This is a genomic window from Jeongeupia naejangsanensis, from assembly GCF_016865585.1.
Classification (GTDB): domain Bacteria; phylum Pseudomonadota; class Gammaproteobacteria; order Burkholderiales; family Chitinibacteraceae; genus Jeongeupia; species Jeongeupia naejangsanensis.
On sequence record NZ_JAESND010000015.1, the window covers coordinates 1 to 43111 of the forward strand.

Consider the following 43111-nt stretch of genomic DNA (forward strand, 5'->3'; position numbering starts at 1 on the left):
GTCGGCGTCGGGGTCGGGGTCGGGGTCGGGGTCGGCGGAGTCGGAGTCGGAGTCGGAGTCGGAGTCGGAGTCGGAGTCGGAGTCGGAGTCGGCGTCGGCGTCGGAGTCGGCGTCGGAGTCGGAGTCGGCGTCGGAGTCGGCGTCGGAGTCGGAGTCGGCGTCACGGTGCCTTGCAGTTCCCACGGACCGTACTGGTCAGCGCCCGGTACGTTGTTCTGTGTCCACCACTTGGCCTTGTAGGTTGCGCCGTTGTAGCTCACGCACTGGCCGGCGGTGTAGACACCGCTGCTGGTCCAGGCTGCGCAGCCGCTCGGGGTCGGAGCCGGGGTCGGCGTTACGGTCGGGGTGGGCGTCGGAACCGGGGTCGGCGCAGGGGTCGGCGCCGGCGTCGGTGTGGGGGCCGGGGTCGGCGTACCGGTGCTTGCGCCGGCGAGCTTCCACAGCGTCGGGCTCGAAGCCGGGTTCCAGTTGGCGCCGACATAGGCGGTGTGGGTTACCAGTGCCTGGTAGTCGCTGCCGCTGTACGACACATAGGTGCCGGCGGTATAGGTCTGACCTTCTTGCCAAGCCGGGTAGGCGGCGTAGGCATGCGCGGCGAACAGCGCTGCCGGCAGCACGGCCAGGGCGAAACGATTGTGTTGCGACATTCGAGAGTCTCTCCATCCTATTTGATTCGTCGATTCCACCCGGCGGCTTGATACCACTTGGGTGGGGAATGCCGTGCAATGTCGATAGCACGACAGACGCGTCTGCCAAGCGTTGACTGGCAGCGCCGGCCGATTATGACCGAGGGTTTTTGGATGTCAACGTACTGAAATCAATGGAGAAATGACGTTTGCAATCATGTATTACGAAGAATGTAATATAATGTTGCGCGCCGATTTTCCGGTGGACAGGGTGTGCTCAGGGCGGGGTGACGGAAATACCAGTTGCGGGGAGTATGAAGGGTTGAATTCGGCCGCCGAGTGGTGGAACTCGAATGCGGACGATAAAAAAGGGGGACGGCGTTGGCCGTCCCCCTTTCATGCCTCGGCGCGGAAAAGCGCCGTTGGTAAGCTGCTAGCCGGTAGAAGCTTACGCAGCGAAACGTTGCGCAATTACATCCCAGTCGACCAGCTTCCAGAACGCCTCGAGGTAGTTCGGGCGGCTGTTGCGGTAATCGATGTAGTAGGCGTGTTCCCACACGTCACAGGTCAGCAGTGCGGTATCCGCCGTGGTCAGCGGGGTACCGGCGGCGCCGGTGTTGACGATGTCGACGCTGCCGTCGGCCTTCTTCACCAGCCAGGTCCAGCCCGAGCCGAAGTTGCCGGCAGCCGACGTGTTGAACGCCTTCTTGAATTCGTCGAACGAACCCCACTTGGCGTTGATGGCATCGGCGAGTGCGCCGGCCGGGGCGCGATCCGCGCCAGTCGCGTTCGGCTTGAAGCCGAACCAGAAGAAGGTGTGGTTCCAGATCTGGGCTGCATTGTTGTACAGGCCACCTGCAGGGGCGGTCTTCACGATGTCCTCGAGCGACTTGCTCTCGTTGTCGGTGCCCTTGATCAGGTTGTTCAGATTGGTAATGTAGGTCTGATGATGCTTGCCGTAGTGATACGACAGCGTTTCGGCCGACATGTACGGTGCAAGTGCATCCTGAGCGTAAGGCAGTTCCGGCAGTTTGTGTTCCATGCTTTTCTCTCCAATGGGGTAGGGGTCGGGTCGAGATGGCGGCGGCCGCGGATTTTTCAAGTCCGGCGCCTGCCTTGGGGGCTTGCAGGGCCTGTGGTATCTTGCGCTGGATGTATTGCAGCCCGTCACGACCTAAGCTAGAGCCATGACCATTCTATCCCTGATTCTCGCCCTTGCGCTGGAGCAACTGCGCCCGATCAGCAGTCGCAATCCGCTCTATCTGGCCTTTATCCGCTTCGCCAACCGGCTGGAGCGCGGCCTGAACGCCGGCGAAGTCCGCAGCGGCGTGTATGCATGGGGTCTGGCCGTGTTGCCGGTACTCGCCGTCGTTGTCACCAGTTACTGTTTGCTGTCTCGTGCAAATCCGTTCTTCGGTCTGGTGTTTACGGTATTGATCCTGTACCTGACGATGGGTTTTCGCCAGTTCAGTCATGCGTTTACCGCCGTCTCAAAAGCCTTGCAGGCCGATGATCTTCCTGTGGCGCGGGCGATGCTTGCGGATTGGACCGGCCAGCATACCTCGGAGATGACGCCGGACGAGATATCCAGACTGGCGATCGAACAGGGCCTGATCGATTCCTACCGCTACGTTTTTGCGCCGGTCTTCTGGTTCGCGGTGCTGGCCTGGCTGGTCGGACCGGCCGGTGCGCTGTTGTATCGGGCTGCCAGCCTTTTGGCATCCAAATGGGGCGGGCGGAATGACCCGTTTGGCCGCTGTGCGGAAACGGTGCTGGCTTGGCTGGATTACCTGCCGGTGCGCATGACGGCTGCCGGTTTCGCTGTCATGGGCGATTTCGAGGATGCGGTGTATTGCTGGCGTTCTCAGGCGCGGGCCTGGATCGATCAGGCTCAGGGCATCCTGCTGGCATCCGGCGCCGGGGCAATCGGCATTCGTCTGGGCGATGCACTGCACATGGACCACACGGTCAAGTTCCGCCCGGAGCTGGGTCTCGGTGATCCGGTCAGTCCGGACTACCTTGCCAGCGCGGTCGGCCTGATCTGGCGCTCGATTCTGCTGTGGCTGGTGCTCGTGCTCGGATTGACCGTCGCGATGTGGGTCGCATAACGCTGTCACCAAACGTTCCGCATTCGGATGGGTTCAAATTGATACAGCGATTGTTAGTCGACTTTATTTTTGACTAAGCCTGACATAACCTTGCCGCTACAGGCTTTACGTCAGTAAAAGTCGACCTGCAGGTTTGGCGCCAAATTTTAGTCAGATCGCTGCTTTGAACCCCTCTCGTTGGAGAACACTATGAAAAAGACCCTCGCTACCCTCCTGACCGCAATGTTCGCTTTCGCTTCGGTCGGCGCTTTCGCTGGTGCTGAAGGCCAGGCTGGCCAAGAGCAAGCTGTTGAGTCGGGCAAGGCTCCGGCGACCAACCACGCCAAGAAGACCAAGAAGAAGAAGGCTTCGGCTGCTGCTTCGGGCGCTGCTGAAACCAAGAACAACGCAGAACTGCGCAAGGAAGCTGGCCCGAAGTAATCGGGTTTCGGTTTCTGATCGAAAAAGCGGGCTTCGGCCCGCTTTTTTCATGTCCGGCGATCGCGTATCGTCACTCTCTTCTGCAAAGGAGAGTGCAATGGCGACGGTCAGTCTCAACGATCAATCCTATCGGGTCGGCAACATCTTTTGTGTCGCGCGCAATTACGTCGCGCATGCGAAGGAAATGGGCAGCCAGATACTGGCCGAGCCGGTGGTGTTCCTGAAGCCGACATCGGCGGTGCTGCACGAGGGCGAACCGATCCGTCTGCCCTCCTGGTCGAATGACGTGCATCACGAGGCGGAGCTGGTCGTGCTGATCGGCGAAGGCGGCAGGGATATCCAGACGGCCGATGCGCTCCAGCATGTTGCCGGTTATGCGCTCGGTCTGGATCTGACCGCGCGTGATGTCCAGGCCGAGGCCAAAAAGGCGGGGATGCCGTGGACGCTGGCCAAGGGCTTTGACGGCGCGGCGGTGCTGAGCCGATTCGTGCCGGCCGATGCGTTGCCACAGCCGGGTACGGTCAGCTTTGATTTCTACATCAATGATGAGCGCCGGCAGCATGCCGAAACGCGCGATATGGCGTTCGACGTGGCGACGCTGATTGCGTGGATTTCGAGCCGATTCACCTTGCAGGCCGGCGACCTGATCTACACCGGTACGCCCGAGGGCGTGGGGCCGATCCGTGCCGGCGAGCACTTGCGTCTGGTGCTCGGCGACCTGATCGACGCCCGTTTCGAGGTTGTGTAACTGGTCTGGGGCTGTCGGGGCTAGGCTGCCGGCAGGCTGGCTAGGTCCCAGCGCGGCTTGACGCCGAACTGATAGTCCGCCGCAGCATACTTGAGGCGCATGGCACCGGCGAACGCGATCATTGCACCGTTGTCGGTACACAGTGCCAATGGTGGGTAGAACACCTCGAAGCGCCGACGTTGTGCGGCGTCGTCGAGGCCGGCGCGCAGCTGGCGGTTGGCACCGACGCCGCCGGCGATGACCAGCCGCTTCATGCCGGTCTGCTTCAGTGCGGCAAGACATTTTTTCGTCAGGACCTCGACGATGGCTTCCTGGAAGGCGGCGCAGACATCGGCGCGTGTCGCATTGTCGAGCGTGCCGTCATCCTGCTGCTCCTTCTTCACCAGATTCAGGACCGCAGTTTTCAGGCCGGAAAAGCTGAAGTCCAGATCGCCCGAGTGCAGCATCGGTCGCGGTAGCTTGAAGCGGGTGGCATCACCGGTATCGGCCAGCTTCGAGACTTGGGGGCCGCCGGGGTAGCTGAGACCGAGCAGTTTGGCCGACTTGTCGAACGCTTCGCCGGCGGCGTCGTCGACGGTCTCGCCCAGGAGTTCGTACTGGCCGATGCCACGCACGGCCATCAGCTGGGTGTGGCCGCCCGAGACCAGCAGAGCGATGAACGGAAACTGCGGCGCCGGCTCGGCGAGCAGCGGCGACAGCAGGTGACCTTCGAGGTGATGCACGCCGATCACCGGTTTTTGCAGCGCAAAGCCGAGCGCATTGGCGACCGAGGCGCCGACCAGCAGGGCACCGGCAAGGCCCGGGCCTTCGGTATAGGCGATGGCATCGACGTCGGCGATGGCCTTGCCGGCCTCGGCCAGACAGGCTTCGGTCAGCGGCAGGACGCGGCGGATATGGTCGCGCGATGCCAGCTCGGGAACTACGCCGCCGTATTCGGTGTGCATGGCGATCTGCGAGTGCAGTCGATGCGCCAGCAGACCGGTATCGGTGTCATAGAGGGCAATGCCGGTTTCGTCGCACGACGATTCGATCCCGAGGACGAGCATGGTGGTAGGTGCTTGCTTGAATGGATGGGCGTATCCTACCGGCTTGATTCGCCACAGCAAAGCAGGCGGTTTTGACATCGGCCTTGCGATCTGGAATAATGCGAAACTTTCATCCAAGTGTCCCACACAGATTAACAGGATATCGCTCGATGCCTTCCGTACGTGTTAAAGAGAACGAGCCGTTTGAAGTAGCAATGCGCCGCTTCAAGCGCGCAGTTGAAAAGACCGGCCTGCTGACCGAACTGCGCTCGCGCGAGTTCTACGAAAAGCCGACCGCTGAGCGCAAGCGCAAGCTCGCTGCTGCAGTGAAGCGCCACTACAAGCGCCTGCGCAGCCAAACGCTGCCGCCGAAGCTGTACTAATCGGATTGTGTGTCCGAGCAAAAGGCCGCCATCGAGCGGCCTTTTGGTGTTTTTACCGCGCCTTGCGCGCCCACCCGAAGGAAGTCCGTCGATGAGTCTCAAAGCCCAAATCACGCAAGACATGAAGACCGCGATGAAGGAAAAGCAGGCCACCCGGCTTGGCACGATCCGCTTGCTGTTGGCGGCGATCAAGCAGCGCGAAGTCGACGAACGCATCGAACTCGACGACGCGGCGGTGACGGCCGTGATCGAAAAAATGCTCAAGCAGCGCCGCGACAGCATCGAGCAATACGTTGCCGCTGCCCGCGAGGATCTGGCCGACGTCGAACGCGCCGAAGTCGACGTGCTGAAGGACTACATGCCGCAACAGCTGTCGATCGAAGAGATTGCGGCTGCGGTCGATGCCGCCATCGCTGCGCATGGCACGACGCCGGCAGCAATGGGCAAGATCATGGGCGAACTCAAGGCCAAGCTGGCCGGCGTTGCCGACATGGCCGAGGTCAACAAGCTGGTCAAGGCGCGTCTGGCGTAATCCGGCGCTTCGATGGCCCGCATTCCCGAGTCCTTCATTCAGGACCTGCTCAACCGCGTCGATATCGTCGATGTGGTCGAGCGCTACCTGCCGTTGAAAAAGGCCGGGCAGAACTATCACGCCTGCTGTCCGTTCCACAAAGAGAAAACGCCGTCGTTCACCGTCAGTCAGAGCAAGCAGTTCTATCACTGCTTCGGCTGCGGCGTGCACGGCTCGGCGATCAGCTTCGTCATGGAGTACGAGGCGCTGCCTTTCCCCGATGCGGTAAAGAAGCTCGCCGAATCGGTCGGGCTGACGGTGCCGCAGGAGGCGGGCGGTTTTGCCGAGGCGCCGCGTGCCGAGCCGGGCGTGTTCGACGTGCTCAAGGCGGCGTGCGATTTCTACCGGCAGCAGCTCAAGACCGCGCCGGCGGCGATCGCTTACCTCAAGGGGCGCGGGCTCGATGGCAAGACCGCAGCGCGTTACGGCCTCGGTTATTCGCCCGGCGGCGATGACTGGCAGGCGCTGAAGCAGGTGTTTGCCGATTACGACTGGAACAAGCTGATCGCCGAAGCCGGACTCGTGATCGACAAGGAAGACAGCAAGCGCCGCTATGACCGGTTCCGTGACCGGGTGATGTTTCCGATCCAGAACCAGCGTGGCTCGGTGATCGGTTTCGGTGGCCGGGTCATGGGGCAGGGCGAACCCAAATACCTCAACTCGCCCGAAACGCCGGTGTTCGAAAAGGGGCGCGAGCTCTACGGTCTGTCGCAAGCGCGCGGCGCGATCCGCGATACCAATCGGGTGCTGGTGGTCGAGGGCTATATGGACGTCGTGATGCTCGCGCAGCACGGTGTCGAGTATGCGGTCGCGACGCTGGGTACCGCGTGCACGCCCGAGCATGTGAAGAAATTGCTCAAGCTCGCCGACGATGTGGTGTTCTGCTTCGACGGCGACCGGGCAGGACGCAAGGCGGCGTGGCGCGCACTCGAGAACAGCCTTGAATTGGTCGCCGACGGCAAGAAACTGACCTTTCTGTTCCTGCCGGCCGAGCACGATCCGGACTCCTATGTGCGTGAGTTCGGTCGCGAGGCGTTCGAGGCACGGTTGCTGCAGGATGCGGTGCCGCTGGCCCAGTTTTTGTTGCGTGAGCTTTCGTCGCAGGTCGAACTTGAAAGCGAGGAAGGCCGGGCGCGGATGATCCATCTGGCCAAGCCGCACCTCGCCAAGGTCAGGGCGCCGGCGTTTGCGCTGATGCTGAAAAAACGTCTGGCGGAGCTGTGCCGACTGGAAATGGGCGAGCTTGACCTCATCTTGGGTGGTGAGGCTGCCGCACCGCAGCTTGTGGTTCAGCAGGAGTATCCGCAAGGCGCTGAACGAGCGCCTTTCGAAGGAGCCCGGCAGTGGCAGGGTGACGATGGCGGGCGTTGGCGTGGTCGAGGCAAGGGACGCTGGGGCGACAAGCGCGACCGGCCGCTCGCGCCGCTACCGCGCCCCAAGTCGCAACGGGATCCATTGGTCCGGTTGTTGCAGTTGGTGCTGACCGAACCTTCGCTGGCCGTGGTTGCCGAAGCTGTATGGCAAGCGTGGCCGCGAGAGGGGCGGGCGGCGATGGTGGTGGACGTGCTCGATGCGGCGCGTACGCATCCGCAATTCGAGCGCGGTTCGCAATTGCTCGAGTTGTGGCGCAACGAGCCGGCTTATACCGAGCTGGCGCGCGCGCTGACACAGGGCGCGGCGGAGTTCGAACGCATGGCGCCGGAGGAGCGCGCGGTCGAGTTTTCGGCAGTATTGGCAATGGCGGCGCAGGCGCTGGCACGGCCGGCTACACTGGATCGGCGGTCCGAACTGGAGTACCGCGCGGCCCATGGTGGCCTGACCGAAGTCGAGAAGCAGGAATACCTGGCATTGCTGGCATCTCGGTAGTGATGCCAGCCTCGACGCGGCTACGGGGCTGTTTTATCTGATATAATCCTCGGTTTTTCCGAATCTTTCCGAGTCCAACGAGTCATGGCGGCTGATCAAGAATTTGACAAAGAAGACCTCGAACGCAAGCAATCCGGCGGTGCGAACGATGACGCTTCCGATATGCTCGACCCCGAAGTTCGCAAGGCGAAGTTCAAGTCGCTGATCGTTCAGGGCAAGGAGCGCGGCTACCTCACGTACGCCGAGATCAATGACCACCTGCCTGAAGACATGCTCGACGCCGAGCAGATCGAAGGCGTGATCAGCATGATCACCAATATGGGCATCCAGGTCTACGACGAGGCACCCGATGCCGAAGACCTGCTGATGTCCGATGCGCCGGCAGCCGTTGCCGACGACGACGCCGCCGAAGAGGCGGAAGCCGCGCTGTCGTCGGTGGATGCCGAATTCGGCCGTACCACCGACCCGGTGCGGATGTACATGCGTGAAATGGGCACGGTCGAACTCCTGACCCGCGAAGGCGAAATCGAAATCGCCAAGCGGATCGAGGAAGGCCTCAAGCACATGATCACGGCGATTTCGGCGTGCCCGACGACGATCGAGACCATTCTCGATCTGGTCGAAAAGGGCCTGAACGACGAAATCCGCATCGACGACGTCATCGACGGCTTTATCGATCCGAACGCGGTCGAGGAAGAAGCGCAACCCGAACCGCCGGTCACCGACGACGAATCCAGCGAGGATGACGAAGACGGCGACGAGGAAGAGGACGACGGTGGCGCCAGCGCCGCGGCGGCCAACCTCGAGCTGCTGAAGACGCAGGCACGCGAACATTTCGACATGATTCGCGGCCACTACGAGAAGATGCTCAAGGCGCTGGCCAAGGACGGCCCGCACGGCAAGGCCTATCTCGAACAGCAGCAACAGATCGCCGAAGCCTTCCAGGTCATCCGTTTCTCGGCCCGTCAGACCGAAAACCTGTGTGATCAGGTTCGCACCATGGTCGACGAGATCCGCAGCCACGAGCGCGAGATCATGGACCTGTGCATCCAGCGCGTCCGCATGCCGCGTGACTACTTCATCAAGAACTTCCCGGGCCGCGAAACTGATCCGTCGTGGGTGCTTGAAGAGCTGGCCGCGAACAAGCCGTACGGCGAAATCCTGACGCGCTATCAGCATGCGATCATGGAAAAGCAGGAGAAGCTCGGCGAGCTGCAGACCCGTGCGATGCTGCCGATCAAGGACCTGAAGGAAATCAACCGTCAGATGTCGACGGGTGAAGCGAAGGCACGTCGCGCCAAGCGCGAAATGATCGAGGCCAACCTGCGTCTGGTGATCTCGATCGCGAAGAAGTACACCAACCGCGGCCTGCAGTTCCTCGACCTGATCCAGGAAGGCAACATCGGCCTGATGAAGGCTGTGGACAAGTTCGAATACCGTCGCGGCTACAAGTTCTCGACCTATGCGACCTGGTGGATCCGTCAGGCGATCACGCGTTCGATCGCCGACCAGGCGCGGACGATCCGGATTCCGGTTCACATGATCGAAACGATCAACAAGATGAACCGGATCCAGCGGCAGATCCTGCAGGAAACCGGCATCGAACCGACGCCGGAAGAGCTGTCGGAAAAGATGGAGATGCCGGAGGACAAGATCCGCAAGATCCTCAAGATCGCCAAGGAACCGATCTCGATGGAAACGCCGATCGGTGACGACGACGATTCGCATCTGGGCGACTTCATCGAGGACTCGGTGACCGTAGCGCCGGCCGAAGCGGCGGTTTACGCCGGCCTGCGCGAAGCGACCAAGGAAATCCTCGACACGTTGACGCCGCGCGAGGCCAAGGTGCTGCGGATGCGTTTCGGTATCGACATGAATACCGATCACACGCTGGAAGAAGTCGGCAAGCAGTTCGACGTGACGCGTGAGCGGATTCGCCAGATCGAAGCGAAGGCTCTGCGCAAGCTGCGTCACCCGACCCGTTCGGAACGCCTGAAGAGCTTCCTTGAAAGTTTGGGCAACGACCAATAAGATAGGCCCCCTAGCTATTCGGGCCTTTAGCTCAGTCGGTTAGAGCAGAGGACTCATAATCCTTTGGTCGTGGGTTCGAGCCCCACAGGGCCCACCATGAATAAAAAAGGCGTTACGCAATGCGTAACGCCTTTTTTATTGCGCGGCAACTTGGGCCGATCTGTCGAAGATGGGCTGCAATCCCCAAGTTTTGTCTGCCTTGGTGCCGATAACGTCCGGATGGGGGTACGTGTCTCGCAGTACATCGCTGCTCAAGCAATGCGCACCAGATTGCCGAACTGAAGCCGGCCCGGGTGTCGGCATCGGGTACTCACCCTCGCGAGCAAGGCCGAGCGATGGCTGGCGTTGGCTAGCGATGTGGAATGATCAGATTCCGGTCAGTACTTCATGTGTTTGCAGTGAACTTTTTCTGAATTTATCAGACAGATAACCTCTGATTTTATTGACACGATATCAACGGAAAATCGTTGGTAGATGCGGTCTTGGGTCAGGTTGTGTTTCGGCGCCTGCCGATCCGTTCCGATACCAGCTTGGAGGTTACATGTTCCGTTTTGCCGTCCTGATGACTGCAGTGTTCTTGTCCGCGTGTGCTCAGAATCCCGCGCCCAATGGCGATGCGCCACGGCAGGGGCAGCCCGCCGCTGCGACGAACAAGGCTTCGGCCGAGGCAACGAAGGCAGGCGCGGCGGTTGCGCCGGCAGCCGACCCGTCGCTGCTCCGCTTCGACGCCAAGAGCGTCAAGCTTGATGACGCCGCACAGGCGCAACTGCAGCAGTTGCTCGAGCCTGCGCGCGGGGCCAAGCAGATCGTGATCACCGGCTATTGCGACCGCAAGGAAATCGGCAACGCCAAGGGTGCGGCGATCGCCAGGGCGAACGCGGTGAAGTCGGCCCTGGTGAAGCAGGGCGTGGCAGCGAAGAAGATCCGCGTCAAATATACGACCGACGAGCCGCTGCACGCTGCCAAGGTCGATTTCACGAGCTGAGGCTGGGTTACGGCGATGGGCAAGTACATCCGCAAGGCCGAGCGCCTGGCGCAGATGAGCCCGGACGAGCGCGAGGCGTTCGAGCTGGCGAATCAGGGCATCCGCCTTGGTGCCGAAGGCCGCCACGCCGAAAGCGTCGAGCAATGGCAGCTGGCGGCGCAGATCGCCGCGCGGTCGCTGCCCGAGGAGCCGATCCGTTTCTGGATCGACGGCGGGCTGGCGGCGGCCTTGTACGAGGTCGGGCGCTATCGCGAGAGCATCGTCGCGGCCGAACGCGCCCGGCCGTTCTGCCTGTCGCTGCCGCAACCGTCGGCGACGCTGTCGCTGGCGCGCTCGTGGCTGGCGCTCGGCGAAGCCGCATCGGCCAGACCTTATCTGCAGGCGCTTCGGGACATGATCGGTGACGACGACCTCGCGTCATACGATCCGGCACTTTACGCACAGCTGAAGGGCGTACTGGACGGCTGACGAACTGCCGGTTTCCGGACGGGTTGGGGTTCCTACCTATAGTCTGTCCTGTGTCAAATATGTTGCTATTGGCAACCTTGACGACGACAGGTTTGACCGACCGATGAATCCGACCGATTCGAAACCGCATGCCCGCCCGCTCGGCTGCGTGTGCAAGACCGGCGACCTCTGCCCGCAGGGCGGGCTGTGGAAGTGCCTGACGACCAAGCCGCAGGCGATCGTGCTGCAACGGAACGAGCGCTTTCCCGACGTCGTCGGCCGCGAGGCATTCTGGTATCTGGCCGGCTACATCAGCTGAGCGCAGACAAAAAAGGGCCGGCTTGAGGCCGGCCCCGGATGCGGCGCAACGATCGCGCCGTTCAGTCCTTACTGCGGGAACGCGTTGAAGTAGGCGCGGTGCTGGGTCGAGAATTCAAAGTTGTTGAACTTGTCCCAGTTGACCGACCACGTCATCAGCCCGCGCAGTCCCGGATAGGCTGCCGACGGCTTGTAGTTGCCGCAACCGGCCGCCTTCATCAGGCAGTTCAGTGCGCTCTGCACATCGGCCACGCTGGTGAAGCCGCCGCCGGCATTGCCGTTGGCCGGCAGGCCGATCGCGATCTGCTCCGGTCGCAGCGCCGGGAACTGGAAGTTTGTCCCTGCGACCTTGAAGCCCTTGAGCAGCATGTCGGTCATCGCCACGTGGAAGTCGGCGTTGCCCATCGTGTGGTACTGGTTGTCGAGGCCGGTGATCGGGCCCGAGTTGTAGTCCTGCACGTGCAGCAGCGTCAGATCGTTGCGCAGCGCGTAGATCACCGGCAGGTAGGCACCGGCGCGGGTGTCGCAACCCGAGCAGTTGCCGCCGTAGAAGGCGTAACCGAGCTGGACGAAGAACGTTTCCGGCGCCATGGTCAGCGTGAACTTGCTGCCGTACTTGGCCTTGAGCTGCTTGAGCGCACTGATCAGGTTGACGATGACCGGCGTGGTCGGATTGGCGACATCGTTGTCACCGGCGTTCAGCTGCAGCGAGTGGCCTTCGAAGTCTACGTCCAGACCGTCCAGACCGTACTTGTCGATGATGGCTGCGACCGATGCAACGAAAGCGTCGCGTGCCGCCGGGGTTTCCAGCCGGACTTGTCCGTTGGCGCCACCGATCGAGATCTGCACCTTCTTGCCTTGTGCCTGCTTGGCCTTGATTGCGGCGATGAAGTCGGCTTCGGATTCGACGTTCGGGCACTCGGCCACCGAGCACAGCTTGAATGCAACCTGGCCGCTGGTCGACGAGGTCGGCTCGGCGAACGACAGGTTGATCACGTCCCATTTGTCCGAGACGTCCGCCATGCGGATGTAGCCCGAACCGTTGGCGAAGCTGGCGTGCAGGTAGCCGACCAGCACGTGCTTCGGCAGGCCGTCTGTGCCCGGGATCGGCGTCGGCGTCGGCGTCGGAGTGACCGGGCCGCAGGCGCCGAGGTCGTTCCATGCCTTGCCGTCGCCGGTGTTGCTTGACGGCACATCACCCTGCGTCCACCACTTGGCCGAATAGGTGCGGCCGTTGTAGCTGACCGTCGCACTGCCGTTGTATGCGGTGCTGCTGTTCCAGGCTGCCGCCGCGCAACTGCCCGATGGCGTCGGAGCGGGTGTCGGCGTTGGGGTAGGTGTCGGCGTGGGCGTGGGCGTGGGCGTGGGTGTCGGGGTGGGAGCCGGTGTTGGCGTCGGGGTCGGCGTCGTGCCGGTGGTGACACCGAGATCCTTCCACAGTGTCGGTGTCGACGACGGTGTCCAGCCGGCGCCGGTGTAGGCGGTATGCGTCACCAGGGCCTGGTAGTCGTGACCGGCGTAGCTGACGGTCGTGCCGGCGGTGTAGGTGCTGCCTTCCTGCCAGGCGGGCGCGGCGTGGGCGGCCATGACGCCGGCGGCGAAGACGACGCCTGCGAGCAGGCGGGTCAGGAGTTTCGATTGCATGGTGGTATTCCTGTTTTTGAACGAACAAAAGCACCCCGGCGTGAACCGGGGTGCGAGCGGGTGAAGCGGATTACTTGATGGACTTGATCAGGTCCTGGCACTCGGCCGCGGTCACGTTCTCGCCGCACGTGGCGATCTGGTTCTGCGGCTTGCCGTCAGCGGTGTCGGTGACGAGCGTGTTGCCGAGCACGTGGTTGACGGCGTTGAGGTTGTAGCCGTTGTCCTGCTCGATCTGCCAGAAGAACACCCCGCCCAGGCCCTTGTCCTTCGCGTATTGCGCCTTCAGGCCGGCGGTACGCGGGGTTTCGAGCGAGATGTACGACCAGCCGCTGGCCCCGACCGGGTTCACCGCGTAGTCGGCGTTGGACGCCTTGTCGGTGTACAGGTGGTAGCCGTTGCGCGGTTTCAGGTCACGGTCGAAGTAGTTCTGGTACAGGTCGTAGCCTTCGACCACACCGGCTTCCCAGCTGCCGACGCCGGCGATGCCGGTAATGAAGGCGGCACCGGTCCAGTTCGGATCGCCGAAGCTCGAATTGCCCTTCAGGCCGTTGGTGTACTCGGTGATGTCGCCCGGCAGGATGGCTTTCGAGCGGTGGTAGTTGGCCACGCCGATCATCATCTTGTTGAACGGCACCCCGTACTGGCGGTTCAGGTACTCGATCATCCAGCTGGCCGACGAGCCGGTGGACGAGCCGTTGGCGTTCGGGTTGACGTTCAGCGGGGTGTGGTGGCTGATGTTGCGCTCCCATGCCCCGGTCAGGTCATAGGTCATCACGTACAGCCGGTCGAGATACTGGTTGATCTCGGTCCACGCCAGTTTGTCGATCTTGCCCTGGGTGGCCGGGATCGCCGACGACAGGCGGTACTTCTTGCCGGTCTTCACGGTGAGCCAGTCCATCGCCGCGCGCAGGTCTTTCAAGAGCTGCAGGTAGTTCTGCGGATCGTCCGCGCGTGCCATGCCCGGCACCGCACCGTCGCTGGCCGGGTATTCCCAGTCGATGTCGATGCCGTCGAAGTCGTAGCGCTCGAGGAAGGCAACGATCGAGTCGACGAAGACCTTGCGGCGGGTCGGGTCGGACGCCATCCACGGGAAGCCTTCCGACAGTGTCCAGCCGCCGACCGACAGGTCGAGCTTCAGGTTCGGATTGGTCTTGCGGAGGTTGTACAGCACGCCGAACACGCCGCCGACGTCGTCCTTGCCGATCTCGTACATGCCTTCGGTGCCGGAAATCTTCGCGACCTGGCCGCCCGGCTGGTTGCGCAGGAACGCGGCTTCGTAGTCGGCCATCGCCATCGCGCCGTCCGGCAGCTTGGTCGTGCCAAGGCCGCAGGTGCGGTTGACCGCCGCCGGTGCCGTGGTCGGGAAGCCCGGATCCTGGGTGTTCTTCGCGGCCGGGAAGCAGATGCCGGCGAAGCCGTAAACCAGACGGTCGAGGTTCTGCACCGGCAGCTTCGAGAAGTCGAAGCGGCGGCCGTAGATCGCCCAGTCACCCAGATACGCCACGCGCTCCTGACCGGCCTGCGTGCTGTAGACGTTGTGCTGCAGCGGCAGGCTGCCCGGGGCCAGCTTGGCCACGCGTGCGCCGGTGTCCGAGTCGAAGCCCGGATGGTTGCCGCCCGGATCGGTGGCCGGGTTGATGCCGCCACGCGTGCCGGCCGGTGCGGTCGAGGCGGTATTGGCGATGCGGGCTGCGCCGATTGCGCCGGCAGCCTTGACCACACCCGAGTTCGGGTTGCCGGTGACCGGCACGGCGGTGCCGTAGTTGATGTTGTTCGGTACGGTCACCGGGCACAGGTCGCCCTTCGGCACGCCGACCAGCTTCCACTGGTTGGTGTAAACGGTGCTGTCCGGCGGAATGGCGTAGGTATCGACCAGCGCTTCGTACGCAGCGCCCTTGTAGCCGACGACCTTGCCCTTCGGATAGATCTTGGTCGCAACCCAGTCCGGCGCGCAGAACGGCGCGGTCGGTGCCGGTGTCGGGGTCGGGCCGCCCGGGGTGGGGGCCGGAGTGGCGCAGACGCTGTCCGGTTGCCACAGCGAGGCGACGTTCGCCGGTTCCCAGCCCGCTTGCGTGGTGTGGGTCACCAAGGCCTTGTAGCTGTTGCCGTTGTACAGCACCGACTGGCCGGCGCTGACCGAGAGTCCGGCTTTCCAGACCGGGCAGCCCGACGGTGCAGGTGTCGGAACGGGGGTCGGTGCCGGTGTGGGGGCTGGCGTCGGTGCAGGGGTCGGCACCGGGCTTGGTTTGGGGGTTGGCGCTGGGGTCGGTGCCGGCGTGGGGACAGGGGTCGGTACCGGAGTAGGTGCGGGCGTCGGGGCAGGCGTTGGCGCCGGGGTGGGGGATGGCGTCGGTGTACCGCCGGTCACGCCGAGATCCTTCCACAGCGTCGGGGTCGAGGCCGGATTCCAGCCCGCACCGGTGTAGGCGGTATGGGTGACCAGTGCCTGATAGTCATGGCCGTTGTAGCTCACGGTGGTGCCGGCGGTATACGTATTGCCTTCCTGCCAGGCTGGTGCCGCATGGGCGATCATGACGCCGGCAGCCATCAGCAAAGCCGCGCAAAGCCGGGCGGCTCTGGCATGTTGTTTTTTGTTCATCGTGCTCCGTCCTACTCGTTGTTAGTTGAATGGTTTCACTTAGCGAATCAGTTTCGCGAAATGAACCTTCATTTTTTCTGTCTATCTGCTGCGCCTCAATGCCTTGCACACCCCGAATGTCACGTAGAAACAACCGGTTATCCAGTTGCACCCGAACGCGGGCGCACACCCGGTGCAACCGCTGGCCGGCAGGCCGTGCAAACCGCGGAGGCATCGGGACGGATGCGGTAAAATCCGCCCCGATACCATTTCAAGGACCGGCCGCCGAACGGTCAGAACCGATCGACGACCCGTACGTCTACCCAATGTATTTCTTCATTTCCGGCCGATTGCCATGGACCGCCAAGCCGTGCTCGAACGACAGCCTCAGGGGCGTGATGTGATCGCGCGCCGCTGGGATGTCTTCTGCAAAGTGGTCGACAACTTTGGCGATATCGGCGTGTGCTGGCGGCTGGCCCGGCAGCTGCACGACGAGTTCGGTCTTCACGTCGTGCTGTGGCTGGACGATCCGGCCAGCCTGGCCCGCATGTGCCCCGATGCGTCGGCGCATGCGCGCACGCAATGGCTGGACGGCGTGACCGTCGAGCGCTGGGACGAGACCACCGTGGTCGACGAGTTGGGCGAAGTGGTCATCGAGGCCTTCGCCTGCTCGGTGCCGGCATCGGTCGTTTCGCTGATGCGCGCGCAGCAGCCTGGTCAGTCGGTCTGGCTGAATCTGGAATACCTGTCGGCCGAGCCCTGGGTGGCCGGCTGTCACGAACTGGCCAGCCCGCAGGGACATGGCCTGCAGAAATTCTTCTTTTTCCCGGGCTTTACCGGTGCAACCGGTGGCCTGATCGCCGAACGCGAGATGCGTGCCGCCCGGGCGGGCTGGGGCGACCACGCGCGTGCGCATTTTCTCGGCGCACTGGGCATCCAGCCGCGCGCCGGTGCGCTGCTGACGTCGTTGTTCGCTTACGAGAACGAGGCGCTGCCCGGATTGCTTGATGCCTGGGCCGCCGGCGCTGCACCGGTGCATTGTCTGGTGCCCGAAGGCCGCATCCTGCCGCAGTTGCAGGCGTGGCTCGGCGAGCCGGTGACGGCTGGAGCGACACGAGAGCGTGGCGCGCTGACGATCAGCGTGATGCCCTTCATCAGCCAGACCGATTACGACCGTTTGCTGTGGAGCTGCGATCTCAATTTCGTCCGCGGCGAGGACAGTTTCGTGCGTGCGCAGTGGGCGCGGATGCCGCTGGTCTGGCAGATCTATCGCCAGGAGGAAGAAGCGCATCTCGAGAAGCTCGACGCCTGGCTGGCGCTGTATCTGGCCGAGCTGCCGGCCGGGACGCGGGCGGCGGCGGCGGCGTTTGTCCGGGCCTGGAATCTCGAGAAAGGTGCCGGCACGGCATGGCCGGCATTTGCCGCCGTGCTGCCGCAGCTGCGTGACTACGCCGGTATCTGGGCCGAACGTCTGCTCGCCAACGGCAATTTGGCCGACAATCTGGTCAACTTCACGCAGGGCAAGCTAAAATAGCGAGTTATTTCAAACTCCAACCGCCTTTGCTGTTCAGGAATCCTGCATGAAAACCGCACAAGAAGTCCGTCCCGGCAACGTGATCATGGTCGACGGCCAGCCGCTCGTCGTTCAAAAAGCCGAATACAACAAGTCCGGCCGCAACTCCGCGGTCGTGAAGATGAAGATGAAGAACCTGCTGTCCGACGGCGCGTCGGAAGCGGTGTACAAGGCCGACGACAAGTTCGACGTCGTTGTGCTCGACAAGAAGGAATGCACCTATTCCTACTTCGCCGATCCGATGTACGTGTTCATGGACAGCGAGTTCAACCAGTACGAAGTCGAAGCCGAGAACGTCGGCGAAGCCGTCAACTTCATCGTCGACGGTATGGAAGACCTCTGTGAAGTGACCTTCTACGAAGGCAAGGCCATCTCGGTCGAACTGCCGACGACCATCGTTCGCGAAATCGAATACACCGAGCCGGCCGTCCGTGGCGACACTTCGGGCAAGGTCATGAAGCCGGGCAAGCTGAAGGGTTCGGGCTACGAACTGCCGGTCGCGGCCTTCATCGAAATCGGTGACCGCATCGAAATCGACACCCGCACCTACGAGTTCAAGAAGCGCGCTGCCTAAGCGGCTTTGTGCTCACGACAAAACGGCCACCTTCGGGTGGCCGTTTTGCTTGCGAGGCCCGCTTCGGGGCTATTCCTTCGCCGAAGGCTGGCGGGCGGCGATTTCCTTCTGGATTGCCTCGAGCGCCGCACGGGCTTCGTCGGCCTGTTTTTCGGCGTGGGCCAGATCGGTTGCCGCGTCGTTTTCCACCGTGGTGACCACATGTTCGGCTGCCGCGGCTTCATCGGTACCGAGCTCCTCGTGCGACAGCCCGAGCGAACGCTCGGCCGCGCGTTGCTTGTACTGCTGGTAGGACGGCAGGGCGATGGCGGCCATGACGCCGATCATTGCGACCAGAATCAGCGAACCGGCGGCGCCGGTGCCGGCGTTGGGTACGAACAGCGCCAGCACGAAGGCCAGCGGGTTGCGGCCCGGCATGGCCGGTTCGCGCCCGGCCGACAGCTCCTGCACCGCGAACATGCGCTTGGTCAGCCACGGATAGCTCGATACCAGTTCGTGGAACGACATCCAGAAGCCGCGTGACCAGTCGATCTGGCTGCTGTAGCGCTGGACGTCGACCTTCCGGTAGCTGCCACCGGCTGCGAGCGTGGCGATCGCACGCTGGGCGTCGAGCGGATTGTCGCAGCAGGCGAGACCGTGGCGGTCGCAGGTGTACTCCTGCGCGCGGCGGTAAGCCGCGCCGAGGAACGGCAGCCAGCTGACGATCATCAGGAACGGCGACCAGTTCAGGTGATTGCGGCGCAGGTGGCCGAGTTCGTGGCCGATGTAGAAATCGATCGCCTCCGGATGGTCTTCGAGTGCGTCGAGGACCGATGAAAACAGCACGATATAGCGGCGGCCGAGGAATTTGGTGGCCAGGGCATTGAGCATGCCGTCGGCCTGCAATACGAAGGCGTCGGGCACATCGCGGATCTCCAGCTTGCGAGCACAGTGCTGGATGCGCTGATGCAGCTGCGGCAGCTGTTCGGCGGTGACGTGGACCGCCGTACCGCGCAGGTAGGAAATGAATGCCGACTGCGTGAGGAGGTACACCAGAAAACCCATCAGCACGTACAGCAGTGCGATGCCCAGCGTGCCGACAATCAGTGCGAACCAGACCAGGCCCGCCAGCACCACCATGATCGCGAACAGCGATTTCTCTTTTGCGTAAACCAGTTCCATCATCCGCCCCGTCGTTCGGTCAAAACCCCATGGTGGCGAAACATTTCTTCAATAGAAAGTAATTTGGCAGTCGGTGTTGGAAACTTCGCAGCCATAAAAAAGCCCCGGCCGAGACCGGGGCTATCAATGATGGAGGTCCTACACGCTTACGGATTGATCTTGGCCATGGCCTTGGTCAGCGTCGCGTTGGCGTCGTCACCGTCAAGCGACCAGCTGAACAGACCGCCCAGGCCATTGGCCTTGACGTAGTCGGCCTTGGTGGCGATGACCGACGAATCGTCGTAGCTGTAGAACGTGTCGCTGTCGAACTTCCACAGCTGCTTGGTCACCGGGTGGACATAGGTCTGGCCCGGCGCGTTCACCAGCAGGCGATAGTCCTGATAGCCCGGCTCGTCGCACGGCGTGGTGTAGCACTTGCCGGCCTTGGTGCCTTGCTGATACAGGCCGTTGCCGTTCGGGCCCGCTGCCACACCGCTCCAGCCGCGACCATAGTACGGAATGCCGACGTTGAGCTTGTTGGCCGGCATGCCGTTCTGGATCAGGTACTTGATCGCATAGTCGGTGTTGTAATACTGCGCCGGCGTACCCGCGTACGGATCGGCCGGATCGGCGAACAGGTTCGAGTGGAAGGTCGCTGCGCCCGGCAGTTCCCACGAGCCGTGATAGTCGTAGTTCATCACGTTGACCCAGTCGAGGTACTGGCTGTACTTGGCCGGCTCGGTATTGTCGATCTTGTCCTTGCCTGCGCCAATGGCGGCGGTCAGTACGTAACGCTTGCCGTTGGTGGTGCCGATCGCGTCGAGCTGGCTGCGGAACTCGGCCATCAGCAAGGTGAAGTTCTGCTTGTCGGCCGCGTTGCTGGTGTTGTACGGCTGACCGCCACCGCCCGGGTATTCCCAGTCGATATCGATACCGTCGAAGATGCCTGCAGCTGCACCAGCGCCACCAGCCGGGTCGCCGCCGGACTTCTTCAGGTTGCCCTTGATGTAGACGTCGATGCACGAGCTCACCAGTGCCTTGCGGCCGGCGTCGGTCGCGGCTGCTGCCGAGAACCACTTGGACCAGGTCCAGCCGCCCAGCGAGATCACCACCTTCAGGTTCGGGTACTTGGCCTTCAGCTGCTTGAGCTGGTTGAAGTTGCCCTTGAGCTTGTTTTCCCAGACGTCGGCAACGCCGCTGACCGACTGGTTGGCCGCGTAATCCATCTGGTAGTCGGCCCAGGCGTCGCCGCCGGTGCCGGCATCCGACGCGTTCGGGTTGGTTGCACCCGGTTCGGCCTTGTTGATGCCGCTGTCGCACTTGTAGGTGCCGTCGGCCTGCTTGTAGATGTTGCCGAACGAGTAGTTGATGAAGTCGAGCTTGGCAGCAGCACCGCTGGTGTCGATTTCCTTCACGAAGTAGGCACGGTCATACACGCCCCACTGGGTGAAGTACGAACCGGTCATCTTCTTGCCAGACGGTGTCGGAGCGGGTGTCGGAGCGGGTGTCGGAGCGGGCGTCGGAGCGGGCGTCGGAGCGGGCGTCGGAGCCGGTGTCGGGACAGGCGTCGGAGCGGGCGTCGGAGCGGGCGTCGGAGCGGGCGTCGGAGCCGGTGTCGGAGCCGGTGTCGGCGTCGCGCCGCATGCACCGAGGTCCGTCCAGGGCTGGCCATCACCGGCGCTGGTCGACGGCACGTTGCCCTGCGTCCACCACTTGGCCTGGTAGTTGCGGCCGTTGTAGGTCACCTTGGCGCCGCCGTTGTAGGCGGTGCTGCTCGACCAGGCTGCAAAGCACGCACCTGACGGCGTCGGAGCGGGCGTAGGAGCCGGCGTAGGTGCTGGGGTCGGCGCAGGCGTCGGTGCCGGAGTGGGGGCAGCGGTCGGTGTCGGTGCCGGGGTCGGTGCAGCAGTCGGGGTGGGGCTCGGCGTGCCGGTGCTGGCGCCGATCAGTTTCCACAGCGTCGGGCTCGAGGCCGGATTCCAGTTGGCGCCGACGTAGGCGGTGTGGGTGACCAGCGCCTGATAGTCATTCCCGCTGTAGGACACATAGGTGCCGGCGGTATAGGTCTGGCCTTCCTGCCATGCGGGGTAGGCAGCAAAAGCCTGTACGGCAAACAAGGCAGCAGGTAGCGCAGCCAAGGCAAAACGACGGTGGTGCAACATTGCTTCAATCTCCTTCCAGGGAATGGAAACCGGGTGGATGTGTATTGGTCTTATCCCGGTGCGTTGTCGCCATCACGGGCAACAGTCGAGCATTAGCTTCGATGCGGCGACCCGGCGTCAATCTGGGGGCAGGAGGAGGGAAGTGCGTGAATGTTGCGATGCGGTAATCGTGGTGCAGCGAAACTACTTTTTTCTGCGCGAATGAAATCCGGTTTCTTTTTTGAAAACAGCGGTGTATCCAAAAGAGGTTCGCGAAAAAAATGTAGTCAAACCGGGGAACTTTTTCGGATTTTATAGTGCTTGCTACGGTTGACAGCCATTGGTCGTGGACTAGTGGCCGGGCGATCGTCGTGCCGATGACGCATTGCCGGAGTCGCTGGCGACGGCCGGATCAGCCGCGGATTGTGCCGAGGTGGTGCGGCTTGCGTTCCAGGATAAGACCAGTTGGCGCATCACTCATGGGCGACAGGCAATAAAAAACCCCGGTCTGGACCGGGGTTTTTGTCTTCCTGAAGACTGCTTAAGCAGCCATTGCCTTCACGGCAGCGGACAGACGGCTCTTGTGACGAGCGGCCTTGTTCTTGTGGAAGATGTTCTTGTCGGCAATGCTGTCGATGATCGACACCGATGCCTGGTAGGTTGCCTGTGCGGCAGCCTTGTCACCAGCTTCGATCGCCTTCAGCACCTTTTTGATCGCGGTGCGGAACGCCGAACGCTGGCTGGCATTGTGTTGGCGGGCTTGTTCAGCCTGACGCGCACGCTTGCGAGCTTGGGCGCTGTTAGCCATATTCTGTCAACTCCAAATAACGGATGTGGTTGGAAATCGGGCGTGGCCCGAAGCCAGCCTTGAAAACCCGCGATTTTATCGCCTTGCGCCGGGTAACGCAAGTCCGGATACAAATCCACACTGCCGCGTCCGGCTGGACGGCGTATTATCCGCAGCGTTTTCCCAAGTCGCTGGCTGCCATGAATCTTCTCAAATCGCTCGCCGCCGTGAGCTCGATGACGCTGGTGTCGCGCGTTCTCGGCTTCGCCCGCGATGCCATCGTCGCCCGGACCTTCGGTGCGGGCCTGATGACCGACGCGTTCTTCGTCGCCTTCAAACTGCCCAACCTGCTGCGGCGGATTTTTGCCGAGGGGGCCTTCTCGCAGGCCTTCGTGCCGATTCTGGCCGAGTACAAGAGCCAGCAGGGTGAAGACGCCGCCCGTACCTTCGTGGCCTATGTCGCGGGCCTGCTCACGCTGGTGCTGGCGTTGGTGACGATCATCGGCATGATTGCCGCGCCATGGGTGATCTGGGCGTCGGCACCGGGTTTTGCCGACACGCCGGAAAAGTTTGCACTGACCAGCTCGCTGCTGCGGATCACCTTCCCTTATATATTACTGATCTCGCTCGCCTCGCTGGTCGGCGCGGTCCTGAATACCTGGAACCGTTTCTCGGTGCCGGCGTTCGCACCGACGTTCCTGAACATCAGCATGATCGTGTTTGCGCTGTGGGTGTCGCCCCACATGAACCCGCCGGTGCTGGCGCTGGGCTGGGCGGTGCTGGCTGGTGGCGTGCTGCAGCTCGGTTATCAGCTGCCGCATCTGAAGAAGATCGGCATGCTGGTCCTGCCGCGGCTGAACCTGAAGGATGCCGGCGTCTGGCGCGTGCTCAAGCAGATGGGGCCGGCGGTGCTCGGGGTGTCGGTGACCCAGGTGTCGCTGATCATCAATACGATCTTCGCGTCCTTCCTCGTCTCCGGATCGGTATCGTGGATGTATTACGCCGACCGGCTGATGGAGTTCCCGTCCGGCGTGCTCGGCGTGGCGCTCGGCACCATCCTGCTGCCGTCGCTGTCGAAAACCCACGCCAGCAAGGATGCGGCCGGCTATTCGGTCTTGCTCGACTGGGGTCTTCGCCTGTGTCTGCTGCTGGCATTGCCGTCGGCCGTCGGGCTGGCGATCACGGCCGAGCCGCTGACGGCGTCGCTGTTCCAGTACGGCAAGTTCAGTGCCCATGATTCGCTGATGACCCAGTACGCACTGATTGCCTATTCGGTCGGTCTGGTCGGCTTGCTGCTGGTCAAGGTGCTGGCGCCGGGGTTCTACGCCCGGCAGAACATCCGTACCCCGGTGAAGATTGCCCTGCTGACGCTGGCGGTGACGCAACTGATGAACCTGGCGTTCGTCTGGCACCTGAAGCACGCCGGCCTGGCGCTGGCCATCGGCCTGGGGGCCTGCTTCAACGCGGGATTGCTGTTCTGGAAGCTGCGCAGCCAGAACATCTTCCAGCCGCAGCCGGGCTGGCGGATCTTCTGCGTCAAGCTGCTCGTTGCCGTGGTGGTGATGGCGGCCGTGCTGTTCGGCGTGATGGCGCTGATGCCGCCGTGGGATACCGGACATATGGCGTCGCGTCTGCTGCGGCTGATGCTGCTGGTGGCGTCGGGGGTCGGGGCCTACTTCGGCATGCTGGCGGTGCTGGGCTTCCGGCTCAGGGACTTCGCGCGACGGACTGCCTGAGCGGTCTTCGTTGCAATCCCCCAAGTAAAAAGCACGCCGGAGTCCGGCGTGTTTTTTATTGTGAACGGTAGGTCGGCCAGTTCAGCGACGACTGCCGAGGATCAGCATCACCGCAGCGCCAAGAGCGAGCAACGCGCCAGCGACCAGCCAGTGCGTCGGTGATGCGCGGACGCCGCCGCGTACTTCGAGCACCAGATCGTGAACGGGCAGTGACTGTGCACCGACGGCCGCAACGCTGATTGTCAGTGTGCCGGGGGCTGTCAGTGTGATCGGGGCCAGTGCCAGCCGGTTTGGCGTGCGATCCGGCACCGCGTCGGACGCCGTCTTCGCGTCGACAAAGACCAGCACGTCCTTGCCCAGCAGCTGGCCGTTCTGGCGTACCTCGATGGCGAAGTCGGCGCGGTTCTCCGGTCCGAACCGCCGGCCGCCGACACTGCCCTTGAGCACGATGCCGATCGGCCCCTGATCGAGGCTGACGGTCTGGGTGATCGACTGCGCTGCCGGGGACTGCTGAAGCGGATGGCTGGCGATGGTCTGGCCCGAGAAAAAGCGCGCATAGACATACCAGCCTGGGCCGGCCGCGACGCCGGCCAGCAGCAACAGCCACAACCAGCGGTTGGTTTCCATCCGCTCAGCGCAGCACGGTGTGCAGCGCGGCAAGCAGCGCATCGCATTCGGCATCGGTGCCGATCGAAATGCGCAGATGCTGGTCGATGCGTGCAGCCTTGAAGTGGCGGACGATCACGCCGTGCTCGCGCAGTCCGGCGGCGAGCTGGCCGGCATCGTGTTGCGGGTGGCGGGCGAACACGAAGTTTGCCGCGCTCGGCAGTACGTCGAAACCCAGCGACGCCAATGCCGTGCTCAGGCGCTCGCGGCTCGCGATCACCTTGTCGCAGGTGGCGCGGAAGTAGGCTTCGTCGCCGAACGAGGCGCTGGCACCGACGATGGCGAGGCGGTCGAGCGGGTAGGAGTTGAAGCTGTTCTTGACGCGTTCCAGTGCTTCGATCAGTTGCGGGTGGCCGAGCGCGAAGCCGACGCGCAGGCCGGCGAGCGAGCGGCTTTTCGACAGCGTCTGCACGACCAGCAGGTTCGGGTAACGCTCGATCAGTGCAATTGCGCTGTCGCCACCGAAATCGATATAGGCCTCGTCGATGACGACGACCACATCAGGCTGGCGTTGTAGCAGCCGCTCGATATCGGCCAGTGGCAGCAGTCGGCCGGTCGGTGCGTTCGGATTCGGGAAAATGATCGCGCCGGCATCACCCTCGTAATCCGCCACGTCGATTTCGAACGCATCGTTCAGCGGCACCGTCCGGTAGTCGATCTGGTACAGCCCGCAGTACACCGGGTAGAAGCTGTAGCTGATGTCCGGGAACAGCAGCGGCTTGTCGTGCTTGAGCAGGGCACAGAAGGCATGCGCCAGCACTTCGTCCGAGCCGTTGCCGACGAAGACGTGTTCGCGCCGGAGGCCGTGGTAGACGGCGATCGCGTCCTTGAGCTGGTCGGCGTTCGGATCCGGGTAAAGCCGCAGCGCGTCGTTGTTGGCCTCGTGCATTGCGGCGAGCACCGCCGGCGACGGGCCGTACGGGTTCTCGTTGGTATTGAGCTTGACGAGTTTTTGCAGCTTCGGCTGTTCGCCCGGGACGTACGGGGTCAGCGTGTGGACGATCGGGCTCCAGAATCGGCTCATGGCGGTCTCGTGTGCGGGGAAATCGGGTGGTCGGATCGAGCCTACCGCAGTCCGCTGGCGTACCCAAGCGCCAGCGTGCTACGGCGTGTTCAGTCGGCGCTGAGGACGAAGACGGTCGGGCGCTTGTGCAGCTCGGGCTTCGGCCCGCGGCGCCAGTCGGCCACGGTCTGGCTTTTGACCCACTCGTCGGCGCCGGTCAGTTCGCGCGCAACGGTGATGTGGGTGCCGGGGCTACAGTGCTGGATCAGCGCGGCAAACAGCGCGTCGTTGCGGTATGGCGTTTCGATGAACAGTTCGGCCTGTTTTTCCTTGCGTGAACTCGCTTCGAGATTGCGGATCGACGCGAGCCGTTCGCCGTCGCCGGTCGGCAGGTAGCCGTTGAAGCGAAATTTCTGGCCGTTGGCGCCAGATGCCATCAGTGCCAGCAGGATCGACGACGGCCCGACCAGCGGGGCGACGCGCACGCCGCGAGCGTGCGCCAGCCGCACCAGCCGCGCGCCGGGGTCGGCGACACCGGGGCAGCCGGCTTCGGACATCAGCCCGACATTGTGGCCGGCCAGCAGCGGTGCGAGCAGGTCGGCGAGTTCGCCGTCCTTGGTGTGCTCGTTCAACTCGTTCATCGTCAGGCTGCGCAATTCGTGCGGCGTACCGAACAGCTTGAGATGGGCGCGCGCCGTTTTCGACGCTTCGACGACGAAATGGGTCAGCGTGCGGGCAATGGTCAGTGCATCGGCAGGCAGTACGCTGTCGAGCGTGTCGTCGGCCAGCGGAACCGGAATCAGATAAAGAATGCCCTTGCTCATAGGATGGCGACGCCTTCTTCGTTCAGCATGTCGATCAGTGCGATCAGCGGCAGGCCGATGATCGCTGCCGGGTCGGTCGATTCGATCGCAGCGATCAGCGCGATGCCGAGGCCCTCGGTCTTGGCGCTACCGGCGCAGTCGTAGGGTTGCTCTTTCAATAGATAGCGTTCGATCGCCGCATCGTCGGCGTTACGCATCGTGACCCGGGTGACGTCGGTGTGGGTTTGGGTGCGGCCGGTTGCGGCGTTGTGCAATGCCACGGCGGTGTGGAATTCGATCGTCCGGCCGCGCATGGCCTGCAGTTGGGCAACGGCGCGCTCGTGCGTGCCGGGCTTGCCGAGCTGGACGCCGTCGAGCAGGGCCACCTGGTCGGAACCGATCAGCAGCGCGTCGGGAAAGCGCGACGCCAGTGCAACGGCCTTGGCGATGGCCAGACGCAGGCTGGTCTGTGCGGCGGTCTCGTTGCTGAGCGGGGTTTCATCGACATCGGGGCTGGCGGTTTCGAACGGCAGTTGCAGCCGTTCGAGCAGTTCGCGCCGGTAGCGCGAGGTGGAAGCCAGCACGAGGGCCGGCGAGCGAAGCACTTGTTTTTGCATTGGAAATCCGTCGCACCGGGCGGAAAGGTTTTGACATCAGTAGGACGGAAATTATATCATGCGCGGTTTCTGGTTCGTTGGCTCATGGGTATGACGGTCATTCATAGCGCCGAATTTGCCCGCGAGGGTGGCGTGCTCGACGGGGTGATCCCGGTGGCAGCAATGCTGCGGCTGAGCGATCAGCTGGCAAGCAATGGCGGAGAAATCCGCTGGTCGCTGAGCGGATCGGTCGACCGGTTCGAACGCCCGCGGCTGAGCCTGACTGTATCGGGTGAGCTGCAGCTGGTCTGTCAGCGTTGCCTTGCGCCGATGGCGTGGTCACTCGATGTGAGCACCGTTCTGACGCAGTTTCCCACCGAGGAGCAGGCCGACGAGGCCGCGGAACTCGACGAAACGCTCGAAACGGTACTGATCGATCCCGCGCTGGATGTACCGGCGCTGATCGAGGAAGAAGTGCTGCTGGCCTTGCCGTACGCGCCGCTGCATGAGCAGTGCGCAGCGCCCGGCGACGAGCCGCTGCAAAGCAATACCAAACCGAATCCGTTTGCTGTCCTGGCTCAAATGAAAACCAGGAAAGCGGAGTAACTGAAACAGTAGTTTTTTCTGGTTTTCAAGGAGTTTTATCATGGCCGTTCAACAGAATAAGAAGTCCCCGTCCAAGCGCGGCATGCATCGTGCGCACGATTTCCTGACCGCTCCGGCGCTGTCGGTCGACGCGCAAACCGGTGAAGTGCATCGCCCGCATCACATCTCGCCGAACGGTTTCTACAAGGGCCGTCGCGTGATCAAGGCCAAGGGCGAATAAGTCCTGCGCAAAAACGCATTTATAACCAATCGGTTATGATAACGGCGCAAGCGAGCCATCTCGCTTGCGCCGTTCGCCATTCTGGATTCTGCCTTGTCTGCCATGGACATTACTGTCGCTGTCGATGCGATGGGCGGCGACCACGGGACCCACGTCACCGTGCCGGCCGTTCTCCGCTTTCTCGAACAATACCCCCACGTCAATGTCGTCCTCGTCGGCCTGCCCGACGCGATCGACGCCGAGCTCCGCGCGCATAAGGCGCAGCTGGGGCCGCGTCTGCGTGTCCATGCGGCCAGCGAGGTCGTGATGATGGACGAATCGCCGCAATCGGCGATGAAGAACAAGAAAGACTCGTCGATGCGCGTGGCGATCAACCTCGTCAAGTCCGGCGAGGCGCACGCCTGCGTGTCGGCCGGCAATACCGGTGCGCTGATGGCGACGGCGCGTTTCGTGCTCAAGACCATCGACGGCATCGAGCGCCCGGCGATTGCCAAGATGATGCCCTCGCTCAAGGGTTCGGAAACGTGCGTGCTCGATCTGGGCGCCAATGTCGATTGCACGCCGCTGCAGCTGGTGCAGTTCGCGGTGATGGGGTCGTCGCTGGTTGCTGCGGTCAAAGGCAAGGAGGCGCCGGCGATCGGCCTGCTCAATATCGGCTCCGAAGACATCAAGGGTACCGATACGATCAAGCAGACCGCAGACCTGTTGCGCGCCAGCCGGATGAACTTCGTCGGCAACGTCGAAGGGAACGACCTGTACTCGGGCGTGGTCGATGTCATTGTGACCGACGGTTTTACCGGCAACGTCGCACTGAAGACCTCCGAAGGCATCGCCAAGATGATGGAGCGCTTCCTGCGCGAGGAATTCACTCGCAACATCTTTACCAAGGCGCTGGCGATGGCCGCGTGGCCGGTACTGTCGCGTTTCAAGAAGCGCGTCGATCCACGCCGTTTCAACGGCGCGTCGTTGGTCGGTCTCAAGGGCATCGTTGTCAAAAGTCATGGCGGCGCCGACCGGATGGCGTTCTACTGGGCGCTCAAGCAGGCCGCCGATGAGGCGGGTGCCGGCGTGACCCAGCGCATCGCCGAACAGGTACAGCAACAACTTGCCGATCTGGCGGTCCCCCCGGCCGCGGCGGCAGACCAATAAACCCATACGCAGGAAGCATTCATGTACGCGCGCATCGCCGGAACCGGCTCCTACCTGCCTGAACACATCCTGACCAACGCGGCGCTGGCCGAACGTGTCGACACCAGCGACGAGTGGATCGCCAGCCGTACCGGCATTCGCCAGCGTCACCTCGCCGCGGACAACGAGGCCACGTCGGACATGGCGCTGAAGGCCGCCGAACGCGCGCTGGTCGCGGCCGAGACCACGGCTGACGAGGTCGACCTGATCATCGTCGCGACGACGACGCCGGATCAGTCCTTCCCGTCGACCGCGTGCACGGTGCAGGACAAGCTCGGTCTGCACGGCTTCCCGGCCTTCGACGTTCAGGCGGTCTGTGCCGGCTTCGTCTACGCGCTGTCGGTGGCCGATGCCATGATCAAGTCGGGTGCGGCCCGCTGTGCCGTCGTGATTGGCGCCGAAAGACTGTCGAATCTCCTGAACTGGGAAGACCGGACCACCTGTGTGTTGTTCGGCGACGGTGCCGGCGCCGTGGTGCTCAAGGCCTCGAGCGAACCGGGCATCCTGGCGTCGAAGCTGCGGGCCGATGGCCGCTATCGCGACATCCTGAAGGCGCCAGGGCACCTGAAACAGGGCCAGATCGAAGGTTCGCCGTGGATCTACATGGACGGCGGCGCGGTGTTCAAGTTCGCCGTGCGTGCGCTGGCCGACGTCGCCAAGGAAACGCTGGAAGCTGCCGGCATCGACCAGGCCGACGTCGACTGGCTGGTGCCGCACCAGGCCAACCTGCGCATCATCGAATCGACCGCCAAGCACCTGCACCTGAGCATGGACAAGGTCATCGTGACGGTCGACAAGCACGGCAACACCTCGGCGGCGTCGATTCCGCTGGCGCTGGACGAAGGGGTACGCAGCGGCCGGATCAAGCGGGGCCAGACGGTGCTGCTTGAGGGGATCGGCGGCGGTTTTGCCTGGGGATCGGTCCTGTTCAAATACTGATGCAAACGGCGCAGTAATGCGCCGTTTTACATTTCAAATAACTGTTTCATTTTTCGTCCGGCCGGGCCGGGCGAAAACAAGGAGCTAAAGATGGCATTGGCTTTCGTCTTTCCGGGCCAGGGTTCGCAATCGCTGGGCATGATGAACGGTTTCGCCGGTGATGCGTCGGTGCGCCAGACCTTCGAAGAAGCGAGCGGCGTGCTCGGTCAGGATCTGTGGGCGATGTGTGCCGATGGCGCCGACGCCGCCGTGATCAACGCGACCGTCAACACCCAGCCGCTGATGCTGACCGCCAGCGTCGCGATCTTCCGCGCCTGGCGCGCAGCCGGTGGCGCCGCTCCGGCAATGGCCGCAGGTCATTCGCTTGGCGAATACAGCGCGCTGGCCGCCGCAGGCAGCATTGCGTTTGCCGATGCCGTCAAACTGGTGCGCCTGCGCGCCGAAGCGATGCAGGCCGCCGTGCCCGAAGGCGATGGCGCGATGGCGGCGATTCTGGGGCTGCCGGATGACGTGATTGTCGCAGCCTGCTTGGAAGCCGCGCAGGGTGACGTGGTCGAAGCGGTCAACTTCAATTCGCCGGGCCAGGTGGTGATCGCGGGCAGCAAGGCGGCGGTCGAACGCGCAATGGCGCTGTGCAAGGACAAGGGTGCCAAGCGCGCGCTGCCGTTGCCGGTGTCGGTGCCGTCGCACTGTGCGCTGATGAAGCCGGCGGCCGAGAAACTCGCCGCCGCGCTGGCCCAGGTCCATGTCGCTGCGCCGGAATTCCCGGTGCTTCACAATGCCGACGTTGTCGCCTATACCGATCCGGCGCAGATCCGCGATGCGCTGGTGCGCCAGCTGTACCAGCCGGTGCGCTGGGTCGAATCGGTGCAGAAGATCGCCGCCGACGGCGCGACCGTGTTTGCCGAATGCGGTCCGGGCAAGGTGCTCAGCGGCCTGAACAAGCGTACGGCCGATGGCGCACAGCATGTTGCGCTCGGCGACACGGCTTCGTTCGATGCGCTGAAGGCCCTGCTGTAATTCACTGGAGTGGCGCGCCGAAGGTGGCGCATCCCTCGATATTAGATCCGGTACGGCGCGGTCCGTACCCATGAAAGGAAGCTGCAATGAGTCTTGAAGGTAAAGTCGCACTGGTGACCGGCGCATCGCGCGGGATCGGCCAGGCCATCGTTCTCGACCTGCTGGCGCAAGGCGCGACCGTGATCGGTACCGCGACCAGCGCCACCGGCGCTGATGCGATCAGCGGCTACATCGCCGCTGCCGGCGGCAAGGGGCGCGGACTGGCGCTGGAAGTGACTGCCGATGGCGCTTGTGAAGCGATCATCGACGCGATCGAAAAGGAGTTCGGCGCGATCCACATCCTCGTCAACAATGCCGGCATCACCCGCGACAACCTGCTGATGCGGCTGAAGGACGAGGACTGGGATGCAATTATGGACACCAACCTCAAGCCGGTGTACAAGCTTTCCAAGGCGGTGATCCGCGGCATGATGAAAGCCCGCTGGGGGCGTATCATCAACATCGCCTCGGTGGTCGGTGCGACCGGCAATGCAGGTCAGACCAACTACGCCGCAGCCAAGGCTGCGCTGTTCGGTTTCACCAAGTCGCTGGCCAAGGAAATCGGCTCGCGCGGCATTACCGTCAACGCGGTGGCTCCGGGCTTCATCGACACCGACATGACACGCGGTCTGGCTGACGAACACAAGGCCAAACTGCTTGAAAACATCACGCTCGGTCGCCTCGGCGAACCGCGCGAGATCGCAGACGCGGTCGGCTTTCTTGCCAGCGACCGCGCCAGTTACGTGACCGGCCAGACCTTGCACGTCAACGGCGGCATGTATATGAATTAACGTGTATTTGACCAAGATTAGCCGGCCCGCATTGGCGCGGCGGCTTTTTTTGGTACAATGCGACCGCTTTTTTTATCCCTTGAAAGGCTTGGAGTTTTATCCATGGAAAACATCGAACAGCGCGTGAAGAAGATCGTTGCCGAACAACTTGGCGTGCCGGAAACCGACGTCAAGAACGAGTCCTCCTTCGTGAACGACCTCGGCGCCGACTCCCTCGACACCGTTGAACTCGTGATGGCCCTCGAAGAAGAATTCGAGTGCGAAATTCCGGACGAAGACGCCGAAAAGATCACCACCGTCCAGCAAGCGATCGACTACGTTTCGGCCAACCTGGGCAAGTAATTTCGCTGCATCCAAGACCTCTGCCGGGCATTTTCGTGTCTGGCAGGGGTCTTATTCCATTCGGCGTTTCAATCGGAGAGTAATGTGTCCAAACGCAGAGTAGTGATTACTGGCCTCGGCCACGTGTCCCCCGTCGGCAACGATGTTGCCACCGGCTGGGCCACCCTGCTCAAAGGGCAGTCCGGCATCGGCAGGATCACCCGCTTTGACGCGAGCGACTACGCTTGCCAGATCGCTGGCGAGGTCAAAGACTTCGACATCAGCCAATACATCTCGGCCAAAGATGCGCGCCGGATGGATACCTTCATTCACTTCGGCATTGCGGCCGCGTTCCAGGCGATTGCCGACGCAGGCCTCGATGACGCGGCCAATCTCGACAAGACCCGTGTCGGCGTCAACATCGGTTCCGGCATCGGCGGCCTGCCGCTGATCGAGGAAATGGGCGGTACGCTGCTCGCCGGTGGCCCGCGCAAGATCGGTCCGTTCTTCATCCCCGGTTCGCTCGTCAACCTGATTGCAGGGCATGTGACCATCTACAAGGGATACCAGGGTCCGAGCTACGGCATCGTTTCGGCGTGCACGACCGGTGCGCATTGCATCGGTGACGCCGCGCGGATGATCCAGTACGGCGACGCCGACGTGATGGTGGCCGGCGGTGCCGAAGCGACCGTGACCGGCCTCGGCATCGGCGGCTTTGCCGCGATGAAGGCGCTGTCGACCCGCAACGACGATCCGGCGACGTCTTCGCGTCCGTGGGACAAGGGCCGCGACGGCTTTGTCATGGGCGAAGGCGCCGGCGTGCTGGTACTCGAAGAGTACGAACACGCGGTCAAGCGCGGTGCACGGATTTACGCCGAGTTCGCCGGTTTCGGCATGAGCTCGGACGCGCACCACATTACCGCGCCGAGTTCGGAAGGCCCGGCCCGTGGCGTGGCCAACGCGCTGCGTGATGCCGGCATCAACGCCGACGAAGTCGACTACGTCAACGCGCACGGCACGTCGACCCCGCTGGGCGACGCCAACGAAACCGCAGCACTGAAGCTCGCGTTCGGTGACCACGCCAAGAAGCTGGCCGTCAACTCGACCAAGTCGATGACCGGTCACCTGCTGGGTGGCGCCGGTGGCGTCGAAGCCGTGTACTCGGTGCTGGCGCTGCACAACCAGGTATCGCCGCCGACCGCGAACATCTTCGAGCAGGACATCGAGGGCGGTTGCGATCTGGACTACGTGGCCAATACCGCACGCGACATGAACATCCGTGTGGCGATCTCCAACAGCTTCGGCTTTGGCGGTACCAACGGTACGCTGGTGTTCAAGCGTCTTGCCTGAGTTCGCGGCGACGACATGAAAAAGGGCTGCCTCGGCAGCCCTTTTCTTTTGTCCGCGCGATTACCAGCGGTAGCCGACGCTGGCGCGGATGCTGCGGCGGAAACCCTGCTCGCAGTACACGCCGTCGCAGCTGGTCAGGTACTCGCGGTCGAACAGGTTGTTGACGTTGAGCGCGAAGCGCCAGTCCGCGCGCTCGTAGGCAATCAGGCTGTCGACGAGCGTGAACGCCTCGTTGACGCTGCCGAGGCCGCCACGCGACTGGCCGACATAGCGCACGCCGAGGCCGGCGTTCCAGCCGCCGAGCATGCCGGCGAAGTCGTACTTGCCCCACACCGAGGCGGTGTGTTTCGGTACCGATAACGGTGGCTGACCAACGTCGGCGGCGACATTGCTCTTGGTGATTTCGGCGTCGAGCAGGGTGTAGCTGCCAATCAGGTCGAGCGCGCCGAGTGTCCATTTCCCTTCAAGCTCCAGACCCCGGCTGCGGATTTCGCCGGTCTGTACTTCGAGCCGTAGCGGGTTCGGCCCCGGCAGCGGCGTGCGGACGTTTTCCTTGGTCAGCTGGTAGACGGCGGCAGTGAAGCTGTAGCTTGCGCCCGCCGGCTGGAACTTGGCGCCGGCTTCGACCTGCTCGCCGCGCTCGGGCTGGAACTGCTGGCCGAAGGCATCGTTGCCGATTTCCGGCAGGAAGGACGTCGAGTAACTCAGGTAGGGCGCCCAGCCGGTGTCGAACAGATAGACGAGGCCGGCGCGACCGGTGAAGGCATGGTCGCGCTGTTCGGTGTAGGTCTTGTCGAGCTTGGAGTCGGCGCTGTCGCGGGTCCAGTCGTAACGGCCGCCGACGGTGAGTGCCCACTGGCCGTAGCGCAGCTGATCCTGCAGATAGGTGCCGAGCTGGCGACTCTTGTTGAGGTTGTCCCAGGTCTGGCCGAGCGAATCCCAGTCCGGTTGCTTGAACACCGGGTTGAACAGGTCCAGCGGCGCGGCGGCCCCCATGTAGAGCTTCTGCTCGAAGCTCGCCTGGCGATAGTCGAGACCACCGAGCACCAGATGCTCGACCGCACCGGTCTGCACCCGCGCCTGAACCTGATTGTCGACGGCGAACGACTGCTCGTGTTCGGGCCGGTACAGCGCGCGCCGGTTCATCGTCCGGCCGTCCGGGCGCAAGCCGAGCGCACGGACCTCGCGCCGGTCGTTTTTCGCGTCGTAGTAACGCAGGTTCTGCCGGACCGTCCAGACGTCGTCGAGCGCGTGCTCGAACAGATAGCCGACCGTGAACCCCTGCTTGTCATGCACCGCACCGGGCCCCTGGATGTTCAGCGACGGATCGGGCTGTCCCAGGGCGCCCGGCTGGTAGAACTGGTTCGGCACGGCCCAGGTGGTGCGGTCGTGCTGGTACTGCGCCAGCAGGGTCAGGCTGGTCTGCGCGTCCGGCTGCCACGTCAGCGCCGGCGCCAGATAGACACGATCATCGGGCAGGTCGTCCCACTGCGTGCCGGCGTCGCGCGCCAGCGTGGTCAGCCGGTAAACCCAGTGGCCGTCTTCGTCGAGCTTGCCGCCGACGTCGCCGGCGATCTGCTTGCGGTCGTAGCTGCCGCCCTCGACACGTATCTCGGGACGCAGGCCGATGGTCGGGCGCTTGGTCACCGCGTTGATCAGGCCGCCCGGATTGGCGCGGCCGTACAGCACCGAGCTGGGCCCGCGCACGATGTCGAGGCGTTCGAGCCCGTACGGTTCGATCCGGCTGATGAAGGCATTGTGGTAAAGCCGCATGCCGTCGCGGTACATGCCGTTGGCCGAAACACTGAAGCCGCGCATCAGCAGGTCGTCGTCGGTGGTGGCGAATTCGAGGCCGTTGACGCCGGCGTTGTAGCGCACCGCCTCGGCGATGGTCGCCACGTCCTGATCATCCATCTGCTCGCGGGTCACGACCGAGATCGACTGCGGCGTCTCCAGCAAGGTGGTATCCGTCTTGGTGGCGCTGGCGGCGTGGTGCGCCTGATAACCGACGCCCGGGCTTGTGGCCCAGTCGCGCACGGCCTCGACGGTGACCGGCGACAGCGTGGCTTCACCACGGCCGACGGTGACGGTCTTGCCCGAGAACGATGCCGTCAGACCGCTGCCGGCGAGCAGCTGTTGCAGCGCGGCGGCGGGTTCGAGCGTGCCGCGTACCGCAGGCGCCAGCCGGCCGACGACGAGGGCGCTGTCGACGACCAGATTCAGGCCGGCAGCCTGACCGAGCTGGGTCAGCGAAGCGGCGAGCGACTGGGCGGGCAGGTCGAACTTGACCGGAGCGGCGTGTGCGGTGGCGACGGCCAGCGCCAGGGCGGCGGCGATAAGGGTGAAGCGCGGGTTCATGGTGATCCTTGATTGAGACAGAACGCGCAGGGATGACGGAGCGGAGGGCAATTACCCTGATGTCGCAATCGAAAAAAATCAGCGCGACCGAAGTTCGGTATGTGTGGCGGTGTCGGCGACGCGAACGCTGCCGCCCCGGGGCAGCGCGCGAAGGAAGGCATCGATGTCGTTGGCGTGGACGACGGCCGTCAGACGCGGAACATCGCCGCTGGCCACCACCGGCTTGGCGCGGTAACGCGACAGGGTGGCGGCGACCTCGCTCAGCGGGGCGTCGTTGAAGACCAGTACACCGCGTAGCCAGGCGAAGCCGTCGTCGACACGGCGCAGGGTCCGGTGTGCGCCTTGGACGTCGATGTCGACGACATCGCCGGCACCCAGCAGCCAGTTCGGTGGCCGCGCGCGGCCGTCCGGGTCCTGGCGGCTGACGCTGACACGACCGCTGGCTACGCTGATGCGCACCCGGTCGGGCAGACGGGCAACGGCGAAACGGGTACCGAGTACGGTGATCCGCGCCAGTCCGCTGTCGATCCGGAACGGCCGTTCCGGATCATGGGCGACGTCGAAGCTGGCCTCTCCGGCGAGCAGCGTCACATCGCGGCGGTTTCGGTACTGGCGGATTTCGACGCGCGAGGCGCCGGCAAGGGTGACCGTGCTGCGGTCGGCCAGTTGCTCGGTACGCAGTTGCCCGATCGCCGTTGCCAGCGTCAGTGCCTGCAGCGGCTGCTGCGAACGCCAGCCGAGCCAGCCCAGCCCGCCGCCGAGGCAGGCAAAAATGCCGAGCGTGCCGCGCTTGAGCAGATTGCGCCGCGATGTCCGCTGTTGTTCGGCGGCACCGGCCAGTGCGCCGAGCTGGGCGTTCGAGTCGAAGTCGTCCCACAGCTCGGCGAAGGCGGCGTATTCGTGCGCATGCGCCGGGTGGGCGAGCAGCCAGGCCTCGAAGCGGCCGCGGACCGGATCATCGGGCGCGGCATCGCGCAGGCGGACGAACCAGCGCGCAGCGTCGTGGCGGATGCGGCTCATTGCAGCGTGTCCTTGATTGCCCGCAGATCGATCAGCGCCCGCATGACGTGGCGCTCGACCATGTTGATGCTGATGCCGAGCGTCATCGCGATCTCGGCCTGCGTGTGGCCTTCGACGCGGAACAGCCAGAACACTTCGCGGCAGCGCGGCGGCAGGGCGTCCAGCACGCGCTGCAGCATCGCCAGCCGTTGCCGCAGCGCGGCGACGGTCTCGGCCGACGGTTCGACGCGATCGCTCTCGTCGGCGTGGTCGGGCAGCGGGACGAAGCGGCGCTGTTCGCGGTGATGGTCGACCAGCGTCGCGCCCACCACCGTGCGCAAATAGGCATGCGGCCGGGTGATCTGTGCGCGGTGGCGAGTCAGCGCGTAGCGCAGCAACGCATCGTGCAGGATGTCCCAGGCGCGATGCAGGCAGCCGGTCTGGCGCCGCAGGCCGGGTAACAGCTCGGCGTAGGCCCAGCGTAAATCGAGTCCGTACCAGTGCATAGTCGTGAGTCGTCGTGGCCCGGGCAGGCCATGACGAATGGAAATGAGGTAGCGATCCGCATTGAACCACAAATGAAAATAATTATCATTTGTATGATTTCAAATCGCATGGGCTGGCTTGACGGGCTTGGTACAATCGCCGGATGCAAGTTCAAGCTTTGACCCTTCTTCCCGATCTGCCGGCTCTGGCGGCCGCGCTTCCGGCGCACTGTCCGGTGCTGTTGCAGTCGTCCGGCGACAACGGCTGGGACATCCTGATGGCGCTGCCGCAGGAGCGGCGCGTCTATCACGATCCGCATGCCTTCCTTGCCGATCTCGATACCCTGCCGGTCCACGACGGAGCAGCGGGCGACCTGCCGTTCGCCGGCGGCTGGGCCGTCTACGCCGGCTACGAGCTGCTGGGCGCCTTCGAGCCGACCGTGCCGGCGCGCGCACAGGCTGCGCCGGTTGCCGCGCTGATCCGTTGCCCGGCCGCGGTCCTGGTCGACCGCGCCGAACGGCGCGCCTTTCTGGTGGCCGAAACCGAATCGCAACTGGCCGAACTGGCCGGACTCGTCGCGAAGGCGCCGGTCTGGCTGCCCAGACCGCTGGTGGTCGCGACGGTGTCCGAAGATGCGCCGCAAGCCTTTGTCGACGGCGTCGCCGCGTGCAAGCGCTACATCGTCGAAGGCGATGTCTTTCAGGTGAACCTGTCGCGCGGCTGGGATGTGCGTCTGGCGCAGGGCAATGCGCACGACCTCTACGCCGCCTTGCGCACTGCCAATCCGGCGCCGTTCTCGGCGCTGTTCGATCTGGGCGAGTCGCACATCGTCAGCTCCTCGCCGGAACGGCTGGTGCGGGTACAGGGCGGGATCGTCGATACCCGGCCGATTGCCGGCACGCACCGGCGCTCGGTCGATCCGGAGGAAGACGCGGCGCTGAAGCGCGCGTTGCTGGCAACGGTGAAGGAACGTGCCGAGCACATCATGCTGGTCGATCTGGAGCGCAACGATCTGGGCCGGATCGCCGTGCCCGGCAGCGTCGAGGTCGACGAGCTGATGGCGGTCGAGAGCTACGCCTACGTCCACCACATCGAATCGAACATCCGCGCGCGTCTGCGCCCGGGCACCACGGCAAGGCAGATCCTGCGCGCGCTGTTTCCCGGCGGCACGATCACCGGCTGTCCGAAAGTCCGCTGCATGCAGATCATCCGCGAACTCGAAGATCGCGAACGCGGCGTCTACACCGGCAGCCTCGGCTACATCGGCATCGACGGCCGGATGGACCTGAACATCCTGATCCGCAGTTTTCTGCAGACGGGATCGCAACTGTATTTCCGCGCCGGCGCCGGCATCGTCGCCGACTCGGTGCCCGAGCGCGAACTCGAGGAAACCCGCCACAAGGCTCGTGGCCTGCTGCGCGCGCTCGGAGTCGCCGGATGATTGTGCCTGCCGCCGGCGCGCCTGGCCAGCAGTCGCCATCCGCTGACGGGGTGATCCGTCTTGTCGACGGCGTGCCGGCCGGTGTCCTGCCGCTGGCCGATCGCAGCATCCAGTTCGGCGACGGCGTGTTTCGTACGCTGTTCATCCGCGACGGCGGCATCCCGTTCTGGCAGCGCCACATGGACAAGTTGGCACGCGATGCCGCTGCGCTCGGCATCACCGCACCAGCGGCGGGTGACTGGCTTGCCGATCTGCGCGCGCCCGCGCCCGCGTCGGCCACCATCAAACTGGTGCTGACCCGGGGCGAGTCGCCGCGCGGTTATGCAGTGCCGGACGATTGCATGCCACACCGGATCACCCAGATCGCACCGCGGGCGCCGGCGGTCGATCGCAGCGCCGGCGTCACCGTGCGCATCTGTGAAACGAGGGCAAGCTGGCAACCGCGTCTGGCCGGCATCAAGCATTTGAACCGGCTCGAGAACGTGCTCGCGCGGTCCGAATGGTCCGACCCGGCCATTTTCGACGGCCTGCTGCTCGATCGCGATGGCGATGTCATCGAAGGGACGATGAGCAATATCGTGCTGCTGGAGCAGGGCGCACTGCTTACGCCGCAGCTCGACGGCGGCGGCGTCGCCGGCGTGATGCGCGACGTGATCGCCGAGGCGGCCAGCGGGCTGGGCTGGTCGACGGGCGAGGCGCGGATTTCATTGGCGAGATTGCTGCAGGCCGAGAGTGTCTGGCTCTGCAACAGCCTGACCGGGCTGGTGCCGGTGGCCCGGCTTGGCGAACGCGACTGGCCGGCGCATCCGGCCGATCAACTGCTGGCCGAACGCGTTGCCGCGCTCGCCATCGAGGAAACCGAATGGATCAGGTAAGCGTTCACATCGCTGTTCGAGTCACTGCCCGTCACGCCATTCGGGCCACCGGGCGGCAGACCGTTCGACTGGCAATGCTGATGGTCCCGGCACTGTGCATGGCCGCGCCGACGCCGGCGCCCACGGCCGCACCGGCCTATTACAAACCCGATCCGGCCAAGCTGGCGCAGCTCGAAGCACAGCGCTGCGCCAATCTGAACAAGGAATCGACGCTGATCCAGCGACGCATGGCGGGCTTCAATCGTCCCTACGATCTGGACAAACTCAAGCAGCGGCAAAAGCAGGTCGACGCCGACTACGCCCGCTACTGCAAGACGGCATCGGCCGTGGCGACGCGCTGACGCGATTGCAATCCGGGGTCTCGCCCCCATGTAGACGGGATCACTTCATTGCCGAATCCCATGTCCAACGCTCCGCTCACCCAAGCCGCCGTCGAAAAAGCCGGCGTCGCCCGCCTGCCCACGCCGCACGGTGTTTTCATGGCGCATGCCTATCGCTCCGGCCTCGACGATGTCGAGCATCTGGCGGTGGTGATGGGCGATCCGGCCGGGGAGGGCACGCTGGTGAGGCTGCACTCGGAATGCCTGACCGGCGACGTCTTCGGCTCCTTGCGCTGCGATTGCGGCGAGCAACTGAACAAGGCGCTCGAACGCATTGCCCGCGAAGGGCGCGGCGTACTGCTCTACCTGCGCGGTCAGGAAGGGCGTGGCATCGGGCTGGCCCACAAGATCCGTGCCTACGAACTGCAGGACAGCGGTCTCGATACCGTTGACGCCAACCTCGCGCTCGGCCTGCCGGTCGACGCGCGCTCGTATGACGCGGCTGTGGCGATGCTGCGTGATCTGGGCGTTACTTCGGTCCGGTTGATGAGCAACAACCCGAAGAAAATCGCCGCGCTGGAAACCGCGGGTCTGCCGGTGCTGAAGCGCGAGCCGCACGCGGTCGACCCGAATCCGGAAAACCACCATTACCTTGCTACCAAGCGACAGCGGATGGGGCACCTGCTCAAGGAAAGGTGAATTTGGCAACAAACTATCATTAAACTATGTGGGTTCACTGACGGTCCAACCCCGACGTGGCGATAACAAGGCGATGCATCGGCATCGCTGGAAACAAGGGGATCCACATGCATCGCAAGACGCTTATCAACTCGCTGCTGGCCCTGCTCTGGCTCAGCGTTCCGGCCTTGGGCTGGAGTGCAAGCGCGCCGGCATCGGGCGCCACCACTACTAAGACCGCGATGCTCAGTGCCGGCTCGCAGTCGGAAGGCTGGCCGAGACTGGTCAACGGCCAGCAGGGCGAGCAGATCTATGTGTACCAGCCGCAGCTCGACGAATTGAAGGGCAATGTGCTGACCGGGCGTTCGGCGGTGCGCGTTACGGGCAAGCAGGGCGATACCTTCGGCGTGATCTGGTTCAGCGCCCGTGCCGATATCGCCAAGGACCAGCGTGTCGTGACGCTGAGCCAGTACAAGATCACCAAGACCAATTTCCCGACCGCGGGCAAGGACGAAGCCCGTTACCTGTCGACGCTGAATGCGGCCATGCCCAAGCAGGGCTGGACCGTCCCGTACGATGCACTGCAGGCGGACCTGCAGATCAATCAGGCAGAAGCCGCACAGGCAGGCCAGCCGGTGAAAAACGATCCGCCGGCCATCATTTACAGCAATCGCCCGGCCATGCTGGTGATGATCGACGGTGAGCCGGCGCTGCGCAGCGCCGGTGGCAAGCTGATGCGCGTGGTCAATACCAGCGCGCTGATCGTGCTCGACGAGGCCAGCGGCAACTATTACATGTGGGCGGTCGAGCGCTGGTATCAGGCCAAGTCGGCGACCGGCCCGTGGCAGGTGGCGACCCACGTGCCGACGGACGAACTGAATCCGCTGCGCGAGTCGCTGCTCAAGGACAACAAGATCGACCCGATGTCCGGCAAGAGTGCCAGCGGCGAGTCGGCGTTCGACCCGAGTGTCGTTCCTGCGATCTATGTCGCGACCAAGCCGACCGAACTGCTGCAAAGCAAGGGCGATCCCCAGTACGCACCGATTCCGGATACACAGCTGCTGTACATGTCGAATTCGTCCAACGATGTATTCGTACAGGTCGGCAGCCAGCAACTCTATGTACTGATTTCCGGCCGCTGGTTTACGGCCAGCAGGATCGACGGCCCGTGGCAGTACGTGCCCGGCGACAAGTTGCCGGCTGATTTTGCCCGCATTCCGGCAAACCACCCGATGGCCGGGGTGCTGGTCTCGGTCCCGGGGACAGCGCAGGCCAGCGAGGCGCGCATCGCCAACAGCGTGCCGCAGACCGCACAGGTGAACCGCAGCGTCAAGCCCGATCCGGTCAGCTACGACGGCGGCCAGCCGCAGTGGAAACCGGTCGACGGCACCTCGCTGCAGTACGCCTACAACACCGCGACGCCGATCATCCGCGTCGACGCAAACAACTACTATCTGGTGCAGAACGGCGTCTGGTTCGTTGCCGCATCGGCGGCCGGACCATGGAATGTCGCGGCCAGCGTGCCGGCGGTGATCTACACGATCCCGGTCAGCTCGCCGGTGCACTACGTGACCTATGTGCGCGTCTATAGCGCGACACCCTCCGTCGTCTATGTCGGCTACACCCCGGGTTACTACGGCACGGTCGTGTCGAGCGACGGCGTTGTCGTTTACGGCACCGGCTATGTTTATCCGACCTATGTCGGCACCGTCTGGTACCCGCCGCCGTACACCTACGGCTTCGGCGTCGGCTTTGCCTGGGGTACCGCGACCGGGTTTGCCTGGGGCTTTGCCATGGGCGCATGGATGTCGCCGTGGTACTGGGGCGGTGGCGGCTGCTGCTGGCATGGCGGCAACGACATCAATATCAACATCACCAACAACTACAACCGCTGGGGCCACAACTCGGTCATTACCGGGCCGAACAACACGGTGCGCACCGGCCAGATCGGCCAGACCCGTTTTGCCAACAAGCAGGGCAGTGGCGATTTGTATGCCGGCCGCGACGGTCAGGTCTACAAGCGTGACAGTGGTGGCCAGTGGCAGAAGTATCAGGGCAACGGCAACTGGTCCAACATCGACAAGCAGCAGGCTGCCGACAACGTGAAGAGCCGGGCGCAGAACTACGCCAACAGCCCGCAGGGCCAGCAGCGCGTTCAGAACGCCAAGGACTTCGCCAACTCGCCGCAAGGCCAGCAGGCCGCTCAGCGCGCCAAGGACTGGAAACAGTCGCCGCAGGGCCAGCAGGCGGGGCAGAACTTCCGCGAGAACCACCAGTCGCTCGACAGCCAGTTCCAGGCGCGCAATGTGGGTGACCAGCGGGCCGGCAACTTCCAGCGCGGTAACGCCGGTGGCTGGGGCGGCGGTGGCGCTGATTTTTCGCGTGGCGGAGGCGGAGGCTTTGGTGGCTTCCACGGCGGCGGTTTCCGGCGTCGATAAGACGGCGATGTATATACGGCGATGTATATATATAGGTATTGAACCCAGGGCGGCCGTCAGGCCGCCCTGGGTGCTTTTGGGCGCAGTTGGAGCTGGAGCTGCCGGTGTTTGACGGACCGGTGGCGGCGTTCGGGCCGGTTTGGCCGGTCTGGTTGGGGCAAAACTGACGGATTTCATGCGTATGGCATGAGTTTGTCAGCTTTGACGGGCGCTGTTGGCCGGTGTCGCAGGGAAGCTTGGTTTTTGTTTGATGAAATTTCACTGTCCGATCAA

At 63.7% G+C, this 43111-nt stretch carries 41 protein-coding genes and 1 tRNA gene; 27 read left to right on the forward strand and 15 right to left on the reverse strand.

The features are described 5' to 3' along the window. On the reverse strand, positions 1–647 hold a 647-nt coding region (locus JMJ54_RS18365), incomplete at its 3' end, for a carbohydrate-binding protein (RefSeq protein ID WP_373310164.1). 427 nt (positions 648–1074) lie between these two features. Continuing rightward, positions 1075–1668 carry a superoxide dismutase gene (locus JMJ54_RS18370; RefSeq protein WP_203539990.1) on the reverse strand — a complete coding sequence of 198 codons (594 nt, stop codon included), beginning with the start codon at positions 1666–1668 and terminating at the stop codon, positions 1075–1077. A 145-nt stretch (positions 1669–1813) separates the two neighbouring features. Here JMJ54_RS18370 and JMJ54_RS18375 point away from each other — a divergent pair, with 145 nt between their 5' ends. The 3 genes from JMJ54_RS18375 (at position 1814) to JMJ54_RS18385 (ending at position 3902) form a co-directional block, all read left to right on the forward strand. Then, complete coding sequence (locus tag JMJ54_RS18375) at positions 1814–2734, forward strand: CobD/CbiB family protein (protein WP_203539991.1); 921 nt, start codon at positions 1814–1816, stop codon at positions 2732–2734. Positions 2735–2923: 189 nt separating this feature from the next. Continuing rightward, on the forward strand, positions 2924–3154 hold the full coding sequence (locus JMJ54_RS18380) for a hypothetical protein (protein WP_203539992.1): 231 nt from the start codon (positions 2924–2926) through the stop codon (positions 3152–3154). A gap of 97 nt (positions 3155–3251) precedes the next feature. Then, positions 3252–3902: a fumarylacetoacetate hydrolase family protein gene (locus JMJ54_RS18385; RefSeq protein WP_203539993.1), complete on the forward strand. Its 651-nt coding sequence runs from the start codon at positions 3252–3254 to the stop codon at positions 3900–3902. A gap of 20 nt (positions 3903–3922) precedes the next feature. On the opposite strand, the gene tsaD is transcribed toward JMJ54_RS18385, so the two are convergent. Beyond that, positions 3923–4948 (reverse strand): tRNA (adenosine(37)-N6)-threonylcarbamoyltransferase complex transferase subunit TsaD, encoded by a 1026-nt coding sequence (gene tsaD / locus JMJ54_RS18390; RefSeq protein ID WP_203539994.1) that lies wholly within the window; start codon positions 4946–4948, stop codon positions 3923–3925. A gap of 149 nt (positions 4949–5097) precedes the next feature. Between tsaD and rpsU the strand changes: the two genes are divergently transcribed. From rpsU to JMJ54_RS18430, 8 genes are all read left to right on the forward strand, one after another. After that, entirely contained in the window at positions 5098–5310 is a 213-nt protein-coding gene (gene rpsU / locus JMJ54_RS18395) for a 30S ribosomal protein S21 (RefSeq protein ID WP_070528210.1), read from the forward strand. A gap of 91 nt (positions 5311–5401) precedes the next feature. Beyond that, positions 5402–5842 (forward strand): GatB/YqeY domain-containing protein, encoded by a 441-nt coding sequence (locus JMJ54_RS18400; RefSeq protein WP_203539995.1) that lies wholly within the window; start codon positions 5402–5404, stop codon positions 5840–5842. A gap of 12 nt (positions 5843–5854) precedes the next feature. Further along, entirely contained in the window at positions 5855–7747 is a 1893-nt protein-coding gene (gene dnaG / locus JMJ54_RS18405) for a DNA primase (RefSeq protein ID WP_203539996.1), read from the forward strand. An 84-nt stretch (positions 7748–7831) separates the two neighbouring features. Continuing rightward, positions 7832–9778 carry an RNA polymerase sigma factor RpoD gene (gene rpoD / locus JMJ54_RS18410; protein ID WP_203539997.1) on the forward strand — a complete coding sequence of 649 codons (1947 nt, stop codon included), beginning with the start codon at positions 7832–7834 and terminating at the stop codon, positions 9776–9778. A gap of 20 nt (positions 9779–9798) precedes the next feature. After that, a tRNA-Ile gene (locus tag JMJ54_RS18415) sits at positions 9799–9875 on the forward strand. Between the two features lie 444 nt (positions 9876–10319). Continuing rightward, on the forward strand, positions 10320–10763 hold the full coding sequence (locus JMJ54_RS18420; protein WP_203539998.1) for an OmpA family protein: 444 nt from the start codon (positions 10320–10322) through the stop codon (positions 10761–10763). A gap of 15 nt (positions 10764–10778) precedes the next feature. Beyond that, positions 10779–11231, forward strand: a complete 453-nt coding sequence (locus JMJ54_RS18425; protein WP_203539999.1) for a hypothetical protein — start codon at positions 10779–10781, stop codon at positions 11229–11231. A gap of 103 nt (positions 11232–11334) precedes the next feature. After that, positions 11335–11529 carry a hypothetical protein gene (locus JMJ54_RS18430; protein WP_203540000.1) on the forward strand — a complete coding sequence of 65 codons (195 nt, stop codon included), beginning with the start codon at positions 11335–11337 and terminating at the stop codon, positions 11527–11529. Positions 11530–11597: 68 nt separating this feature from the next. Here JMJ54_RS18430 and JMJ54_RS18435 read toward each other — a convergent pair whose 3' ends face one another. Beyond that, positions 11598–13172 (reverse strand): chitinase, encoded by a 1575-nt coding sequence (locus JMJ54_RS18435; RefSeq protein WP_239000202.1) that lies wholly within the window; start codon positions 13170–13172, stop codon positions 11598–11600. Between the two features lie 70 nt (positions 13173–13242). Continuing rightward, complete coding sequence (locus JMJ54_RS18440; protein WP_203540001.1) at positions 13243–15771, reverse strand: glycosyl hydrolase family 18 protein; 2529 nt, start codon at positions 15769–15771, stop codon at positions 13243–13245. 334 nt (positions 15772–16105) lie between these two features. On the opposite strand from JMJ54_RS18440, the gene earP reads away from it, so the two are divergent. After that, on the forward strand, positions 16106–17284 hold the full coding sequence (gene earP / locus JMJ54_RS18445; protein ID WP_203540002.1) for an elongation factor P maturation arginine rhamnosyltransferase EarP: 1179 nt from the start codon (positions 16106–16108) through the stop codon (positions 17282–17284). A 46-nt stretch (positions 17285–17330) separates the two neighbouring features. Beyond that, positions 17331–17897 (forward strand): elongation factor P, encoded by a 567-nt coding sequence (gene efp / locus JMJ54_RS18450; protein WP_203540003.1) that lies wholly within the window; start codon positions 17331–17333, stop codon positions 17895–17897. A gap of 69 nt (positions 17898–17966) precedes the next feature. Here efp and JMJ54_RS18455 read toward each other — a convergent pair whose 3' ends face one another. From JMJ54_RS18455 to rpsT, 3 genes are all read right to left on the reverse strand, one after another. Beyond that, on the reverse strand, positions 17967–19058 hold the full coding sequence (locus JMJ54_RS18455) for a M48 family metallopeptidase (RefSeq protein ID WP_203540004.1): 1092 nt from the start codon (positions 19056–19058) through the stop codon (positions 17967–17969). A 146-nt stretch (positions 19059–19204) separates the two neighbouring features. Beyond that, entirely contained in the window at positions 19205–21199 is a 1995-nt protein-coding gene (locus JMJ54_RS18460) for a glycosyl hydrolase family 18 protein (RefSeq protein ID WP_203540005.1), read from the reverse strand. Between the two features lie 520 nt (positions 21200–21719). Then, positions 21720–21986, reverse strand: coding sequence for a 30S ribosomal protein S20 (gene rpsT, locus JMJ54_RS18465; RefSeq protein ID WP_070528187.1), 267 nt, complete (start codon positions 21984–21986; stop codon positions 21720–21722). A 179-nt stretch (positions 21987–22165) separates the two neighbouring features. Here rpsT and murJ point away from each other — a divergent pair, with 179 nt between their 5' ends. Then, a complete protein-coding gene (murJ, locus tag JMJ54_RS18470) occupies positions 22166–23701 on the forward strand; it encodes a murein biosynthesis integral membrane protein MurJ (RefSeq protein ID WP_203540006.1) in 1536 nt (511 codons plus the stop codon). Between the two features lie 81 nt (positions 23702–23782). Here the strand turns inward: murJ and JMJ54_RS18475 are convergent, their stop codons facing one another. The 4 genes from JMJ54_RS18475 to JMJ54_RS18490 form a co-directional block, all read right to left on the reverse strand. Next, positions 23783–24328 carry a hypothetical protein gene (locus JMJ54_RS18475; protein WP_203540007.1) on the reverse strand — a complete coding sequence of 182 codons (546 nt, stop codon included), beginning with the start codon at positions 24326–24328 and terminating at the stop codon, positions 23783–23785. 4 nt (positions 24329–24332) lie between these two features. After that, positions 24333–25391, reverse strand: coding sequence for a histidinol-phosphate transaminase (hisC, locus tag JMJ54_RS18480; RefSeq protein ID WP_203540008.1), 1059 nt, complete (start codon positions 25389–25391; stop codon positions 24333–24335). Between the two features lie 89 nt (positions 25392–25480). Further along, positions 25481–26194 (reverse strand): SAM-dependent methyltransferase, encoded by a 714-nt coding sequence (locus JMJ54_RS18485; RefSeq protein ID WP_203540009.1) that lies wholly within the window; start codon positions 26192–26194, stop codon positions 25481–25483. Then, the gene (locus JMJ54_RS18490; RefSeq protein ID WP_203540010.1) at positions 26191–26790 is read right to left on the reverse strand and encodes a Maf family nucleotide pyrophosphatase; all 600 of its coding nucleotides are present in this window, start codon (positions 26788–26790) and stop codon (positions 26191–26193) included. Before JMJ54_RS18490 ends, JMJ54_RS18485 begins: the two co-directional genes overlap by 4 nt. Positions 26791–26880: 90 nt before the next feature. Between JMJ54_RS18490 and JMJ54_RS18495 the strand changes: the two genes are divergently transcribed. From JMJ54_RS18495 to fabF, 8 genes are all read left to right on the forward strand, one after another. Beyond that, positions 26881–27375: a YceD family protein gene (locus JMJ54_RS18495; protein WP_203540011.1), complete on the forward strand. Its 495-nt coding sequence runs from the start codon at positions 26881–26883 to the stop codon at positions 27373–27375. Between the two features lie 40 nt (positions 27376–27415). Further along, a complete protein-coding gene (gene rpmF, locus JMJ54_RS18500; RefSeq protein WP_070528171.1) occupies positions 27416–27595 on the forward strand; it encodes a 50S ribosomal protein L32 in 180 nt (59 codons plus the stop codon). Between the two features lie 102 nt (positions 27596–27697). After that, the gene (plsX, locus tag JMJ54_RS18505) at positions 27698–28744 is read left to right on the forward strand and encodes a phosphate acyltransferase PlsX (RefSeq protein ID WP_203540012.1); all 1047 of its coding nucleotides are present in this window, start codon (positions 27698–27700) and stop codon (positions 28742–28744) included. A gap of 21 nt (positions 28745–28765) precedes the next feature. Continuing rightward, a complete protein-coding gene (locus JMJ54_RS18510; protein ID WP_203540013.1) occupies positions 28766–29722 on the forward strand; it encodes a beta-ketoacyl-ACP synthase III in 957 nt (318 codons plus the stop codon). A gap of 90 nt (positions 29723–29812) precedes the next feature. Further along, entirely contained in the window at positions 29813–30742 is a 930-nt protein-coding gene (fabD, locus tag JMJ54_RS18515) for an ACP S-malonyltransferase (protein WP_203540014.1), read from the forward strand. Positions 30743–30828: 86 nt separating this feature from the next. Continuing rightward, on the forward strand, positions 30829–31572 hold the full coding sequence (gene fabG, locus JMJ54_RS18520) for a 3-oxoacyl-ACP reductase FabG (RefSeq protein WP_203540015.1): 744 nt from the start codon (positions 30829–30831) through the stop codon (positions 31570–31572). Between the two features lie 102 nt (positions 31573–31674). Further along, on the forward strand, positions 31675–31914 hold the full coding sequence (acpP, locus tag JMJ54_RS18525; protein WP_070528160.1) for an acyl carrier protein: 240 nt from the start codon (positions 31675–31677) through the stop codon (positions 31912–31914). 84 nt (positions 31915–31998) lie between these two features. Then, on the forward strand, positions 31999–33243 hold the full coding sequence (gene fabF / locus JMJ54_RS18530) for a beta-ketoacyl-ACP synthase II (protein ID WP_203540016.1): 1245 nt from the start codon (positions 31999–32001) through the stop codon (positions 33241–33243). Positions 33244–33303: 60 nt separating this feature from the next. On the opposite strand, the gene JMJ54_RS18535 is transcribed toward fabF, so the two are convergent. From JMJ54_RS18535 to JMJ54_RS18545, 3 genes are all read right to left on the reverse strand, one after another. Further along, positions 33304–35601 carry a TonB-dependent siderophore receptor gene (locus JMJ54_RS18535; RefSeq protein ID WP_203540017.1) on the reverse strand — a complete coding sequence of 766 codons (2298 nt, stop codon included), beginning with the start codon at positions 35599–35601 and terminating at the stop codon, positions 33304–33306. Between the two features lie 78 nt (positions 35602–35679). Next, positions 35680–36621 carry a FecR family protein gene (locus JMJ54_RS18540; protein WP_203540018.1) on the reverse strand — a complete coding sequence of 314 codons (942 nt, stop codon included), beginning with the start codon at positions 36619–36621 and terminating at the stop codon, positions 35680–35682. Next, entirely contained in the window at positions 36618–37106 is a 489-nt protein-coding gene (locus JMJ54_RS18545) for an RNA polymerase sigma factor (protein ID WP_203540019.1), read from the reverse strand. Before JMJ54_RS18545 ends, JMJ54_RS18540 begins: the two co-directional genes overlap by 4 nt. 158 nt (positions 37107–37264) lie before the next feature. Here JMJ54_RS18545 and JMJ54_RS18550 point away from each other — a divergent pair, with 158 nt between their 5' ends. From JMJ54_RS18550 to JMJ54_RS18570, 5 genes are all read left to right on the forward strand, one after another. Next, positions 37265–38527, forward strand: a complete 1263-nt coding sequence (locus tag JMJ54_RS18550) for an aminodeoxychorismate synthase component I (protein ID WP_308438031.1) — start codon at positions 37265–37267, stop codon at positions 38525–38527. After that, positions 38524–39402 (forward strand): aminodeoxychorismate lyase, encoded by an 879-nt coding sequence (pabC, locus tag JMJ54_RS18555; RefSeq protein WP_239000203.1) that lies wholly within the window; start codon positions 38524–38526, stop codon positions 39400–39402. Before JMJ54_RS18550 ends, pabC begins: the two co-directional genes overlap by 4 nt. A gap of 74 nt (positions 39403–39476) precedes the next feature. Next, the gene (locus JMJ54_RS18560; RefSeq protein ID WP_203540021.1) at positions 39477–39743 is read left to right on the forward strand and encodes a hypothetical protein; all 267 of its coding nucleotides are present in this window, start codon (positions 39477–39479) and stop codon (positions 39741–39743) included. 60 nt (positions 39744–39803) lie between these two features. Continuing rightward, a complete protein-coding gene (ribA, locus tag JMJ54_RS18565) occupies positions 39804–40421 on the forward strand; it encodes a GTP cyclohydrolase II (protein ID WP_203540022.1) in 618 nt (205 codons plus the stop codon). Positions 40422–40528: 107 nt separating this feature from the next. After that, complete coding sequence (locus tag JMJ54_RS18570) at positions 40529–42838, forward strand: hypothetical protein (protein WP_203540023.1); 2310 nt, start codon at positions 40529–40531, stop codon at positions 42836–42838. The last annotated feature ends 273 nt before the right edge of the window (positions 42839–43111 follow it).

Bases quoted from the DNA above. Each gene is read 5' to 3' on its own strand.
- JMJ54_RS18370 (WP_203539990.1), bottom strand. From the start codon at position 1,668: ATGGAACACAAACTGCCGGAACTGCCTTACGCTCAGGATGCACTTGCA.
- JMJ54_RS18375 (WP_203539991.1), top strand. From the start codon at position 1,814: ATGACCATTCTATCCCTGATTCTCGCCCTTGCGCTGGAGCAACTGCGC.
- JMJ54_RS18380 (WP_203539992.1), top strand. From the start codon at position 2,924: ATGAAAAAGACCCTCGCTACCCTCCTGACCGCAATGTTCGCTTTCGCT.
- JMJ54_RS18385 (WP_203539993.1), top strand. From the start codon at position 3,252: ATGGCGACGGTCAGTCTCAACGATCAATCCTATCGGGTCGGCAACATC.
- tsaD (WP_203539994.1), bottom strand. From the start codon at position 4,948: ATGCTCGTCCTCGGGATCGAATCGTCGTGCGACGAAACCGGCATTGCC.
- rpsU (WP_070528210.1), top strand. From the start codon at position 5,098: ATGCCTTCCGTACGTGTTAAAGAGAACGAGCCGTTTGAAGTAGCAATG.
- JMJ54_RS18400 (WP_203539995.1), top strand. From the start codon at position 5,402: ATGAGTCTCAAAGCCCAAATCACGCAAGACATGAAGACCGCGATGAAG.
- dnaG (WP_203539996.1), top strand. From the start codon at position 5,855: ATGGCCCGCATTCCCGAGTCCTTCATTCAGGACCTGCTCAACCGCGTC.
- rpoD (WP_203539997.1), top strand. From the start codon at position 7,832: ATGGCGGCTGATCAAGAATTTGACAAAGAAGACCTCGAACGCAAGCAA.
- JMJ54_RS18420 (WP_203539998.1), top strand. From the start codon at position 10,320: ATGTTCCGTTTTGCCGTCCTGATGACTGCAGTGTTCTTGTCCGCGTGT.
- JMJ54_RS18425 (WP_203539999.1), top strand. From the start codon at position 10,779: ATGGGCAAGTACATCCGCAAGGCCGAGCGCCTGGCGCAGATGAGCCCG.
- JMJ54_RS18430 (WP_203540000.1), top strand. From the start codon at position 11,335: ATGAATCCGACCGATTCGAAACCGCATGCCCGCCCGCTCGGCTGCGTG.
- JMJ54_RS18435 (WP_239000202.1), bottom strand. From the start codon at position 13,172: ATGCAATCGAAACTCCTGACCCGCCTGCTCGCAGGCGTCGTCTTCGCC.
- JMJ54_RS18440 (WP_203540001.1), bottom strand. From the start codon at position 15,771: ATGAACAAAAAACAACATGCCAGAGCCGCCCGGCTTTGCGCGGCTTTG.
- earP (WP_203540002.1), top strand. From the start codon at position 16,106: ATGGACCGCCAAGCCGTGCTCGAACGACAGCCTCAGGGGCGTGATGTG.
- efp (WP_203540003.1), top strand. From the start codon at position 17,331: ATGAAAACCGCACAAGAAGTCCGTCCCGGCAACGTGATCATGGTCGAC.
- JMJ54_RS18455 (WP_203540004.1), bottom strand. From the start codon at position 19,058: ATGGAACTGGTTTACGCAAAAGAGAAATCGCTGTTCGCGATCATGGTG.
- JMJ54_RS18460 (WP_203540005.1), bottom strand. From the start codon at position 21,199: ATGTTGCACCACCGTCGTTTTGCCTTGGCTGCGCTACCTGCTGCCTTG.
- rpsT (WP_070528187.1), bottom strand. From the start codon at position 21,986: ATGGCTAACAGCGCCCAAGCTCGCAAGCGTGCGCGTCAGGCTGAACAA.
- murJ (WP_203540006.1), top strand. From the start codon at position 22,166: ATGAATCTTCTCAAATCGCTCGCCGCCGTGAGCTCGATGACGCTGGTG.
- JMJ54_RS18475 (WP_203540007.1), bottom strand. From the start codon at position 24,328: ATGGAAACCAACCGCTGGTTGTGGCTGTTGCTGCTGGCCGGCGTCGCG.
- hisC (WP_203540008.1), bottom strand. From the start codon at position 25,391: ATGAGCCGATTCTGGAGCCCGATCGTCCACACGCTGACCCCGTACGTC.
- JMJ54_RS18485 (WP_203540009.1), bottom strand. From the start codon at position 26,194: ATGAGCAAGGGCATTCTTTATCTGATTCCGGTTCCGCTGGCCGACGAC.
- JMJ54_RS18490 (WP_203540010.1), bottom strand. From the start codon at position 26,790: ATGCAAAAACAAGTGCTTCGCTCGCCGGCCCTCGTGCTGGCTTCCACC.
- JMJ54_RS18495 (WP_203540011.1), top strand. From the start codon at position 26,881: ATGACGGTCATTCATAGCGCCGAATTTGCCCGCGAGGGTGGCGTGCTC.
- rpmF (WP_070528171.1), top strand. From the start codon at position 27,416: ATGGCCGTTCAACAGAATAAGAAGTCCCCGTCCAAGCGCGGCATGCAT.
- plsX (WP_203540012.1), top strand. From the start codon at position 27,698: ATGGACATTACTGTCGCTGTCGATGCGATGGGCGGCGACCACGGGACC.
- JMJ54_RS18510 (WP_203540013.1), top strand. From the start codon at position 28,766: ATGTACGCGCGCATCGCCGGAACCGGCTCCTACCTGCCTGAACACATC.
- fabD (WP_203540014.1), top strand. From the start codon at position 29,813: ATGGCATTGGCTTTCGTCTTTCCGGGCCAGGGTTCGCAATCGCTGGGC.
- fabG (WP_203540015.1), top strand. From the start codon at position 30,829: ATGAGTCTTGAAGGTAAAGTCGCACTGGTGACCGGCGCATCGCGCGGG.
- acpP (WP_070528160.1), top strand. From the start codon at position 31,675: ATGGAAAACATCGAACAGCGCGTGAAGAAGATCGTTGCCGAACAACTT.
- JMJ54_RS18535 (WP_203540017.1), bottom strand. From the start codon at position 35,601: ATGAACCCGCGCTTCACCCTTATCGCCGCCGCCCTGGCGCTGGCCGTC.
- JMJ54_RS18540 (WP_203540018.1), bottom strand. From the start codon at position 36,621: ATGAGCCGCATCCGCCACGACGCTGCGCGCTGGTTCGTCCGCCTGCGC.
- JMJ54_RS18545 (WP_203540019.1), bottom strand. From the start codon at position 37,106: ATGCACTGGTACGGACTCGATTTACGCTGGGCCTACGCCGAGCTGTTA.
- pabC (WP_239000203.1), top strand. From the start codon at position 38,524: ATGATTGTGCCTGCCGCCGGCGCGCCTGGCCAGCAGTCGCCATCCGCT.
- JMJ54_RS18560 (WP_203540021.1), top strand. From the start codon at position 39,477: ATGCTGATGGTCCCGGCACTGTGCATGGCCGCGCCGACGCCGGCGCCC.
- ribA (WP_203540022.1), top strand. From the start codon at position 39,804: ATGTCCAACGCTCCGCTCACCCAAGCCGCCGTCGAAAAAGCCGGCGTC.
- JMJ54_RS18570 (WP_203540023.1), top strand. From the start codon at position 40,529: ATGCATCGCAAGACGCTTATCAACTCGCTGCTGGCCCTGCTCTGGCTC.